Here is a 56472-nt window from a genome sequence, read left to right on the forward strand (position 1 = left end):
CGAACTGCTTAACGCAGCTCGAGCACATCCTGCATGTCGTACAGGCCAGGCTCGCGCCCGTCCAGCCACAGCGCCGCACGCACGGCACCCTTGGCGAAGGTCATGCGGCTGGAGGCCTTGTGGGTGATCTCCACGCGCTCACCTTCGGCGGCGAACAGCACGGTATGGTCACCCACTACATCACCGGCACGCACGGTGGCAAAGCCGATGGTCTGGCGCTCACGTGCCCCGGTCTGCCCTTCGCGGCCATATACGGCCACTTCCTGCAGGTTACGCCCCAGCGCCTGGGCAACCACTTCACCCATGCGCAGCGCAGTGCCCGACGGCGCATCGACCTTGTGCCGGTGATGCGCCTCGAGGATTTCGATATCCACATCGTCACCCAGCACGCGCGCCGCGGTGTCCAGCAGCTTCAGGCACAGGTTGACGCCAACGCTGAAGTTGGCGGCAAAGACGATCGGGATTTCCTTGCCGGCGTCGACCAGCTGCTGCTTCTCTTCCGGCGTGAAGCCCGTGGTGCCGATGACCATGGCCTTGCCCGCCTTGCGGCAGAACGCCAGGTTTTTCAAAGTCACCGAAGGGTGGGTGAAGTCGATCAGCACGTCGAACTCATCGACCACCTTGGCCAGGTCGTCGGAAATTGGCACGCCGATACGGCCCAGGGCCGCCAGCTCACCGGCATCGGCCCCGACCAGCGTACTGTCGGGGCGGTCGATCGCCGCGGTCAGGCCAGCCTGTGGCGCCTGTTGCTGCACGGCTTCGACGAGGGTCTTGCCCATTCGCCCTGCCGCGCCCATCACTGCAATACGTCGCATAGCCTTATCCTTGTCAGAGGTCGCCGAAGAAGCGCTTCACGCCGTCGAACCAGCCACTGGCCTTGGGCGAGTGGGAGCTGTCGCCTTCCAGTGAATCACGCAGCTCTTCCAGCAGCTCGCGCTGGCGGCGACTGAGGTTGACCGGGGTTTCCACCGCCACCCGGCACAACAGGTCACCGGCACCACCACCGCGCACCGGGGCAACGCCCTTGCCGCGCAGGCGGAACTGCTTGCCGGTCTGGGTGCCTTCGGGGATCTTCAGCTTCACGCGGCCATCGAGCGTGGGCACTTCCAGTTCACCACCCAGGGCGGCATCAGTGAAGCTGATCGGCACTTCGCAGTACAGATGCTTGCCATCACGCTGGAAGATCTCGTGCTCACGCACGTTGATCACCACGTACAAGTCGCCGGTCGGGCCACCATGGGTACCCGCCTCGCCCTCGCCCGACAAGCGGATACGGTCGCCGGTGTCGACACCGGCCGGCACCTTGACCGACAGCGTCTTGTACTCTTCGACACGCCCTTCGCCGTGGCACGAAGGGCACGGGTCGGTGATGATCTTGCCCTGGCCATGGCAGCGCGGGCAGGTCTGCTGCACCGAGAAGAAGCCCTGCTGCATGCGTACCTGGCCGATACCGCCACAGGTCGGGCAGGTCGACGGCGTGGAGCCCTTCTTGGCACCGGAGCCGTCGCACGGCTGGCAGTTGACCAGGGTAGGCACACGGATGCTGACCGTGGTGCCACGCACCGCTTCTTCCAGGTTCAGCTCCAGGGTGTAGCGCAGGTCGCTGCCACGCTGGGCGCCGCCACGTCCACCGCCGCGGCCACCGCCGAAGAAGTCGCTGAACACATCGCCAAAGATATCGGAGAAGTTGGCGCCGCCGAAACCGGCACCACCGCCACCCATGCTCGGGTCCACGCCAGCATGACCATACTGGTCGAACGCCGCGCGCTTGCTCGCGTCAGACAGCACTTCGTAGGCCTCGTTGGCCTCCTTGAACTTGTCTTCCGACTCTTTGTCGCCGGGGTTGCGGTCAGGGTGGTACTTCATCGCCAGGCGGCGATAAGCCTTCTTGAGGTCAGCTTCGCTGGCGCCGCGCTCGACACCCAGGACCTCATAATAATCACGCTTGGACATAGGTCATTTGCACCTTGTTGGGCGTCTGGCATCTGCGCCACGCCATCAGCACCTGCCGTTTTGCCCACCGGGGCCGCTGACAGATGCTGTAAAGATTCTCGAATTCCAGATACGCCAACGCGGGAGCAAGCCCCCGCGCGGCGACATCCTACCAGCTCACCGGCAAACGACGGTGAACTGGCCGACAACATGCAGGGATTACTGCTTGTTGTTGTCTTTCACTTCTTCGAACTCGGCGTCAACCACGTCATCGTGCTTGGCTTCCGGCTCGGCGTGCTGCGCGCCACCCTGAGGCTGTTCGGCCGACTGCTCGGCGTACATCTTCTGGGCAACCGGTGCCGAAACCTTGGACAGCTCTTCGACCTTGGCGTCGATGGCAGCCTTGTCGTCGCCTTTGACAGCGGCTTCCAGGGCAACCACGGCAGCCTCGATGGCGGCTTTCTCTTCGGCGGTAACCTTGTCACCGGCGTCAGCGACCATCTTGCGGGTCGAGTGAACCAGCGCGTCACCCTGGTTACGGGCAGCAGCCAGCTCTTCGAACTTGCGGTCTTCCTCGGCGTTGGCCTCGGCGTCACGCACCATGCGCTCGATTTCTTCGTCCGACAGGCCGGAGTTGGCCTTGATCACGATCGACTGCGACTTGCCGGTGGCCTTGTCTTTCGCGCTGACGTGCAGGATGCCGTTGGCGTCGATGTCGAAGGTCACTTCGATCTGCGGCACGCCACGCGGAGCCGGCGGGATGTCAGCCAGGTCGAACTTGCCCAGCGACTTGTTCTGCGCAGCCTGCTTGCGCTCACCCTGCAGCACGTGAATGGTCACGGCAGCCTGGTTGTCGTCGGCAGTCGAGAACACCTGCGACTTCTTGGTCGGAATGGTGGTGTTCTTCTCGATCAGCGAAGTCATCACGCCGCCCATGGTTTCGATACCCAGGGTCAGCGGGCTGACGTCCAGCAGCAGTACGTCCTTCACGTCACCAGCCAGCACGGCGCCCTGGATGGCAGCACCCATGGCCACGGCTTCGTCCGGGTTGACGTCCTTGCGGGCTTCCTTGCCGAAGAAGTCGGCAACGGCTTTCTGTACCATCGGCATGCGGGTCTGGCCGCCGACCAGGATCACGTCGTCGATCTTGGCGACATCGATGCCAGCGTCCTTCAGGGCGATGCGGCACGGCTCGATGGTGCGCTGAACCAGGTCTTCGACCAGCGACTCCAGCTTGGCGCGGGAAATCTTCACGTTCAGGTGCTTCGGACCGGTCGCGTCTGCAGTGATGTACGGCAGGTTGACGTCGGTCGACTGCGAGGACGACAGCTCGATCTTGGCCTTCTCGGCAGCTTCCTTCAGGCGCTGCAGAGCCAGCGGATCGTTCTTCAGGTCCATGCCGGACTCTTTCTTGAACTCGTCGACGAGGTAGTCGATCAGGCGCATGTCGAAGTCTTCACCACCGAGGAAGGTGTCACCGTTGGTGGCCAGTACTTCGAACTGATGCTCACCGTCGACTTCGGCGATTTCGATGACCGACACGTCGAAGGTACCACCACCCAGGTCATAGACGATGACGGTGTGGTCGCCCTTGGCCTTGTCCATGCCGTAGGCCAGTGCAGCGGCGGTCGGTTCGTTGATGATGCGCTTCACGTCGAGGCCGGCGATGCGACCAGCGTCCTTGGTGGCCTGGCGCTGGCTGTCGTTGAAGTAGGCCGGAACGGTGATGACCGCTTCGGTAACCGGCTCGCCGAGGTAGTCTTCGGCGGTCTTCTTCATCTTCTTCAGGACTTCGGCGCTGATCTGCGGCGGCGCCATGTCCTTGCCGCTGGCCTGTACCCAGGCGTCACCATTGCTGGCCTTGACGATCTTGTATGGCACCAGCTTGATGTCTTTCTGCACGACGTCTTCTTCGAAGCGGCGGCCGATCAGGCGCTTCACTGCGAACAGGGTGTTGTGCGGGTTGGTCACAGCCTGGCGCTTGGCCGACTGACCAACCAGGATTTCGCCGTCGTTGGCGTAGGCCACGATCGAAGGGGTGGTACGCGCGCCTTCGGCGTTTTCGATGACCTTGACGTTACCGTTTTCCAGAACGGAGACGCACGAGTTGGTGGTCCCCAGGTCGATACCGATGATTTTGCCCATGTTAACTCTCCCGAAACTTGAATTTGGTAGCAGCGACTACTTTGGCCAACTGCGGTAATACTTGAAGGCTTGACACCTAGATGGGGATGCCCGGAAGGATTTCAAGCCTTTTCATCGATAGAGGGTTGTGGCGCGCTCGGCGCCTTGCTGACCACCACCATGGCGGGGCGCAGCAGACGGCCATTGAGCAGGTAACCCTTCTGGAATACGTTGAGCACGCTGTTCGGCTCGACTTCGGCGTTTTCCTGCATGGCCATGGCCTGATGATGCTCAGGGTTGAACGGCTGGCCGTGCGGGTCGATGGCTTCGAGGTTGTAGCGCTTGAGGGTGTCCTGGAACATCTTCAGGGTCAGCTCCACACCTTCGCGGATCTGCTTGACGTTCTCGTCATCGGCACTGGAGTGGGCCAGGGCCAGTTCCAGGCTGTCGATCACCGGCAGCAGGTCGCCGGAGAACTTCTCCAGGGCGAACTTGTGGGCCTTCTCGACATCCTGCTCGGCACGGCGACGCGCATTCTGTACATCGGCAACGGCGCGCAGCGCCTGGTCCTTGGCTGCGGCCAGCTGTTCCTCGAGCTCCAGAACACGGGCGTCAGCAGCATTGCCTGCACCGGCTTCTTCCACGTTAAGGTCTTTCTCGTTCAGCTGTTCATCAGCCATGGGGTCTCTCCTGCGCAAATTTGTGGACTGCGAGCCACGCTCGCCTTGGATGTCGGCTATATGGGGCCGGAAAAACCAGCTTCAAGGGGGCAAGGTGGTTTTCCGCCCGGCAACACAATCCGGCAAAGGGCATTGGCAGGCCTGAAAAAAGTACTGTATAAATAACCAGACCTGACTTTCGGGAGCTGCCCTCATGCTGGTGCACCTGTCCATTCACAACTACGCCATCGTCGAACACCTCGACCTCGAGATCGCCCGCGGCATGTCCGTCATCACCGGCGAAACCGGCGCCGGCAAATCGATCATGCTCGATGCCCTCGGCCTGGCCCTGGGCGACCGGGCCGACAGCGGCGTGGTACGCCCCGGCACGGACAAGGCAGACATCCTCGCCACCTTCGACCTGGTGGACATTCCCGAGGCCCATGCCTGGCTGGCCGAGCGCGACCTGGACAACGACGGCCTGTGCATCCTGCGCCGGGTAATCACCGCCGAAGGCCGCAGCCGCGGCTACATCAACGGCACGCCCTGCCCGCTCGGCGACCTCAAGGCGCTGGGCGAACTGCTGATCGACATTCACAGCCAGCATGAGCACCAGTCGCTGCTGAAGACCGACACCCATCGCCGCCTGCTCGACGAGTACGCCGGCGCTGTCGACCTGGCCCGCCAGGTGCAGCTGGCCGCCAAGCGCTGGAACCAGACCCGCCTGGAGCTCGAGCGCCTGTCCAATTCCGGCGACGAGCAACGCGCCCGCCACCAGCTGCTCAGCTACCAGCTGGAAGAGCTGGACAACCTCGGCCTGGGTGAGCACGAACTGGAGCAACTGGAGCAGGAACACAAGCAACTGACCAGCGCCGAAGCGCTGTTCGGCATCTGCCGCCAGGTCATCGACCAATGCAGCGAAAGCGACTCGGGCAACGTGCTCAGCGCCCTCACCGCCAGCCTCAACCGCCTGGGTGCCGCCATCCACGCGCCCAAGGCGCTGAGCGAGGCGGCCAACCTGATCGCCAGCGCGCAGATCCAGGTCGAGGAAGCCGTTGGCGAGCTCAACCGCTTCCTCGACAACTTCGACGCCGACCCCATGCGCCTGCAGGCCCTGGAAGAGCGCCTCGACACCATCTATACGCTGGCACGCAAACACCGCGTGCACCCCACCGAACTGCCCCATCTGCAGCAGCAGCTGATGGAAGAGCTGGAAAGCCTGAACGCCAGTGACGAATCGATCGAGCGGCTGGGCGAGGAGCTGGCTGCCTTCGCCCAGCACTATAAAGAGAAGGCCCGCGAGCTCAGCGCCCTGCGCCAGCAGGCCGCGCAACAGCTGGCAGTGGCCGTAGAGCAGGAAATCCAGCGACTGGGCATGCCCGGTGGGCGCTTCTGCATCGCCCTGACACCAAACGAGGGCACCGACCTGTCACCGCATGGCCTGGAGCAGATCGAACTGCTGGTCAGCGCCAACCCCGGCCAACCGCTCAAGGGCCTGGCCAAGGTCGCTTCGGGTGGCGAGCTGTCGCGTATCAGCCTGGCGATCCAGGTCATTACCGCGCAGACCTCGCGCATTCCCACGCTGGTGTTCGACGAAGTCGACGTCGGGATCGGTGGGCCGACTGCGGAAATCGTCGGCCAGCTGCTGCGCCGCCTGGGCGAACGCGGCCAGGTGCTGACCGTGACTCACCTGCCGCAGGTTGCTGCACAAGGGCACCATCACCTGTTCGTGCACAAGGTGCGTAACAGCGATACCACCCACACTGCCGTGACCAGCCTGGGCAAGCGCGAGCGGGTCGAGGAAGTGGCACGGATGCTCGGCGGCATCGACCTGACCAAGGAATCGCTGGCGCATGCGCGCAAGATGGTGGTAAGCGGCAAGGCCTGATGGCGCACCGCAGAAGCCCGCAACGCTTCAAGGCCAGAAAGCACAAAGGCGACCCGAAGGTCGCCTTTGTCATTCATAACGATAGAAAATCGTTACTTCTTCTTACGCACATACAAGACCAGATTGTGGTCCACCAGCTCATAGCCATGCTCGGCCACGATTTCGCGCTGACGCTTCTCGATCTCGGCATCCATGAACTCGATGACTTCGCTGGTATCCACGTTGACCATATGGTCGTGGTGGCCACCGTCAGCCAGTTCAAATACTGCGTGACCGCCGTCGAAGTTGTGGCGAACCACCAGACCCGCCGCTTCGAACTGGGTCAGTACGCGATAGACGGTGGCCAAGCCCACGTCTTCGCCAGCCTCCATCAGCGCCTTGTAGACATCCTCGGCGCTCATGTGACGCTGCTCGGTCGAGTCGAGCATCTGTAGGATCTTGACTCGAGGCAGGGTCACCTTGAGACCGGCTTTGCGCAATTCGCTATTTTCAACCATGGTCAGCTTTCTCGCCGATGCTGCTTCGCAGCTTCTCTTAATACGGGTATGATCGGGGTTTACGTTGTCCAGCCAAGATAGTGGAAGTCGCCCACCGATGCAAAACACCAAGCTCTTGCTAAACAGCCTCGCCCTCGCGGGACTGCTCGCACTCGCCGGTTGCTCGTTTCCCGGGGTTTACAAAATCGACATCCAGCAGGGCAATGTCGTTACGCAAGACATGATAGACCAATTGCGCCCCGGAATGACCCGTCGGCAAGTAAGGTTTATCATGGGTAACCCGCTGATCCAGGACACCTTCAACACCAATCGCTGGGATTACCTGTACAGCATTCAGCCAGGCGGCGGCAAACGTCAGCAGGAACGCATGAGTGTGTTCTTCAATGACAGCGACCAGCTGGTCAGCCTCTCCGGTGACTTCATGCCAGGCGTCAGCCGCGACCAGGAAATCCTCGGCGGCAGCGGCGATACCACGGTCAGCCCGGCCAACCAGCCAGCGCAGCCAACCGTGCAGCCAGAAGAAAAACCAGCCAAGCCAGGTTCGGTGGAAGAGTCCATCCAGCGCGAGATCGACACCATCGAGACCACCCCGGTGCCAACCCCCGCACCGCTGGAAACCTCGCCCCAGTAAGCGGCGAGCAGGTACAAAAAAGCCCGGACCAGGTCCGGGCTTTTTATTGCCGCTTTTTCAATCAGCTATTCAGCTGCTTGGCACGCTGGCAGAACGCATCGACCAGGGTGTTGGCCGCCTGGTTGAACAACGGGCCCAGCGTGGCGCGGACGATCGGCCCGGCGTAATCAAAGGACAGGTCGAGGCTGATCTTGCAGGCCTTTTCACCCAGCGGCTTGAACACCCAAAGGCCATGCAACTGGGTGAATGGCCCCTCCTCGAGGTTCATCTCGATGGACTGCCCCGGCACCAGTACATTACGCGTGACGAACTGCTGGCTCATGCCGCCCTTGGCCACTTCCAGCTTGGCGCGCATTTGCGTGTCGCTGGCTTCAAGTACCGTGGAGTCAGAGCACCAGGGCAGGAAATCCGGGTAGCTGGCGACATCATTGACCAGGTCATACAGCGCCTTGGCGGGGTATGGCAGCAGGGCGGAGCGTTGAATATGGGTAGTCATCCAGGCGTCACTTCCAGGGCTGGGTGGCGGTGCTTCGCAGCGTGCCGAAAACAGTTTGTGTAGCTATGACAGCGTTCGTATTGTCCGGTATTCATTCCGGTGGCTCAAGCACACCGAAATCCCATAGCGGACGACGCGCCGTCTTGCCTATAATGCCGCCCCTATGGCTAAGCAAAAAAAACATCCGACCGGGACCATCGCGCAAAACAAGAAGGCGCGACACGATTACTTCATCGAACACAAGTTCGAGGCCGGGCTGGTCCTGTCCGGCTGGGAAGTAAAAAGCCTGCGAGCCGGCAAGGCGCACCTGACCGACAGCTACGTACTGCTGAAGGACGGTGAAGCCTGGCTGTTCGGCAGCCACATCACCCCGCTGACCACGGCCAGCACCCACGTCATCGCCGACCCTATCCGTACACGCAAGCTGCTGCTGAACAAGCGCGAGCTCGAGCGGCTGGAAGCGGCCGTGGCGCAAAAAGGCTACACCTGTGTGGCCCTGGCGCTGTACTGGAGCAAGCACCTGATCAAGTGCGAAATCGCACTGGGCAAGGGCAAGAAGGAATACGACAAGCGCGACACCATGCGCGAGCGCGATTCCAACCGCGAGCTGCAGCGGGCTGTGCGCAACAAGGGCAAGGGAGACTAACCTCCCCACCCGGCAACACGGTGGGTGTAGGAGCGGCCTCGTGTCGCGATGGGGTGCGAAGCAGCCCCAGGGCATCGGTCATCGGCCGAAGTAGCTGGGGCTGCTTTGCAGCCTATCGCGACGCAAGGCCGCTCCCACACCAAGCCTGAAGACATCGCGTCAGCGCCCGCTCCGCCGCTCCGCCCGCGCTACCCGCTGCGCTTCTTCCTGCGCCTCTTCCAGCACCTCCTGCACATACAGAATGTGCCGGCTGGACACTTCCCGCGCATCGTCCGCCCTGCCCTCGACAATCGCCAGGTACAGCTCCCGATGCTGGCTGATCAGCATGTCACGGGTCTCGACCCGCTGCTGGTACATGCCACCGATGTTGGTCACCACGTTGCGCTTGAGCAAATCGAACAAACCACGAATGGTGTGCAACAGCACGGCGTTATGGCTGGCCTCGGCAATCGCCAGGTGGAAGCGTGCATCGGCTGCGCCCTCTTCTACCCGGGTCACTTCATCGGCCCGGGCATAGCAGTCCTGCAACGCATCGAAGGCCGCCTTCAGCCGCGCCCGGTCTGGCTCGGTGGCACGCTGGGCGGCGTAATAGGCGCAGGACGCCTCCAGGGTATGGCGAAACTCGAGCAGGTCACGCTGCGCCTCGGCGCTGTGCTCGAGCAATTGCAGCAACGGGTCGCTGAAAGTGGACCCCAGCGCCTCGGCGACAAAATTGCCCCCGCCCTGGCGACTGACCAGCAACCCCTTGGCCACCAGCTTCTGGATCGCCTCACGCAGTGACGGGCGGGACACACCGAACTGTTCGGCAAGGACGCGTTCGGCCGGCAGCCGCTGCCCGGAGGTCAGCGTGCCTTCCAGAATCATCCCCTCCAACCGATCGACGATGTCGTCGGACAGGCGCCGCTGGCGGACCTGATCAAAAACCATCACATGTTCTCCCCAAACCCCCGGCAGATTTCCGGAGGCCTCTATTCTCGCCGATCCAGGGCTGCACAAACACCATCAGCCAGCGATTTTCCCGGCTCATCAGATGCCCGCTCATCGGCACTCGACCAAAGTTTTGCACAGGACAAATTGACACATCCATAACAGCGCTTTTAACCTAGCGACCAGTCATTGTAAATTGGTCTTACCAATTATCCAATGCCAGTGCCTGACCAACAACAATTAGGGGCCACCCCATATGCAAACCTGGCAACAATTCTATAGCCCGCTTGGTAGTCTCGGCCTGTCCGCACTGGCGGCGGTCATCCCCATCGTGTTCTTCTTCCTTGCCCTGGCCGTGTTCCGCCTCAAAGGCCACGTGGCCGGCAGCATCACCCTCGCATTGTCGATCCTGGTGGCAATCTTTGCCTTCCAGATGCCCGTCGACATGGCATTCGCCGCCGCGGGGTACGGCTTCCTCTATGGCCTCTGGCCAATCGCCTGGATCATCGTTGCCGCGGTGTTCCTGTACAAGCTCACGGTCAAGAGCGGCCAGTTCGAAGTGATCCGCAGCTCGGTGCTGTCGATTACCGACGACCAGCGCCTGCAAGTGCTGCTGATCGGCTTCTGCTTCGGTGCCTTCCTGGAAGGTGCGGCGGGCTTTGGCGCACCGGTGGCAATTACTGCCGCGCTGCTGGTGGGCCTGGGCTTCAACCCGCTGTACGCCGCCGGCCTGTGCCTGATCGCCAACACCGCGCCCGTGGCCTTCGGCGCCCTGGGCATTCCGATCATCGTGGCCGGCCAGGTCACCGGCATCGACGCTTTCCACATTGGCGCCATGACCGGTCGCCAACTGCCGCTGCTGTCGCTGTTCGTGCCGTTCTGGCTGGTATTCATGATGGACGGCCTGCGCGGCGTGAAGGAAACCTGGCCTGCCGCCCTGGTTGCCGGCCTGAGCTTCGCCGTTACCCAGTACTTCACCTCGAACTTCATCGGCCCGGAGCTGCCGGACATCACCTCGGCCCTGGCCAGCCTGATCGCCCTGACCCTGTTCCTCAAAGTCTGGCAGCCCAAGCGCGCGTTCGCCGAAGCCAAAGCCAGCGTGGGCGCCGCCGTGGTGCAGCCAAGTGGCAGCCAGCCAAGCCCCTACAGCCTTGGCGAGATCTTCAAGGCCTGGTCGCCGTTCCTGATCCTCACCGTACTGGTCACCATCTGGACCCTGAAACCGTTCAAGGCGGCCTTCGCGGCGGGCGGCTCGATGTACAACTTCGTGTTCAACTTCGCCATCCCGCACCTCGACCAGCTGGTGATCAAGGCCGCGCCGATCGTGGCTGCGCCAACCGCCATGCCGGCGGTGTTCAAGCTGGACCCGATCTCCGCCACCGGCACCGCGATCTTCCTCTCGGCGCTGATCTCCATGGCGGTGCTGAAGATCAACTTCAAAACTGGTCTGACCACTTTCAAGGAAACCTTCTGGGAACTGCGCTGGCCGATCCTGTCGATCGGCATGGTGCTGGCCTTCGCCTTCGTCACCAACTACTCGGGCATGTCCTCGACCATGGCCCTGGTGCTGGCCGGTACCGGCGCGGCGTTCCCGTTCTTCTCGCCGTTCCTCGGCTGGCTGGGCGTGTTCCTGACCGGCTCGGACACCTCGTCCAACGCCCTGTTCAGCTCGCTGCAAGCCACCACCGCGCACCAGATCGGGGTCAACGACACCTTGCTGGTGGCTGCCAACACCAGTGGCGGGGTAACCGGCAAGATGATTTCGCCGCAGTCGATCGCCGTGGCCTGCGCCGCCACCGGCCTGGTCGGCAAGGAATCCGACCTGTTCCGCTTCACCGTCAAGCACAGCCTGTTCTTCGCCACCATCGTCGGCCTGATCACCCTGATCCAGGCCTACTGGCTGACCGGCATGCTGGTCCATCACTAAAGTGAAAGGGGCCGGGCGCCCTGGTGCGCCCGGCAATCCCCACAAGCAACGCTGCGAGAATCCATGATCATTTCTGCCTCTACCGACTATCGCGCCGCGGCCCAACGCAAGCTGCCTCCTTTCCTGTTCCACTATGCCGACGGCGGCGCCTACGCCGAGCACACCCTGCGCCACAACGTTTCCGACCTGGCCGGCATCGCCCTGCGCCAGCGCGTACTGAAGAACATGTCCGAGCTCAGCCTCGAGACCCGCCTGTTCGACGAAACCCTGAGCATGCCGGTGGCCCTGGCCCCGGTCGGCCTCACCGGCATGTACGCCCGCCGTGGCGAAGTGCAGGCGGCGCGCGCGGCGGCGGCGCATGGCATTCCGTTCACCATGTCGACCGTGTCGGTGTGCCCGATCGAAGAAGTGGCGCCGGCCATCGACCGGCCGATGTGGTTCCAGCTGTACGTGCTCAAAGACCGCGGCTTCATGCGCAATGCCCTGGAGCGGGCCAAGGCTGCCGGGGTCAAGACCCTGGTGTTCACCGTCGACATGCCCACCCCCGGCGCCCGCTACCGCGATGCCCACTCCGGCATGAGCGGCAAGCACGGCCCGCTGCGCCGCGTGCTGCAGGCCATGACCCACCCCGAGTGGGCGTGGGATGTCGGCGTGATGGGCCGCCCGCACGACCTGGGCAATATCTCCACCTACCGTGGCAACCCTACCGGCCTGGCCGATTACATCGGCTGGCTGGCCAACAACTTCGACCCGTCGATTTCGTGGAAAGACCTGGAGTGGATCCGCGACTTCTGGGACGGCCCGATGATCATCAAGGGCATCCTCGATGCCGATGATGCCCGCGATGCGGTCAGGTTCGGTGCCGACGGCATTGTCGTGTCCAACCATGGCGGCCGTCAGCTCGACGGCGTGCTGTCCAGCGCCCGTGCCCTGCCGGCGATTGCCGACGCGGTCAAAGGTGAACTGAAGATCCTGGCTGACTCGGGCATCCGCAGCGGCCTCGACGTGGTGCGCATGATCGCCCTGGGCGCCGACACCGTGCTGATCGGCCGCGCCTTCCTCTACGCCTTGGCCGTACACGGCCAGGCCGGGGTGAAGAACCTGCTGGAGCTGTTCGAGAAGGAAATGCGCGTGGCCATGGTGCTGACCGGTGCCAAGTCGATCAGCGAGATCACCCGCGACTCGCTGGTACGCGAACTGGGCGCCTGACGCCTGCAAGAACGACCGCCTGATTGACCCGGGGCATGTGGCGCACAGATGCCACAGCCCCGCGAGGAGACTGCATGAGCCTGCCTGCCGCGTTCCTGCGTGATGCCGAGCGCCTGATCCCCGCCGAACGCCGTTTCGACGACCCCACCGCCACCCTGGCCTTCGGCACCGACGCCAGCTTCTATCGGCTGATTCCCAAACTGGTGGTACGCGTCGAGAGCGAGGACGAAGTGGTCGGCCTGATCAAGCTGGCCCAGCGCGAGCGGGTGCCGGTCACCTTCCGCGCCGCCGGCACCAGCCTGTCCGGCCAGGCCATCAGCGACTCGGTGCTGATCGTGCTCGGTGATAACTGGAACGGTCGCGAAATCCGCGGCCAGGGCGAGCAGATCCGCCTGCAGCCAGGGGTCATCGGCGCCCAGGCCAACGCCTGGCTGGCCCCGTTCGGGCGCAAGATCGGCCCCGACCCGGCCTCGATCAACGCCTGCAAGATCGGCGGTATCGTCGCCAACAATGCCAGTGGCATGTGCTGCGGTACCGCGCAGAACACCTACCACACCCTGGCCGGCCTGCGCCTGGTGCTGGCCGACGGCACGCGCCTGGACAGCGAAGACCCGGCCAGTGTCGCCGCCTTCGAAGCCAGCCACGCCGAACTGCTGGAAGCGCTGGCCCGCCTCGGCCGCGAGACCCGTGCCAACACCGCGCTGGCCGAGCGCATCCGGCACAAGTACCGGCTGAAGAACACCACCGGCCTGTCGCTGAATGCGCTGGTCGACTACGACCAACCGCTGGACATCCTGCAGCACCTGCTGGTCGGCTCCGAAGGCACCCTCGGTTTCATCAGCGCAGTCACCTACAACACCGTGCCCGACCACCCGCACAAGGCCAGCGCCTTGCTGGTGTTCCCCAGCGTCGAAAGCTGCTGCCGCGCGGTGCCCGTGCTCAAGCAGCAACCGGTTTCGGCGGTAGAACTGCTCGACCGCCGCAGCCTGCGCTCGGTACAGAACATGCCTGGCATGCCGCTGTGGGTAAAAGGCCTGTCGGACAACGCCTGCGCCCTGCTGATCGAATCCCGCGCCGCCAGCCAGAGCCTGCTGCACGAACAGTTGCAACAGGTAATGGCCGCGATCGCTGAGTTCCCGCTGGAACAGCAGGTCGACTTCAGCGAAGACCCGGCCGTGTACAACCAGTTGTGGAAAATCCGCAAGGACACCTTCCCCGCCGTCGGCGCCGTGCGCCAGACCGGCACCACGGTGATCATCGAAGACGTCACCTTCCCGGTCGAGCAGTTGGCCGAAGGCGTCAACCGCCTGATCCAGCTGTTCGACAAGCACCGCTATGACGAAGCGATCATTTTTGGCCATGCGCTGGAAGGCAACCTGCATTTCGTCTTCACCCAGGGCTTCAACAGCGCCGAGGAAGTCGCCCGTTACCAGGCGTTCATGGACGATGTGGCACAGCTGGTGGCGGTGGAGTTCGGCGGTTCGCTCAAGGCCGAGCATGGCACCGGGCGCAACATGGCGCCGTTCGTCGAGCTGGAATGGGGCAGTGACGCCTACCAGCTGATGTGGAAACTCAAGCGCCTGCTCGACCCCAACGGCATCCTCAACCCCGACGTGGTGCTGAGCGAAGACCCGGACATCCACCTGAAGAACCTCAAGCCGCTGCCCGCCGCCGACGAGATCGTCGACAAGTGCATCGAGTGCGGTTTCTGCGAGCCGGTGTGCCCGTCCAAGGGACTGACCCTCAGCCCGCGCCAACGCATCGTCATGTGGCGTGACATCCAGGCCAAGCAACGCGCCGGCATCGACACCCGGGAACTGCGCCGGACCTACCAGTACCAAGGCATCGATACCTGCGCCGCCACCGGCCTGTGCGCCCAGCGCTGCCCGGTGGGCATCAACACCGGCGAGCTGGTGAAGAAACTGCGCAGCCAGGCCGCTGACCACGCCAAGGCCGCTGACTGGCTGGCCGACAACTTCCACGCCGCCCTCGGCGGCGCGCGCCTGACCCTGACGGCCGCCAACACTGCGCGCAAGCTGCTCGGTGCCCCGCGCCTGGGCCGCTTGAGTGCCACGTTGAGCAAGGCCAGCAAAGGCCGCCTGCCGCAGTGGACCCCGGCCATGCCGCAACCCCTGCGCCCGCTGCCCTTCGGCCCGGCCAGCCACGACGCCCGCCCGCGCGTGGTGTACCTGGCGGCCTGCGTTTCACGGGTGATGGGCCCGGCCTATGCCGACCGCGAGCAAAGCTCGCTGCTGGACAAGACCCGCGCTCTGCTGGAAAAGGCCGGCTACCAGGTGGTGTTTCCCGACAACGCCGACAGCCTGTGCTGCGGCCAGCCGTTCGCCTCCAAGGGCTACCCCGAGCAGGCCGAACACAAGCGCCAGGAGCTGATCAATGCCCTGCTGCACGCCAGCCGCGGTGGCCTCGACCCGATCTATTGCGACACCAGCCCGTGCACCCTGCGCCTGGTCCAGGACCTGGGCGAAAGCCGGCTGGACCTGTACGACCCGGTGCGCTTCATCCGCACCCATCTGCTCGACCGCCTGGAGTTCACCCCCCAGGACGAGCCGGTGGCCGTGCACGTGACCTGCAGCACCCAGCACCTGGGTGAAAGCCAGGCGCTGATCGACCTGGCGCGGCGTTGCAGCAAGCAGGTGGTGATCCCCGAAGGCATCCATTGCTGCGGCTTTGCCGGCGACAAAGGCTTCACCACCCCCGAGCTCAACGCCCACTCGCTGCGCAGCCTGAAGGACGCGGTGCAGTATTGCAGCGAAGGCATCTCCACCAGCCGTACCTGCGAGATCGGGCTGTCCAGCCACAGCGGCATCGACTACCACGGCCTGGTCTACCTGGTAGACCGCGTCACCCGCCCGCGCCGTATCTGAGCGTTTACGCAATCCAGCGGCCGCTGCAATCTGTGTGGGAGCGGGCATGCCCGCGAACACCGGCGCAGCCGGTGCCATACACCGCGGTGTCTGTTTCGCGGGCACGCCCGCTCCCACAGATATTGCTCCGGCTTTGGGCCCACGCTGTACCTGTGGGAGCGGGTTCACCCGCAACACCGGCAAAGCCGGTGCCATCCCCTTCATTTCACCCCGCCACCATCCCGACGGAACCCTCGCCAATCCCCCGCAGTCCACCTTACAGGCCCAACTTCCAGAGGCCCCAGAGGAGACTCCCATGAAAGGTACCGCGCTTTCGGCCCTGTTCGCGGCCGCCACCCTGCTGGCTTCACCGGTGTTTGCCGCCGACGACCTCTGCGCCACCAACCTGCAGAAGATCGACGACAACATGGCCACCGCCGGCGCCACTTCCGAGGGCCTGGACAAGGCCATCACCGAGCACGTCGACAAGGCCAAGGCTGCCCAGGCCGCAGGTAACACCAAGGAATGCATCGCCATCACCAGCAAGGTGCTGGAGCGCCTGGAAAAAACCGAGAAAGGCAGCGGCAGCAGCAGCGGCAGCGGCTCGTGACGCCGAGCGCGGGCGACGGGCCCTGCTGTCGACGTCGCCCGCACAATGGCGTATACTCCGCCTCACGTACCGTAAGGTGCGTTAGCTTAGAGCTAGTGTGGGGCCGATTAGGATTCGACGCCGGTAGCGAAACTCTAGGTGCATGCCGAGTTGGTAACAGAACTCGTAAATCCACTGTTGCAACTTTCTATAGTTGCCAATGACGAAAACTACGAGGGCTACGCTCTCGCTGCGTAAGCAGCTGAGCCCGCTCTCCTGGTAGCTTCGGCTCCAGCAATCATCAGGGGATGCCTGTAAACCCGAAATGATTGTCATACAGAACAGGATCGTCGTGTAGCACGTTGGGGGCAAAGCGACTAAAACTTACCCAACTCGTCCAAAGCACCCTGCCCGTCGGGCGGCTGCGGATTAACTCAGTAGACACGGCTAAGCATGTAGTACCGACAGCGGAGTACTGGCGGACGGGGGTTCAAATCCCCCCGGCTCCACCAAATTCCAGAAAAAAGACGCCCTAGGGCGTCTTTTTTGTTTTTCACGGATTGCCGGGAAAGTCATTCTTGATCTTCATGAAAGAATTCACTGTCCCGGTAGCCGTAAGCCATCCGGTTGATTGCCTTGATCCCGGTTGATAATCCCTCCAACTGTCCGCTGTGCATGGGCCATCGCACACCCTTTTCAGTATGCCGCGCCAGTATCCTTCAGCCGTCTAGCAAACTGCTTCAGTGCTGGTATTTCGCTTTCATTAAACCAAGCGCAACCATTGTTTCCAGGCTGATCACCAGCCCCAAGCGGTGGTAGACGACCCGCAGGCTTTGAGCTCTGCCTGCAACAGATAAACAGTCATCAGCGATTGGTTAGCTGCCAGAAAATCCTGCGGATGTACCTGCTGATCTTCTCGCCTGAGATCTTCAGGGTTACGCAGTAGAAGTCACCGCGCTTGCTTGATCACCTTGCGGGCGTCATGGCGCAGGCGGTTGGCTTCATCGACCTTTCCCCGGTCAATCACCTCTCATCCATACTTGGCGACCACATGAAACAGATCATAGACCACGCATGCTCAAGGGCAGTGTTGGCGCACCTCTAGGTCAAATGCGGTGTTCATGTTCATTGCCACTGCTTCGATTCGTGCGCAACCCTCCGCCCACAGCTCTTAAAAAAGGGGGCTGACAGCCGCTCGGCCACGCCCTTCGTCAACCCACAGCACCCGGCGCGTATCGGCATCCAGCGCCACGCTGGCGTAGCGATGCGCTTTGAACAGAGCAAACTCATCCATCACCAAGCGCCTGGACTGAGTCTTTCGTAGCTTCTCCAGTGCGACTTGTAGCGCCCGTCGCTCCAGCAAGCGCACACTGTCCCAATGCAAACCAAACAGCTCGGCAATGTGCGGGGTTGGCCGTCTATGGCAAGCCTTGATCACGGCTTCGGCAAAGAGCCTAGTCATCCGCGAATAGCGAACAAGCCAACGGACTGCCTCCATTCGCTTGCCGCATACGCTGCAGCCAACGCGCCGCAGTTCCACATTCAATCGCACCGCCCGGCCAAGAATGGGCAGGTCACCGATTGAGCGGCAGTATTCATGGATGGTGGTGCTGGGCTGGTGATAGCCACTGCAGATGGGAGATCTGGTGGACTGCGGAATCAGGTCCATCAACAAGTCATTACCTCCATGCCGCATCGCAGTGACAGAAAAGCCCTTCCAAAAGGGCAGGGACGTATTAATATCGTGTACAAGAACGGCGGTTTGGAGATGTATTTGCTCGCACGGAGATTATCCATCAAACTGGCGTTATTGTTTCTGTCTTTCCCGGGATTCCGTGAAGAACCACATTTTTGGCCTGGCCGCTAGAGCAGCCAGAGTTGCCTGTTGCTCCTCGGGCCTGAACGGATCCACATCATGAAGCCTTCACCAGTCTGATCTTGCAGCTTCACGCTGGCGCGGCTGCTCAGCGCCAGGCGCTGGCGAAACAGTAGCAGCCGAACAGGCTTTACAAAACATCGACACCAAACTTACCAAGGAGAATTATTGTTTGCGTCGTGCTATTTCTGATGGCAATCGCCGGTTTCGGCGCGCGGGCACTTGTTCAGCTACAGCCACTGCTGGCGACAGCCCGGTACCGTCGGCGCCACCGACTGAGAAAGCAAGCACCATCGAACTAGCTCCAGCTGCTGGACGAAGCACTCTTGATATTCAAGCCGGGATCATCGATAACGGAGCAGCCGTGAAGGCGCTGCAACATTATGTCGATCGGAAATGCTTAGCGAAAGATAGGAGCACCAAATTGACCAACACTTCTAGCCTTCAGAGGGCTCAGTCCATCGCAACGATGCTGTCTGCCGTAGCCATCCCGCTGGTGATTGCAGTAATAGGTAATTCCGTTCAGCAGACCATCGCTGAAAATGGAATCAAAAAAGACTACTTAGCAATAGCTATAAACATCCTGCAGGAAGGTAGTGAGAAATCTCATCCAGACATGAAGGCGTGGGCTACTGCAGTCGTGTCAGAATATTCACCCGTTCCATTTTCGGCAGGCGCAAAAGAAAAGCTTGGTGAGACCCTCTCCAATATGGCTCCTCTGCCAAAACTACCTAACTCAGCAAGACAGGCTGACTTACTACATTGCGAGTCAGGGTGTTTGTCCTACGTAACTGACAAAATGGCTACCTGGACGTTGAAGCTGTCTCAAGCTGGTGCAAGCAATGGCTTGGATTTGATGACAACAATTCTTGATGAGTCAGTCAAGATGAACAAAGAGCTAGCGGAAGCTCATGATAAGTCAAAAGTCGCTGGAGACGCTTGTGTTGCAATTTATGAGGGGATCCGGAATCAACCTTGATTGCACCAGCAGGAGCCCTGCCGTCGTGGTGCTTGGGGAATTGCTTGAAGAGTCTGACCGAATGGCGGTAGACCTCGCGACAGAGCTTGAGCGAAGCCGGATAGCCGGCGGACGGCTTTGCCACTGACATAGGTTGTTTCCACGCTGACAGCATCATCGAAGCGTAGCTATGTTTATTTTTTTGATAGAAGCGTCGGTACCGAACACTCTCCATCTTCAAGGGGCACAGCTGCTGGGCGAGGGCCGGGTGCCTCACCTCTTGCAGATCGGTGGATGCCAAGCACCGATTTGACGGCAGGCGCAAAAGCCGGAACTATGTGGAACTCGTCGAACCCAAGAGTAGTAATTGATGAAGCTACAGCAGGCAAGGAAAGGTGAAAGAGTAAAAGCTAGGCAGCGTGTTGTCGATTTTTCTTTTTGGCCAACCGCACATGCTCACAAGAATCGCTACCGAATAATATCAACCCTATTTGCGCTTGATCCTTGGGCAATTATCGAAGGAAGCATAGGGCGCAAATGTCCCTCTAATTCAATGGACGAGGCTAGAGCCTGCCTGAATCAGGCAAGAGACTTTTTCCAGGCGGCCAATCAGGCAGGCACACTGGAGTCGAGGCCTCTCTCGCTTTATTACAGTTACATGAATTTAGTAAAAGCATTCTGCCTTACAAAAGGTACTCAGGCAACCTTCGATAAAGCTCAGCATGGTCTTTCGGAAAGACTACGCCCGCCGGGAAAAGAATTAATTGACGCTTTCCTTTCTGCATTTACAAGTCCAAATCAAAAGGGCGAACTTCAAAACTTTGATGAATTTCTTAAAGCTTTGACTGGTTCGCCGCTTCCAGCCAATTTCGCCTATGACCTTATAAAGCTTTTACCGCAGACAGTTAGTGGACATAGGCTTTGGTGCTCAGCTGCCGGCACTGATGAGCGAATGTTCCCTATTCATGACGTCCAGTACTGGAAGAGTTCAGACGGCAAGAGCATCTGGCTTCGAATATTAATTGAGAATGAAAATCTCACCCGGCATGGTATGTCTCGCTCTCGCCTGCTAAAAGACACAGGACTTAATTCAGACTTCCGGATTGTTTCTCAAGATCTTATCACGGACAAGTCTTTAACAACACTAGAGATGAAAAACCCTCTTCCTATAACAGGGTACGCCTCAGATAAAATCCACGAACTTTCAAGACTCGTGAAAGATCGCATTTGGTCAGTAGTATCTACAGTGCCGCCATACAGGAAGCACTACGTATACGCATGCCCACAAAATGAACAACAACACGTTATTCCTCAGCTATTGAGTATCTATGCAATCTCATATTATTTAGGCTCAATTACACGATACCGACCGCACCAGCTCCCCAGAATATCGAAAGATATTTATGGCCCTCTCATCCAGGATTTTATCACTGGGCAGCCGATGCAGTTTCTTTATTTGATGGCTTCGGAATTTGCCGAACAGGATGTAGCTAAGCCCGCAATTGTACTTCAATAACAGCTTCCTACCTAAGAATCGGGTAGCTCGGACGCAGGTTAAACTCCTCCGGGCCTACCAGCCTCCGAAGAAGAAGACTCCCTACTGCTTCTTTTTGGGCTTGGTTCAAAATCAGATTTATCCGCTTCCTTTTGAGGTTTTTCCCAAAGATACTTCCAGCACCGTTCCTTCTTGTAGTCGTTCTTTCAGGGGTGAGTCAGTTGTCTTCCACTCAACGGCCAGCTCTGGTGTACTTATGGCAATCAACACAATGTTTGCCTAAAGCGCTTGTATGAGGCATCTCGTGTGCGCCGATAGGGGCCAAAGCCGAAGGACTTTGGCTCCTATCGATGAAGCGAGGCAGTTACTCGTAGAAACGAACACTGCTAAGGATACGGTTTATCAGATCTGCGCTGGGATCAGCTGCTGCCGTCGATCCGAAACGTGGGCATCTTAAGGTGCGATCACTCTGGAATGGGACCACATTCGAGCGGGGTGCCACGTAGCCGGGGCGACAGTGCGAACCGCTGGCGACAGCTGGAGCAGCCGACAAACACTTACCGGACGGAGTCGTAACAGACTGAAAATCAAAGGAAAGCTGCACTTGCTCTTCCATGACATTCCCCACAAGAGGCTGGTTTCTGTCTGACATTGTTGGTCACCGTTTGTTCAAGCCGGCGGATTCTAATGCCCTTAAGGTGAATGCTTCAAGCGTATGTATAGCTTCAAGGGTAATCGCCGTCACGGGGGAAGCCTCATGGACGTGCATGATACCCTTAGGGTCCTTCCTGCCACATGGATGTGCAGAGAAAAACCGCAGAAATCGCGAGGGGGCGACACCATCGAAGGGCATAACCCTGACCTTGGACTCATCGCTTTCTCGCTCGGTGATGGAGTCCGAGTGTAGCCTAGTCGCTAAGCTTTTCCTGTAAGGCTCAAGGAAATATACTTCCTTGACACCAGCCGCAACTAGGTGCCTAGCGCATGAGTGGCAAGGATAAGTTGTAACAAATAGCTTTCCATTTCTAATCTGCCCTCCCTTAGTCTCTCCAGCGGTTAGAAGAGCGTGCATCTCCGCATGGACAGCACGCGAAAACTCGATGAGGCTCTTAAGCTGAGAGTCTTTTCTAAGCATTTCAAATGCAGAAGAACGCTTTTTCACGTCAACCAGACCATTCGCAATGAGTCTGTCAACCATGGCATTAGCAATTGTGGTCTTTTCATCATCATTAAAGCAGCGACCACCCTCAATATTCCAGCATCTACGATCATCATCGGTAGAAGAGTTTTGATCAACTGTATGGTATAAACCACCAAATGCTTTTGGCACATCATTCCAACCTGAAGCAAGTATCTCACCATCAGCGTTTGTTATAGCCGCACCTACCTGGCGAGAAAGACAAGCCGAATTTCGCGCAGCAGAGTACGCAGCATACATGGCACGCTCATTGACAGTTGGCGTTATAATTCTAGTTCCCAACATCAACTCTAAAAAGCGTCTTACTCTTGTGTTTCTTTGCGAATCTGTAGCCGAATCAACCCTCAGAAAAAAATCACACCTAGGAAATGTATCTTCAACGCTCTGACCATACTTCACCTCCTCTCCGGAGTCGCGATCAATAAGCCGGTGAATTTCATCGCTAGGACCTTTTATTCGCGCTAAACGTTCTAGCCGCATCTCGATAGGAGAATACACTCCGACAACGTGGAGCATATCACCATAAACTGATCGCAAGAGTGTCAGCTCATCAATATTTTTTATTGAATCAATAATATGACAACATTTTCTGGCAGCCCTAGGCATCACTGCCGCCGGATCAGCTGCCGCTGCCGGGTCTCTCTGCCTAATTTCTGAATCGTGAAGTTCCTGATGCGCGGCCCGAGACAACAAGATGTCTTGAATGGCCAACTTTGCGAGAACAGCGTTACCATAGTCTCTGCGCAACTCGTTACCAGCATCAATTAGTTTTTCAATCGAACTCTCCTCTTCCAAGCCCTTTAATCGCCTAATTTCTTTACTCAATCGCAATATTTTTACTTCAGCGTATCCAAAATCCGTCCCACGAATCAACTCTTGGAACGTCTTAGCCACTTCATGAAGTGGAGTACCCATTGGCCCACAGAGTGCTATGACAATTTCTGGCGTTAGCGATTTCAGATATGCCCCGTGGTCGTCGAATGCACTGCGTACACCACGATTTTCGTCACTAGGAGTCACAGCTATGGGCACGGCCATTTCGATTCCTTCCGTCTAGATGCTAAGGGCGAGAAGCAGCTTGAAGCGATCTAAGAGTGGCACACTCAACATAGCTTCGCGACACATGCTGGCTTTGTGCCACATTTCATCTGGGCACCTTCCGAGGATAGACCAATCTCAAACCTCACGACTTCAAAAATTTTGTACCTAGATATGGAATAGTCGAGCCAAAAATCAGATTACTCCCCTTCCTTGTAGGCCGTTTCCCAAAGACACTCCCAGCGCCTGTTTTCCGTTGCGGTCGTTATTTCAGGGTTTTAGGCTCAGTGGGTCGTTGCACATCAACGACCAGCTTTGACAGGCTGATAACGACCAAACACACGGTTTTGCCTATGGCAGCTGTGTGTGGGGCACCTCGTGTGCGCCGGTTTGGTCTTCACCGGTCTGTCAACCCATACACAGCTGCCACCACTTGTTTGACAGCAAGCGCTGGTCGCTCCACTGAGGACCAAACAATGCTGAAGATCGTCCCCGATCCGCCCCACCACCTCCACTCGCTGGAGGACACCCTCATGCTCGCCTCGGACTACGCGCTCTGTGCAGAAGCCGTAGCCCAGCAAGCGATGCTGATGCAGCCACGATCACCGGTGTCGCTATTGATGATGGCATCGATGCACGAGCTTGAAGCGCTGCGCAAACTGCTTGAATCAGCACTCGCGCAAATACACAAGCCAGCGGATCCACAAGCACTGCACTGACGCTTACCGGGGAGATTGAACAATGGCTACCGAAGACAACAAATGCACCGTCGGTAAAACCATCTTCTACCAAGGTGAAAACCAAACCCACCCCCTGTTCCGCATCGAGCCCGGCATCCCCTGCCAGAACGCCCGCGAGCAAGCCTCGGAACTGATGGGCTATGCGCGGGACCTGACGATCGAGGGTTTGATGGAAGACAAGCCGAAGCTGATCTGGGCCGCGCATTACCTGTGCGCCTTGGGCAAGGCGCTGCTGGATGATGCCGAACTGGGCATGATGCGCTGAATGCCGCTCGGCCCTGCTCGGTGCAGGGCCATCCTCGGAAACGGTCGCAACCGAGTCGGTCCGCCCCTATGAAGCGCTAGTCTCCAGCGTACCGGCGCTGCTGGCGACCACCAGCGCGACGATACAAGCCAGCAAGGCGAAGGCCGTGAACACCGCCATTACATGCATGCATGGCATGACATGGTTCCAGGCACGAGCCACCCCCAGGAAAGCGGCAAACAGCCAACCACTCATGGAGAACGCGCCCAGGAGTGCCAGGCGGCCACGGTCAGAACGCGGCAACAGGACGAAAGGCGCTTTTTGCAACAACGGGAAGCCGATGCGATGCAACAGGCCACCGTTCAGCGTCAGCAGCGTGACGACGGCAACCTTGGCCCAGAGTTTCTGGTTGAGCAGGTAGGCCGTGCCCTCCAGAAGATACCCCTGCAGTACCAGGAGCAGACCGCTGCCCCACAGGGCCAGTAATGCGAGGGTGGCAATTTTCCTGGTTTCCTCCAGGTACTCATGCTTTGCCTGGTCCAGCGCTTCTTTGCGCCAGCTCCAAAGCTTGTGATCGGCCAGCAATACCCTGCCCAAGGCGATACAGGTGGCGAGCAGGTGAACGTACACGAGGAGCATCTTCAGCATTCTTTTTCGACCTTATTCTTATAGGGACAATGCGCTCCTTGCGGCATGAATGTTAATGATACTAATTAACTGTTGCAACATTATGTTGCAAAGTCATCCCCTCGCTCACCCTCGCTGCGATAGTCCGAATTTCACGGGCGGACGCCCGGTATCCCGGCGTCGGGCCGGGATACGCTGCCCTCAGCCTTACCAGCTATAACTCAGCCTGGCCGTCACCTCCCGCCCCGGGTTGTAGTAGTTCGCTGTCCCTGAGCCCACCACATGCTGCTCATCAAACAGGTTGCTGACGTTAAGCGCCAGGTCGGTTCCCTTGGCGATCTGGTAATTCAGCGCAGCATCGAACAACGTTGTGCTATCGCTCTTTTTGGTGTTGGCCGCGTCCATGTAGTAGGCCCCCACATAGCGCGCCCCGAGGCCAACGCTCACGTCGGTGCCAGGGATGCTGTAGTAGCCCCACAAGGACCCCGAGTGCTTCGGTGCCGTGGCGAATTCATTGCCCTTGAGCGAGGACCCGTCATACAACGCCCCGCGCAGCACCTCAGACTCCATGTACGAGTAGGCGCCGATCACGCTGAAGTCCTGGGTGACCTGCGCCTTGGCTTCCAGGTCCAGGCCGCGCACGCGTGATTCACCCACCGTCTGTTGTTCGATAATGCCGCTGGGCAGTACCACGGCGATGGTGACGTTCTCCTGGGTAAGGTCATACACCGCCGCCGAGAACAACGCGTCCATCCCCATCGGCGAATACTTCACGCCCACTTCGTACTGCTTGCCCGTTTGCGGTGTAACGCCAACCTGGGGCGGCGATACGGATTCGACCATGCTCACATAGGTGGAAACCTCGTCGTTGACGATGTAGGTCAGCGCAGCCCGGTAGGAGGTTTCCGAGAAGTTGTCCTTCTCTTCCTGGACACCACCGACGTATTCCTTGCTCGACAGGTCCATCGAGTCATTGCGCACGCCGGCAGTGGCGATCACGCGGTCGTAGAACGACAGGTTCTGCTGCAGGAAAACCGCCTTGGTAGTGGCATCGTTCTTCTGCCGGGTATAGGGCGTGAGGCCGCCCGGTACGCCGGTGAATACCGGGTTGGCAATGTCGATGGAAGGCGCCAGGCCGTAGATCGAGCTTTGTCTGGTAGTTGAATCGAGATACTCGACACCGACCAACGTGCTGCTGTCGACATGCTCGAACTGCGCATCGTATTGCAGCATCAGGTTACCGTTGAGCTGGTCGGCATCGCTGTCGGTGCCGAACACGTAACGCGGAATGACGGTGCCAACCCGCGCCGGGCTGTCGCTCAGGTAGGCGTAGCCGAAGTCATCGGTCAGCTCGCTGTAGCGCAGGTTGCTGCGCAGCACAAAGCCATTGTCGAAGTCGTGGGTGATGTTGCCGCTGAGGCTGGTGCGCTCCACGTCATGGAAGTTGTAGCCAGGCTCACCATAGAAATCGCTGCGGTCGTATTCCTTGTCCAGTGGATAACCACCGCTGTTCGGCGAACTGTTGGTTTTCAGGTAGTCCACGATCATCGTGGCCGAGGTGTAGTCGGTGGGCGCCCAGGTCAGCCCGCCCATCACCAAGCGGTTGTCGTCCTGGGAGTGGTCATACTCACGGTCGCTGTTCTGCATCTTGGCGGTGAAGCGGCCAGCCAAGGTCTTTTCCTCGTTCAGCGCATCGCCGACATCGATGCCGGTTTCGGCATGGTCGAACGAGCCATACGTCACGTAGCCCTGGCCAAACTGCTCGAAGCGCGGCTGCTTGCTGACGAAGTTGACCGAGCCGCCCGGGTCTGCCGGGCCAAACAGCGTGGAGTTGGCGCCGCGCAATACCTCGATGCGCTCGTAAGCGTATGGGTCTTCCCGCACACCCCGCATCGAGCTCAAGGTCAGGCCGTCACGGTAGGTGGTGGCCTGGAAGCCACGGATCAGAAAGTAGTCGTTGCGGTCATCCGAACCGTAGTAGTCGCTGACCACCCCCGGCGTATATTGCAACGCTTCTTCCGTGGTGCTGACACTGCGCTGCTGCATTTCCTTGCTGGTCACCACAGACACGGAAGCGGGCGTATTGAGGATGCTGGTGGCCACCTTGCCGCCCACCCACAGCTCCTTGGCGACCACCGAGTTGCTGTCATCATCGGCGCTGGCCTTTACCTTGGCGTTGATGATGACCGGTGCCAGGCGGTAGTCCTCGCTGGCGCCAAGCTCCAGCGGGCCGGCAGGCGCCGGTCGTGGCGCCACGAAATAGGCACCCGGTCCTTGTTGCTCCGCCTGAAGCTGGGTGCCCTGTAGCAGTGACGAGAGTGCAACCGAGGTGCCCAGCGTCCCCTGCACCCCAGCAGTGCTGCGGTTGGCCACGGCTTGTGCATCGAAGGACAGGCTGACACCTGCCTGGCGGGCAAAGCGGTCAAGCGCTGGCGCCAGCGGGCCAGCAGGGATATTCCACTGCTGTAGCTGGCGCTCAGGCTCGGACGTTGCAGATTGCGCCAGCGCAGGTAGCGCACAATGGCTGACAACCAGGCCCAGGAAAACACCGTGCAAAGCGCGGCTCAAGGGATGGCGCTGTGGAACCGGGGTCGAACTCATTTTCTCGCTCCGTAGAGGGATCGGCAGACTGGCCTGTATTCCGGCCTTCCCTACATGCCGAACGAGAATGAGAAATCACCTCATTTATTTTTGATGACGGAGTCTGTGTACTGATTGGTTCTGCTGAACTTGCAAAAGGCTATGGGCGAGTGGAGGGCAAGGCTAGGCGCCAACCTATGCTCCCCCCCGGGCTGGCTGATCCAGCAGCCCTTTGTGGAACATGTCCTCAGCGGTAAACAGCCGCAAAAAACACCAGAAACCGACTTTTTTACCTGCGTCGCAGCTGCGCACCAATCGCAGATCACATCTGTCGGGAGGCAGTTTTGAATTGTCGGGTGGCGTCTCTACAGCCCATGGATGCAACCGTGAACAACACCTCATACCGCGAATAAGCGCTGGTAGCGATGCCCGATGGCCTTGGCCCCCTGTCTACAGTCTTGCTGTATGCAAGCACCGCATCGCATGCAATGCTGTCTGCTATCAGGCCACTGGTTCGGGCGGCACGCTGGCGCACTTGCAATTCAAACTGCCCATCATCGAGGAGAACCGGTGTACGCGCCGGCGTAGTCGCCAGGGCAACATGAACGCCTTGGGTTTCGCCAGGCAGTCGGACGGACATCGTGATCTGACCATCCCTTTCCACGCGTGGGTGTCCCACAAATCGGGTAGTGAACTGATTCGTAGCTGCCAACTGGCTGACGGTTCGGCTTACTACCTTGGCCCAGTAGCCCTCCTGCAGGGTCGGTGAGTCATAAGCTGGCGCTTCCCTGTCAAAAGGCTTACCTGCCATGCGCAATTGACTCTGGCGCACGTAGTAATTTGACATGCAACTGTTGTTGATCCGCGTCTCCATAGGACGACCAGACTTCGCGCTATAGAGCAGAGCGGATGCGCACTCGAGGTCAAACTGGCCGTTGAGGTACAGCAGTTCACCGGTTCCGAGCGGGCTTACAGACGGAACCAGGTTGAGGCCTTCACCACCTGTACCACCAGAACCACCAGCAACACCCTTGACAAGGGCATCAGGCATCATCGAGGTCAGCGAACTGACAGTCTGGTCAGAAAAGCGAATCTTGGTGGTTCCATTCGGCATCTGTTCGGTGGTTACACAACCCACCAGCGCTGCAATGCCCACTATGGGCAGGATCAGTTTGCACTTGGTCATACGAGTGTCCCTACTTGAAAACATCCATTTGAGCGCGTCAGAAGAAACGCCCGCCTACTGCTGTACCTTTGCTTGCAGCATTTCACGCAGCCGCCGGCGCGATAGCGCCTTGGTGCGTGCCCACTCAGGGTCATTCGCCATTTTTTGCGGGCCTGCATTCTCGATCGGCGAACGGGCGGAAGCAAGACAGGACAGGGTCATCAGCAGCAGCAGCAGCCCCCCCCAACCCAGACGCTTTTGTGCCCGCCAAAAACAAAGGGCACCATCCACTGGTGCCCTTTGCCTTACCGCCAGGTGAACCCAATCACCCCATCGAACGCACCCCTACGGGTTGCGCGTGGCCCCGCGAAGTCACGATTCCCAGGAAGGAAATCACGATCGCCAGGCCCAACGTCGAGCTGACTTCCGCCCGGTGTTCAGGCGTAAACATCATCACCGCCAGTGCCCCGCCAATGAACAGGATCACCGCCCAGGTCAGGTACGGGAACAGCCACATGCGGAACTTCAGTTCGGTATTCTCGCGCTCCAGGCGGCGGCGCATGCGCAGCTGGGAGATGGCGATGACCAGGTACACCAGCAAGGCGATGGCACCGGAGCTGGCCAGCAGGAACTCGAACACGCCCTTCGGCGCGAAGTAGTTGAGGACGGCGATGGCCGCGCCGATCAGGGTGCTGCCGAACACTGCGGCACGCGGTACGCCAACCTTGGAGGTCTTGTTGAGCATGGCCGGTGCGTCACCACGCTTGGCCAGCGAATACATCATTCGCGAGGCGATGTAGATCGACGAGTTCATGCAGCTGGTCACCGCCACCAGCACCACCAGGTCGACCATGAACGCCGCGTTGGGGATGTTCATGATCTCCAGTGCGCGCTGGTACGAGCCCACCACGGCCAGTTGCGGGTCGTTCCACGGCACCACCGAAATGATCACGAAGATCGACAGGATGTAGAAGGTGCTGATGCGCCAGATCACCGAGCGGGTGGCCTTGGCGATGTTGCGCGACGGGTCGCTGGACTCGGAGGCGGCGATGGTCACCGCCTCGGTACCGATGAAGCTGAACATCACGGTGATGAACGCGCCGACCACCGCCGACCAGCCCTTCGGGGCAAAGCCGCCATGCTCGGCCATCAGGCTGCCAAGGCCGCTGACTTCGCGGTTGGGCAGCCAGCCCATCAGCGCAGCGAAACCCAGGCCGATGAAACCGAGGATGGCAGTGACCTTGAGAATTGCGAACCAGAACTCGAACTCGCCGTACTTGGCCACGCTGAACAGGTTGGTGCCGGCCAGCAGCAGCACCGAGGCCAGGGCGAAGATCCAGCTGTCCACCTGCGGGAACCAGGCGTTCAGTACATGCCCGGCGGCCAGCGCTTCGATGGGGATCACCAGCACCCAGAACCACCAGTACAGCCAGCCGATGGTGTAGCCGGCCCAGCGGCCGATGGCCTGGTCGGCATAGGTCGAAAACGAACCGGTGTCAGGGTGTGCAACGGCCATTTCGCCGAGCATGCGCATGACCAGCACCACCAGGGCCCCGGCCACGAAATAGGAGAGTATGGTAGCTGGCCCGGCTGCCGCGATGGCATGGCCAGAGCCGACGAAAAGTCCGGCGCCGATGATGCCGGCAATGGACAGCATCGTTACATGACGAGGCTTGAAACCTTGGGCAAGGTTGCCATCAGATCCCACGGTGTTCATTGATGTTGTTCTCTTTTTGCTGACACAAGGAAGGACGGGCAGGCGTAGGCGAAAATATCTCCTTTGAAATCAATAAGTCGACACATTACTCGCGCACTGTTGTTGATATTTGGCACGCGTCACAGAGCAGGTGTCCGCATAGGTCGGGGTTCATTTAAGCCGCGCAGGGCTGTGGGTAATTACACGAGAACGCCACGGAACTGTTCGATCACGACAGTTCGTTCGCTCCACGCTGAGCGCTCCGAACGGCGGTTGAGGCAATGACTGCCAAAATGAGTGCGGCCACAAGCCCCCTTCATGTCAGGTGGAAAAGTGTCGTGCTGTGTTCGGCTCCGCCTCGCCGGGCAGACTCCAGCCCTCCCGAAGTGGCCAGTCTCTCCGGCCACGCTATCAGGCCAGGAGCCGAAACCATGTTGACGAACATCTCCGACCAATCTGCCGAGTATTTGTTTTCAACCCGACATGAACGCTTGGACCTGTGGTGCGACCTGCTGCAAAAATGCCGTGATTGGGTTGCGGCAAACTGCTGCGATGCAAAAGAGCAGGAACGTAGGAAGGTGGTGCGCATGGGCCAGCACCTGCAAACGCTCGAACACTACCATGCCTACCCTGGCCATCGGCTGATGGCCATTTTCAAGCAACGAATCGGTGAACATGACGATGTCGGTACACTGCGTCTGGCACAGCGCATCTGCAGTTCTTTGCTCGATTCGAGCTATCGCCATGATGCCAACGACTGGGAACCGGCAGACGACTTGCCCGACGCTTCCGCCGCGCGCTACAGCATCAATCAACCCTCTGCCCAGTTTCGTCCGTACTTCGAGCTGCTGATCGTCAGCTCCGACGCCCCGGGCACCTGGGCGCAGAAGCAGCAAGACATCCGCAACCTGCGGCGACATGACGATGCGTTCATCTACCAACCGATCATCGTCGGCACGTATGAAGATGCCATGATGGCCGTGATGCTCAACCCCGATGTGCAGGTAGTGGCGATCCACGACGGTTTCCAGCGTGATGCCAACCTGTCGGCCCGGCTGCGCGGAATGCTCGACCAGTATCAGTCGCTGGTCGGCTCGGAAACGCCTGAAGCCCCCACGCTGGAACTGTCGGTGGCGCTTAAACAGTTACGCCCGGAGCTGGACATCATCCTGCTCAGAGACCGCAATATCGAACAGACTGCCGGCAACCCGCAGATGGCGTTCATCAACCGTGTTTTCTATGAGTTCGAAGAGCCCATGGAAGTGCACCTGTGTGCGATCGAAGGCGTTGCCAATCGCTATCGCACGCCATTCTTCGATAACCTCAAACGTTATGCGCAACGCCCGATTGGCACCTTCCATGCCCTGCCGATCGCCCGCGGAAAGTCCATTTTCAAGTCCAACTGGATTCGCGACATGGGGGCGTTCTATGGTGCCAACCTTTTCCTGGCGGAAAGCTCCGCGACCACCGGCGGTCTCGATAGCCTGCTCGAACCTACAGGCAACATAAGGCAGGCCCAGCTGATGGCCGCCAGCACGTTTGGCGCGCAACAGGCGTTCTTCGTAACCAACGGGACCTCGACTGCGAACAAAATCGTCGAGCAGGCACTCTTGGCACCAGGTGACATCGTCCTGATCGACCGCAACTGTCATAAGTCGCATCACTACGCCGCCGTGCTGACCGGCGCCTACCCGCTGTATATCGATGCCTATCCTTTGAGTGAGTACTCGATGTACGGAGGCGTAACGCTCGCCTCATTGAAGCAGGCGCTGTTGAACCTGAAACGGGACGGAAAACTTGAACGTGCAAGAATGATGGTGCTGACCAACTGCACGTTCGATGGGCATGTCTACAATCCGCTGCGGGTGATGGAAGAATGCCTGGCCATAAAACCCGATCTCATCTTCCTTTGGGATGAGGCATGGTTCGGTTTCGCTCGCTTTTCACCGCTGCTGCGCCAGCGCACCTCCATGCATGCAGCAGGCGAGTTACGAAAACGGCTGAAAAGTTCCGACTATCGTGAGCAATACGCCGAGCAATGCACCGCCCAAGATGCATTCACCGACGAAGAGATGCTGCACAACCGTCTGCTGATGAACCCTGAAAGCACCCAGGTGCGTGTATACCAGACCTCTTCTGTACACAAGTCGATGTCAGCCCTGCGGCAAGGCTCGATGATACTGGTTAGCGACGATGCCTTTGCCCAGACCGAAGGCGCCTTCCGCGAAGCGGTATTCACCCATACTTCTACCTCCCCCAACCAGCAGATCATCGCCTCGCTGGACATTGCGCGCCGGCAGATGAACCTCGAAGGCTATGACCTGGTGATGCGCGCCACGCAGTTGGCCTTCGTCATACGCAAGCAGGTCAATAATCACCCTTTGATCTCTCGCTATTTCAGGGTCCTGGATGTTGCGGACCTTATTCCCGAAACGCTGCGCCAATCGAAGATAGCCAGCTACGTAAATGACAGAGCCCACTGGAGTACGCTCAGCCAGGCGATCCTCAACGATGAATTCTTCCTTGACCCAACGCGCCTGACCTTATCGTGCGGACACGCCGGGTTCGACGGCACCCAATTCAAGCAATTGCTGGCCGGGCGATACAATATCCAACTGAACAAGACGTCCCGCAATAGTGTGCTGTTGCAGACCAACATCAACAATACGCGCAGCGATGTGGCACACCTCTTACAAGTGCTGGTGCAAATATGCCGGGACATCGACGAAACCATCGCAGACGATGAAAACCAGGCCCAGCAACTACGAAGCAGGGTCACCAGCCTTGTCGAAGACTTACCTGCATTGCCAGACTTCAGCTGCTTCCATCCGGAATTCCGCAGCGATGCACTGGAGGGCACGATCGAAGGCGACATCCGCAAGGCCTTCTACAAGGCTTACGATCCTGAGGCCTGCGAATATCTGAAACTGTCCGACAGCAACATCGACCAGCGCCTGGAAAACGGCCCGCCCCTGGTTTCGGCAAATTTCGTGATTCCATACCCGCCTGGCTTCCCGATCATGGTGCCAGGCCAAGTGATCACCGCCCCTGTCATTGATTTCATGCGAAACCTGGATGTACAGGAGATCCATGGCTACACCAGCGCACAAGGTTTGAAACTGCTCAAGCCCGAACACGTCGGGTAAGTTTCTCGACAACGGCCATTACGCACGCGTACGGCGTGCTGTGGCTTCCGGAAACAGCCCTGGTTTCAGGGCTGAATTCTTGACGCCTGGCCTGCACCTGCTTTTAACGCACCAGGCAGGGCCGCTTGTTATCAAAGCGCCAGCCAGGAATCAGGAACTGCATCGCCACGCTGTCATCGCGCGCGCCCAGGCCCATGTTGCGGTAGCACTCATGGGCCTGGGCCAATTGCGCTTCATCCAGCTCCACCCCCAACCCTGGCCGGGCCGGCACGCGTACATGGCCGTCGATGATGCGCAGCGGCTCGCGGGTCAGGCGCTGGCCGTCCTGCCAGATCCAGTGGGTATCGATTGCGGTGATCTCGCCCGGCGCTGCCGCCGCCACCTGAGTGAACATCGCCAGCGAAATATCGAAGTGGTTGTTGGAGTGCGAACCCCAGGTCAGCCCCCAGTCGTTGCACATCTGCGCCACCCGCACCGAGCCCCGCAAGGTCCAGAAATGCGGGTCGGCCAGGGGGATGTCGACCGCCTGCGACTGGATCGCGTGGCCCATCTGCCGCCAGTCGGTGGCGATCATGTTGGTGGCCGTCGGCAAGCCGGTAGCGCGGCGGAACTCGGCCATCACCTCACGGCCCGAATAACCGTCCTCGGCACCACACGGGTCCTCGGCGTAAGCCAGCACAGCGTGCTTGTCGCGGCACAGGGCAATGGCCTGCTGCAACGACCAGGCGCCGTTCGGGTCGAGGGTGATGCGCGCTTGCGGGAAGCGTTCGGCCAGGGCCGTCACCGCTTCCATTTCCTCCTCGCCACGCAGCACCCCGCCCTTGAGCTTGAAGTCGCTGAAGCCGTAGCGCGCCTCGGCGGCCTCGGCCAGGCGTACCACCGCGTCGGGGCTCAGCGCTGTTTCGTGGCGCAGGCGAAACCAGTCATCGTCGCTGTCGGCTTCGTTGCGGTAGGCCAGGTTGGTCTGCCGACGGTCACCGATGTAGAACAGATAACCGAGCATCTTCACCGCGTCGCGTTGCTGCCCTTCGCCCAGCAGTGCTGCCATCGGCACGTTCAGGTGCTGGCCGAGCAGGTCGAGCAGCGCCGACTCCATGGCGGTCACCGCGTGCACGGTAATGCGCAGGTCGAAGGTCTGCAGGCCACGCCCGGCCGAATCGCGGCCAGCGAAGGTCTGGCGCATGGCATTGAGCACGCGCTGGTAATGGCCGATCGGCTGGCCGAGCACCAGGCTGCGGGCGTCTTCCAGGGTCTGGCGAATCTTCTCGCCACCGGGCACTTCGCCCAGGCCGGTATTGCCAGCGCTGTCGCGCAATATCACCACGTTACGGGTGAAGAACGGGCCATGCGCGCCACTGAGGTTGAGCAGCATGCTGTCATGGCCGGCGACCGGGACGACGCGCAGGTCGGTGACCACCGGGGTGTCGGTGTGGGTGGCGGGGGTTGTCTGCAGGTTCATGGTTGTTGTCTCGCAGTCATCAGTGGCTCTGGCCCAAGGCCGAAGCGGCCTTGAGGTCATCGGAAGGGGCGCCCTTCGGGCGCGTGCGTAGGAAGAACACGGCAATGGCGGCCAGCACCGAGGTCACCGCCAGGCCGTACAAGCCGCCCTGGATCGACCCGGTCTGCTGTTCCAGCAGGCCGAAGGTGGTGGGGGCGACGAAGCCGCCGAGGTTGCCGACCGAGTTGACCAAGGCGATCACCGCTGCGGCGATACGTGCATCCAGGTAACCCTGCGGGATCGGCCAGAACAGCGAAGAAGCCGACTTGAAACCGATCGCCGCGAAGCACACCGCAACAAAGGCGAACACCGGCCCACCGGTAGTGGACATGAACATGCCGATGGCTGCTACCACCAGCGCCCCCGCCACCCAGGCCTGCTGGAACTTCCAGCGCGCGGAACCGGTGGCGAAGGCATACATGGCCAGGATCGAGATCAGCCAGGGGATCGAGTTGAAGAAGCCGACCTGCAGGTCGCTGAGGTCGCCCATGCGCTTGATGATGCTCGGCAGCCAGAAGGTGGCGGCGTAGATGGTCAGCTGGATGCAGAAGTAGATCAGGCAGAACAGCAGGATCTGGCGGTCCTTGAGCAGGCTCCAGGCCGATGGCCTGACCGCTGCGACGGCTTCGCGCTCACGCTGCTCGTGGTCGATGGTGGCCACCAGCGCGTCCTGCTCGGCCTGGCTCAGCCACTTGGCATCCTGTGGCCTGGAATCGAGCCAGAAGAACACGAAGAAACACAGCGCCACCGAGGCCATGCCTTCGATGAACAGCATCCATTGCCAGCCATGCATGCCCAAACCCTGAAGCTGCATCAGCGCCCCGGCCAGCGGCCCGGAAATCAGCGAGGCCAGCGCCGAACCACTGAGGAAGATGGCAATCGCCTTGCCGCGCTCGGCGGCCGGCAGCCAGCGGGTGAAGTAGTAGATTACCCCGGGGAAGAAGCCCGCTTCGGCTACGCCGAGCAGAAAGCGCAGCACGTAGAACTGGGTTTCGTTCTGCACGAAGGCCATGGCGGTGGCCACCAGCCCCCAGGTGAACATGATGCGAGTCAGCCAGAGGCGCGCGCCGACCTTCTGCAGCAGCATGTTCGAAGGTACCTCGAACAACGCATAGCCGATGAAGAATAATCCGGCACCGAAGCCATAGGCTGCGGCACTGATGCCCAGGTCGCTCTCCAGATGGGGGCGGACGAAGCCAATGTTGACGCGGTCGAGGTAGTTGACGATGAACATGATGACGAACAGCGGCAGGACGTGACGCTTGACCTTGGCCACGGCGCTGGCCAGCGCGTCGCCGTCATTCCGGGTCGACGGAGCGAGGGTATCGTTCACTTGCGGATCTCCCACTAATTGTTTTTGTGCGGGGCGGAGTTGTCTGACATGGCAGTGGGCTGGAGCATATGCGCGGCGCAGTTGTACGACAAGCTCAACAATGTCGGCAAAAACGCAACATACAAGCTGTGAAAATCTAGAATTGGCGACAACGTGCAGGAATAGCAACACTACTTGCCGTGTTGGGCGTCGCAAAAAATCAGCAAAAAATATTTCTATCGATTAGCTTGTCATACAAGTACTGACGGTAACGGATCACATCATGGAACCCGAACGCCTGCGCAAACACGGCCACAGTCGCGCCCACGACCTGGTCTCCAGCCTGACCCAGCAGATTTTGCTGGGCACCTTCAAGCCAGGCGACAAACTGCCCTCGGAGAACACCCTGGTACGCGAACACGGGGTCAGCCGTACGGTGGTCCGCGAAGCCTTGTCGAAACTGCAGGCGTCGGGGCTGGTGGAACCACGCCACGGTATCGGTACCTTCGTGATGGAGCGCCAGGCCCAGGCTGGCCTGCGCATCGCTGCGGAAAGCGCGGCCAATGTGCGCGACCTGCTGGAACTGCGCATCGGCCTGGAAGGCCAGGCTGCCGCCCTGGCCGCGCTGCGCCGTGATGATGGCCAGCTGGCACGCATGCGCCAGGCGCTGGATGACTACCAGGACCTGGCCGCCGCCGGCGACAGCTGCATCGAGGCCGACCGGCGCTTTCACCTGTTGATTGCCGAGGCTACCGGCAACCTGTATTTCACCGAGATGCTGCTGCAACTGGGCAATGGCCTGATTCCACGCAACCGCATGGCCCTGGCCGAACGCAGCGGGGCGAAGCTGGCGCGGCAGGCGTACCTGGCCAACCTCGAGCATGAGGCGATCCTCAATGCGATTCGCCGGCGAGACCCGGACGCGGCGCGGGCGGCCATCTGCCTGCACCTGTCCAATAGCCGCGATCGCCTGCTGCCCGAACAGGCATGACAGCTTCCCTGGCAGGAGTGCCCTGGCAGGCGTAGCTACCAGGTCAGGCAGATCTTGCCGAAATGCCGGTTGCTTTCCTGGTAGCGGAACGCCTCGACGATCTGTTCCAGCTCGAAATGTTTGTCCACCACTGGCCGCAAGCCATTGGCATCGATCGCCCGCACCATGGCCTGCTGCTGGGCGCGACTGCCCACCAGCACGCCCTGCAGGCGAATCTGCCGCACCAACGCCTGCACCAGCGGCAGCTGCCCGGCAACGCCGGTGAGGATACCGATCAACGACACATGCCCACCGATGCGCGCGGCAATCATCGACTGCTCCAGTGTCGCCGGGCCGCCCACTTCGATCACATGGTCGACGCCGCGGTTGCCGGTCAGCTCGCGCGCTTTCTCCCCCCAGGCCGGGGTACTTCTGTAGTTGATCAGGTGATCGGCCCCCAGGGCCTTCAGGCGCTCGAGCTTGACGTCGCTGGACGAGGTGGCGATCACCGTGGCGCCAGCGAGCTTGGCGAACTGCAGGGCGAAGATCGACACGCCACCGGTGCCTTGCACCAGCACCGTATCGCCGGGCTTGAGGTGGTCGTCGCTCATCAGTGCGCGCCAGGCAGTGAGGCCGGCGGTGGTCAGGGTAGCGGCTTCGGCGTGGCTGAAGCCCTTCGGCGCCAGGGTGAAGGCGCTGGCGCGGGCGGTGACCTGTTCGCGGGCATAACCATCAATGCCATCGCCAGGCACCCTGGCGAAGCCCTCGACATTGGCCTGGCCATCGAGCCAGTCGGGGAAGAAGGTGCTGACCACATTGTCGCCGACCTGGAACTCGGTTACACCGCTACCCACTGCGACCACTTCACCCGCACCATCGGCCATGGGAATCCGCCGCTCGCTCGGCCCCCACATGCCGCTGACCACGGCGAAGTCGTGGTAGTTGAGGGAGCTGGCATGCAGGCGAACGGTGATCTCGCCGGCCTGGGGTGCAGGGGCCTCGTAGCTGCCGACTTCGACCTTGTCGTAGCCGCCGCCAGGTTGTACGTAGATGGCCTTGCTGGTCATGGGTAGGTCTCCGTTCAGGGAAAGATTGAGGTTCAGCATAGACAGGTCCGGCTCGGCGCCAGCGGACCTGGAAGTGGGGCAGTACCTGTGGCAGCAGGCTTGGCGGTGACAGGGCAAGCACTGCCAAAAAAACTCAGCCCAGCATGCCCTTCAGTGCCCGGCAATCGGCCGCATGCCAGTCCACCAGTTCCGGCCATGGGTTGTCCGGCAAGTTCACCAGCACCGTGCGCGCCCCTGCCGCACGGCCACAGTCCAGGTCGAACCGATAATCCCCCACCATCACCAGCTCATGGGGTGCCACACCCCAGGCACTGGCGATCTTCAGCAACCCGTCCGGGCTCGGCTTGGGCGCTGCTTCGTCGCGCCCGAGAATGTGCTCGACAGGGAAGCAGTCGGCCAGGCCGATGGCCTCCAGCGTCACATGCGCAAGCTCGCGGGCATTGCGGGTCAGAATGCCCAATCGGCAACCCCGCTCGGCCAGCTCGCGGACCAGTTCCACCGCCCCGGTGGCTGCCGTGGAGGCGACCGCCAGGTCGCGCTCGTGCTCCAGCAGCCAGGCATGCTTGGCCGCCGCTTCGTCCGCGGGCAGGGCCGCCAGGTGGGTGAGAATGTCGTGCTCGGCCGGGATGTCCAGCGCCACGCGGATGGCGGCGAAATCATGCACGGCCACGGTCAGGGTGCCGTCCATGTCGAACACCCAGTTGCGGACCTCACCCAGGCTCATGCCCAGTCCTTGCGGTGGCGAATCAGGCCTTCCTGGCACGACGATGCCACCAGTTGCCCGGCCTGGTTGAAGATGTTGCCGCGGCAGAAGCCTCGGGCATTGCCCGCCCAGGGACTATCGGTGGCGTACAGCAGCCACTCATCGGCGCGCAGGTTGCCGTGGAACCACAGCGAATGGTCAAGGCTGGCGATCTGCATGTCGCGCTGCCACACCGATTTGCCATGCGGCAGCAATGCGGTGGTCAGCAGGCCGAAGTCCGAGGCGTAGGCCAGCAGGTATTTGTGCAGGGCCGGAATGTCGGGCAGGTTGCCGTCGGCGCGGAACCAGGCGTACTTCACCGGGTCGCCAGGCTTGGGGTTGAACGGGTCGCGCTCGGTGACCGGGCGAATCTCGATCGGCTTGGCGCACAGCACCTTGTCACGGATGCGTTCGGGCAACTGGTCGGCCATGGCCCGGGCCAGCTCGACCTCACTGGGCAGGTTCTCCGGGCCGACCACCTCGGGCATGGGGGCCTGGTGCTGGAAACCTTCCTCGTCGTACTGGAACGAGGCGCTGCAGGTGAAGATGGTCTGGCCTTTCTGGATCGCCGTTACCCGTCGCGTGCTGAAGCTGCCGCCATCGCGCACGCGGTCCACCGAATACACCACCGGCAGGCTGGCATCGCCAGGGCGCAGGAAGTAACCGTGCAACGAATGTACGTGGCGTGCGTCTTCAACCGTCTGGCTGGCTGCCGACAACGACTGGCCCAGCACCTGGCCACCATACAACTGGCGGAAGCCCAGGTCCTGGCTGCGTCCACGGAACAGGTTCTCCTCGATGGGCTCGAGGCTCAACAGGTCGACCAGGTCGTCCAACACATGACTCATCGGGGGTTCTCCTCGCAAGGCAACACATCTCTACAGCGCTGTTATGAGGGCAAATGATACAGGGTTTGTCATTGTTGCCGGGCATGGCCATGTATTCAGGCGCGCAGGGTCTGCTCCCAGTGAGCGCGGTCGATGCGGTACAGCACATGCGGGCGCAGCGGGTGGTCCACGGGCAGGCGGGGGTGCTGGAAACTGCCATTCAGGTCCTGCTGCATGCCGATGGCCTGCATGACCTTCTGTGACGGCAGGTTACTCTCGCTAGTGAACGACACCACCTCTTCCAGGCGCAACTGGGCGAAAGCACAACGCAGGCAGGTCCACGCTGCCTCACTGGCAAAGCCCAGGCCCCAGTGGCGGCGTGCCAGGCGCCAGCCGATCTCCACCGCCGGTGTGAAATGGGCATCGAAGCCGACGTGCAACAGCCCGGTCATGCCAATGAACGCACCGCTGTCCTTGCGCTCCAGTGCCCACAGGCCGAAGCCGTATTCGTTGAAATGCCCGCGCACGCGGCCGATCAGCGCAGCCGCCTCCAGGCGTGTCAGCGGCGCCGGGAAGTAGCGCATCACCTGCGGGTCGGCGCACATCGCGGCGAACTCGCGCAGGTCTTCGTCGTGCCATTGGCGCAGCACCAGCCGTGCGCTTTCCAGTTGCAGGATTGGGGTCATGGGGGCGAGCTCCGGTTTTGCGGTGTTGCATCTTACAGCGTAGGCGCGGGCGCGGCTTTCACCCAGCCGGTACGCGCCCGAATGCAATTTTCACATGGCCTTCACCGCCCCCCGACAGGCTGCCGGGCAGGATGCCGCCATCCACCGCCGCGCCATACGCGGCCATGCCAACGGAGCACTACATGCTATCGAGCAACACCCTGGGGCACACTGCCATTCACGCCCGGCGCAAGCGCCGCCTGACCCGCAAAAGCCTCGGTGCCGCGCTTGGCCTGTGCATGGTCGTGGCGGCATTGACCACCTGGCTGGCGACCAGGACGCATATCGCAGAGCTTGGCAACGGCCAGCAATTGGGTGACAGCGGCCTGCTGCAGGACTGGGCCGACGGTGCGGTGATCGTGATGATCCGCCACGCCGAGCGCTGCGACAGCGCCCCCGGGCCATGCCTGGACGATCCCACTGGCATCACCGTGGCCGGCAGCCAGGCTGCCAGCCGTGTCGGCCAAGGCCTGCGCCAGCTAGGCCTGGACAACGCCGACATGCTCAGCAGCCCGAAACTGCGCACGCAGCAAACCGCGCATTTCATCCTGGGCCAGGCGGTGGCCAGTGAGGACTGGCTGGAAGGGTGTGACAGCCAGTTCGCGCGTGAAGCGATGGCCCGCAAGCGGCCCGGGCATAACCTGGTGCTGGTGACCCACAATGGTTGCATCGACCATTTTGCCCGCCAGCAAAAGGTGGTGGGTGGCGAGCGTGAAAGTGGCTATGCCAGCGCGCTGTTCGTCTCGGTGGATGGCCATGGCAAGGCGCGCATCCTCGGGCGCCTGAACGAGCCCGACTGGCAGCGCGTACTGGCCAGTATTGCGAAATGACAATGCGCCTCGCCGGGGCCGCTGCGCAGCCCTTTCGCGACGCAAGGCCGCTCCTGCAACGTGCGCACTTGCGATAGAAGCGCCACCCCGGAACTGGCAAGATCAGCACTGGCCCCGATTGCGAAACCGCCATGCCGCTGCCGCTGATCTACCACGACGACTACAGCCCGGAGTTCCCTGCCGAGCACCGCTTTCCGATGGACAAGTTCCGCCTGCTGCGCGACCACCTGGTCGACAGCGGGCTGACCACCGACCAGGCCCTGCTGCGCCCGGACATCTGCCCCAACGACATCCTCGCCCTGGCTCATGACCGCAGCTACATCGAGCGCTACCTGAACGGTGACCTGTCACGCGAGGACCAACGTCGCCTCGGCCTGCCCTGGAGCGAAGCCCTGGCCCGGCGCACCGTGCGCGCGGTAGGTGGCTCGTTGCTGAGCGCCGAGATGGCGCTGCAGCACGGCATCGCCTGCCACCTTGCCGGTGGCACCCACCATGCCCATTACGATCACCCTGCCGGCTTCTGCATCTTCAACGACCTGGCGGTGATCAGCCGCTACCTGCTGGAAGCCGGCCGGGTCCACCGGGTGCTGATCTTCGACTGCGATGTGCACCAGGGCGACGGCACCGCGCGCATCCTGCACGACACGCCAGACGCCATCACCGTATCACTGCACTGCGAACAGAACTTCCCGGCACGCAAGGCACAAAGCGACTGGGACATCCCCTTGCCACGCGGCATGGGTGACGCGGCCTACCTGAAGGTGGTCGACGATGCCCTGAACTACCTGCTGCCGCTCTATCGTCCCGACCTGGTGCTGTACGACGCCGGGGTCGATGTGCACAAGGACGACGCCCTGGGCTACCTGCAACTGACCGACACAGGCGTTGCCGCCCGTGACGAAGCGGTGCTGCGCCACTGCCTGGGCCGCGACATCCCGGTGGTGGGCGTGATCGGCGGCGGTTACAGCAAGGACCGGGTAGCGCTGGCCCGGCGTCATGGCATCCTCCACCACAGTGCGGCCCGTGTCATCGGTTGTTCACAATGACTGTGGAGCCGCTTGTGGATAACCTGCGGGAAAGGCGCTGCAGCCCTTGATGGACGAGGCCTGCAAGCATATGATCATTTTTTGATCAGTGCTTCCAGGGGCCACGCTGCGCTAGAATGCGGCTCTTTTCCACAGCCTGCTGCCCACCATGTCCGATCTGAAACCCGTCGCCCCTTCCCTTGCTGCCGTCATCGGCGCTGGCCCCGCCGGCCTGATGGCTGCAGAAGCACTGGCCCAGGCGGGCCTGACGGTGGAAGTATTCGATGCCATGCCCTCGGTCGGCCGCAAGTTCCTGCTGGCCGGTGTCGGCGGCATGAACATCACCCATTCCGAGCCTTACCCGGCCTTCGTCGGCCGTTATGCCGAGCGCCAGGGCGAGATCGGCACCCTGCTGCGCGACTTCGACGCCGAGGCCTTGCGCCAGTGGATTCATGGCCTGGGCATCGAGACCTTCGTCGGTACTTCGGGCCGGGTGTTCCCCTCCGACATGAAAGCCGCACCCTTGCTGCGCGCCTGGCTCAAGCGCCTGCGCGACAGCGGGGTAGTTATCCACACCCGTCACCGCTGGTTGGGCTGGAATGCCGAAGGGGCGTTGCGAATGGCTTATCCACAGGGAGAACGGTTGCTTGTCCCGGCCGTGGTGGTATTGGCACTGGGCGGCGGCAGTTGGGCGCGATTGGGTTCCGACGGCAGCTGGCAAGCGCTGCTGGCCGAACGGGGTGTGGATATCTCGCCGCTGCGGCCGAGCAATTGTGGTTTCGAAGTGGCCGGCTGGAGCACGCTGCTCAAGGAAAAGTATGCCGGTGCGCCGTTGAAGAACATTGCCTTGAGCGTCCCTGGCAGCGCGCCGCGCAAAGGTGAGTTCATTCTCACGGCGCAGGGTGTGGAAGGCAGCCTGGTGTATGCCTGGTCAGCGCCGGTGCGCGAAGCCATCAACCGTACCGGCCAAGGGCAGTTGCTGCTTGACCTGTTGCCGGACAAGCCGCTGGAAAAGGTCGCCCAGGCGCTGGCCAGGCCGCGGGGCTCGCGCTCCATGGCCAAGCACCTGCACAGCCAGCTGGGCATCGATGGGGTCAAGGCAGCGCTGTTGCGCGAACTGACCGATCAGGCGACCTTTGCCGACCCTGACGCACTGGCCAGGGCGATCAAGGCATTGCCAATCACGCTGGTACGCACGCGGCCGCTGGATGAAGCGATCAGCAGCGCAGGAGGGGTGCGTTTCGAGGCCCTGGATGACGGCCTGATGCTGCAGCGCATGCCGGGCGTGTTCTGCGCTGGCGAGATGCTGGACTGGGAAGCACCGACCGGGGGCTATCTGCTGACGGCGTGCTTTGCCAGCGGGTTGCGCGCCGGACGGGCGGCGGCGGACTGGCTCAAATCCTGACACATACTCGATCCACTGTGGGAGCAGGCGTGCCCGCGAACACGGGCGAAGCCCGTGCCATGCATCGCGGTGCCTGCTTCGCGGGCATGCCCGCTCCCACAGGGGCCAAGCTTCCCCAGGCTACGGCTTACGCTTGCGCGGCCCCCCATTGAAGCTCGGCACCTTGCGCACCGCCTTCACCGCGGGCGCCGCACTGCCCGCCTCGGCACTGTCCATCCAGCGCCCCAAACCGCGCTTGGCGCTGTTTTCCTTCGGCTTCTTGGGCTTCTTCGGCTTCTTGATCACTTGGCCGCTGGCATCGGTCATCGGTACGCGGTGGTCGGGAATGAAATCCGGCTCCTCATGGCGCGGCAGGGTCTGCCGGGTCAGCACTTCGATTGCCCCCAGCAACTGCACTTCATCGGCACACACCAGCGAAATCGCCTCGCCCTTGTTGCCCGCACGCCCGGTACGCCCGATGCGGTGCACGTAGTCCTCGGCAACGATCGGCAGGTCGAGGTTGACCACCAGGGGCAAATCATCGATATCCAGTCCGCGGGCCGCCACGTCGGTGGCCACCAGTACCTGGATTTCGCGGGCCTTGAAGCTGTCCAGCGCGCGCTGTCGGGTGGCTTGCGGGCGGTCACCGTGGATGCCGTCGGCATTCACACCCTCGGCCAGCAAGCGCTCCACCAGTTGGTCGACACCATTGCGGGTCTTGGCGAATACCAGCACCTGCTTCCAGCGTTGCTTGCGCAGCAGGTGGCAGAACAGGTCGACCTTGCGCTTCTTGTCCACCGGCACCAGCCACTGCTTGACGCTGCTGGCCGTGGCATTGCGCGGGCTGACTTCGATGCTCAGCGGGTCATTCAGGGCCAGCCCCGCCAGCATGCGGATCTGCTCGGAGAAGGTGGCCGAGAACAGCAGCGTCTGGCGCTTGCGTGGCAGTGCGGCGTACACCGACTGCAGCTCTTCGGCAAAGCCCAGGTCGAGCATGCGGTCGGCTTCGTCGAGTACCAAGGTCTGTACCTGGTTGAACTTCACCGCGTTCTGGCGGAACAGGTCGAGCAGACGCCCCGGGGTGGCCACCAGCAGGTCGACACCGCGACGCAGGCGCATCATCTGCGGGTTGATGCTGACCCCGCCGTACACCGCGTAGGTGCTCAGCGGCAGGTTCTCGGCGTATTCGCGCACATTGTTGTGCACCTGCTCGGCCAGTTCCCGGGTGGGCACCAGCACCAGCGCGCGGATCGAGTTGCTGGCCACCTTCTCGCCTTCCAGTGCCAGGCGCTGCAGCACGGGCAAGGCAAAGCCGGCAGTCTTGCCGGTGCCGGTCTGGGCGGCGGCCATCAGGTCACGGCCAGCCAGCACGGCGGGGATGGCCTTGGCCTGCACCGGGGTCGGGGTGGTGTAGTCCAGCTGCTGCAGGGTGCGCAGCAGCGGTTCGATCAGGCCGAGTTTGGCGAAATTCATGGCAATACCGTCAGGGGGTTCAGCGAAGGCGGCAAGTTTACCGCATCGCCCCTGTCTACTTGCAGATTTCACCTTTCAGCGGTTGCGCCGGTTCAGGCGCCCTGCGCCACTGCGGCAGGCCGATCAACACCACCGCGCCGATGATCACCGCCATGGCCACGCACTCTTCGGCACCGATCTGCTCGCCGGCGAAGACGATGCCCAGCAGCACCGCCACCGCCGGGTTGACGTAGGCATAGCTGGTAGCCGCCGCCGGGCGCACATGCTTGAGCAGGTACATGTAGGCACTGAAGGCCAGGATCGAGCCGAACAATACCAGGTAGGCCAACGCTCCCCAGCCGGCGGCGCTAGGCATCTGCGTCATGCGCTCGCCAGACAGCACGCTGCCCAGCAACAGCACGGCACCGCCGACCAGCATTTCCGCGGCACTGGCCATCGGCCCCTGGGGTAACGGCAGGGTCTTGCTCCACACCGAGCCGAATGCCCAGGACGCTGCGGCAAAAATGATCAGCGCTGCGCCAATCGGGCTGGCCTGCAGGTTGGAGCCCAGGTTCAGCAGGCCGATACCCACCAGCCCGAGGGCGATGCCCGCCCACTCCAGCCTGGAGTTGCGGTGCCCGAACAGCAGGCCGAACAGCAAGGTAAACAGCGGCACCGTTGCCACTGCCAGCGCCGCCACGCCCGAGGCCACCCCGGCATGCTCGGCCACGGTCACACCGCCGTTGCCGCAACTGAGCAGCAGGAAACCGATCGCCCCCGCCGCCCGCCACTGCGGCCAGGTCGGCGCCGGCACGCCGCGCCAGCGCAGGAAGCCATACAGCAGGCCACCGGCAATCAGGAAGCGCACCCCGGCCATGAGCATCGGCGGCCAGCTTTCGACGCCAATACGGATGAACAGGTAGGTAGAACCCCAGACCAGGTACAAGGCCAGGAAAGCGCCGATGAGCAACAAGGGGAAGCGACGGGAGGCAGGCATGAGGCACACTCGAAATCCGTTTACGGGTGGCTTAGTTTAGAAAGCATGCTGAGTAAACTTAAGTTACAAAACTGCTTTAAAACGCCAGAACACTTTGCATTTGATGGTTATTCGGGCATTTTTCCAACGAATCGAAACCAGGCAGGAACACCCCATGGACAAATACGACCGCATGCTGCTCGCCGCCCTGCTCGACAACGGCCGCGCCACCTTCGCGCAACTGGCGCGCCAGGTGAACCTGTCGGCGCCAGCGGTGGCCGAGCGGGTGGCCAAGCTGGAGGCCAGCGGGGTCATTACCGGCTACCAGGCCAAGGTCGACATGAGCAAGATCGGCCTGCCGATCCAGTGTGTGATCGAACTGCGCCTGGCCAGCCACGGTAACCAGCAGGCCTATGAAGCCTTGACGCAGATCCCCCAGCTGACCGAATGCCACCGGGTCACCGGTGACCCCTGCGTGATCATGCAGGCCGCGGTGGGCTCGATGCCCGAGCTGGAGGAACTGATCAACCGGGTCGCGCAGTTCGGCTTCAGCAAAACCTCGATCATTCTTTCCAGTGCCGTGGAGCGGCGAGTGCCGCTGGCGCAACTGGAAAGGAAGGCCTAACAGAACCTGGCCAGGGTGTCGCGCACCTTCGCCGCAGGGGTTTTCTGCAGGCGGCAAAGCAGCTCGTGGGACAATTGCTGCACACCATGGCTCTGGCGCAGCACGCCGGCCAGGTGCTGCAACAGGTTGGCAGCCATTTCGGCATCGGCCATGGCCCGGTGCGCGGTCCCGGTATGCGGCAGCCCGGCCCAGCGGGTCAAGGTGCCCAGCTTGTGGTTCGGTGCCGCCGGCAGCAGGCGCCGGGACAGCAGCAGGGAACAGGCGAAGGCCTGGCTACGGCTACGGCCGATGCGGCTCAGTTCATAGTCCCAGAACTTCTGATCGAACGCGGCGTTGTGCGCGAGCAGCGGCGTGCTTCCCACAAAATCGGCCACTTCGTTCATCACCTGGTCGACCGGCGGCGCACTGCGCAACATGGCGGTGGTGATACCGGTCAGCCCGGCGACGAAAGCCGGCACTGCAACCCCCGCGTTCATCAGGCTCTGGTAGCGCTCGACGATGCGTCCGCGCTCCAGCATCACTACCGCCACCTCGGTGGCGCGGCAGCCGGCGCCGGGGCTGATGCCGGTGGTTTCAAAGTCGATGACGGCGATACGTTCCATGCAAGGGGCCTCAGTGTTTGAGCAACAGCGCACCCTCGATGGGTACATAGCGGGTGGCGGCACGGATCAGCGAGAGTGCCGTGAGGCCGGGCACACCATACACCACCGCCTCGGTGCCATGACGCTGGATCACCCGCTCCAGCAGGAGGTCGAAATCGCCGTCGCCAGAGGCCAGCACCACCTGGTCGACGTGGCTGGCGGCATCCATCACGTCCAGGGTAATGCCCACGTCCCAGTCACCTTTGGCCGAACCGTCGCTACGCTGGATGAAAGGCTTGAGCCGCACATCGAAACCGAGGTTGCGCAAGATCTGCTGGAACTGTTGCTGCTTGCTGTCGCCACGGTCGATGGCATACGCCACGGCCTCGACGATCTGGCCTTCGCGGCTGACCGCGTTCCACAACGCGGTGTAGTTGAAATGGCAACCGTGGGCCTGACGCACGGTGTAGTAGAGGTTCTGCACATCGGCGAACAGCGCGATCTTTTTCACCCTGAAGCCTCATATCCGGTCTGGGGATCCGGGGGCTGCGTTGCAGCCCTTTCACGAAGCAAGGCCGCTCCTGCGGTAGGAACGGCCTTGTGCCGCGAAAGGGGCGCCAAGCGCCCCCGGAAATGCCAGCAGTATGCCAGACCTGTCAGACGTACGAATCGTCGTCCGCGAAGAACCCGCCATCATCGCTGCCATAATCAGTGTCGGCATAACCACCTTGGTCACTGCCCCAGCCACCATTGTCGGCTACGTGCTGCTGTGCGCCCGAATCGTTCCAGCCACCGCTGTCACTGGCGGGTGCCGGCTCTTCCTTGATCACTTCAACCACCTCCTGCGGCTGCACATCATGATGGAACAGGCTGCTGATGCCCTGCGCCAGCAAGACACCGCCGGCCACGCCGGCTGCAGTCTGCATCGCCCCCCCCAGGAAACTGCTGGCACCACTGCGCGCCGGTGCGGCGGCAAAACCGGGCTGCTGCATTTGTGGTTGGGAATAGCCGGGGGCCGCCGGTTCGCGCCAGCCGCCAGTCGATGGCGCCGGGGCGGCAGCGACTGGTTGCGGTTGCACGGCCGGAGCAGCATTGCGGCCGCCCGAACCAAAAATGCTGGAAAGGAAACCACCGCCACCACTGCCTGGCGCACTGCTGGCGCGTGCGGCTTCAGCCTGGGCACGCGCCTGCTTCAGTTCGGCTTCGAGTTGCTTGTTCTGCTCGTCGAGGCGCTTGATCGCAGCCTCCTGGACCAGGATCGCCTGGGCCATGTAGTAAGGTGCCGCCGGCTGCTGGCGCACATGCTCCTCGATGCGTGCCTGAGCCTGAGCGTCACGTGGCTGGCTCGGGTCCTCGGCTTGCTTGATACGGCTGAACAGGCCGTCGATCAGGGTTTGTTCTTCGGTATTCATGGGGCGACCTCGTGGGGTAGCAGGACAACGGATAGCGTCAAAGATGAGGTGTGCAGGCGGGGGATTCAATTACGGCGGCGTGAAACTTTTTTCAGCATATGACAGCCACAAGCCTGCTTTGGGCTAAAGTTAGCTCCCTGTTTTTACTGTCATGCGATGTTGACCGATGAATCCGCTGAGCGTCCTGCGCGACTCCCTGTATTTCTTCCGCCGCCACCTACCGAACATCCTCCAGCTGTGCCTGCCGCTGGTGGTGCTGGAAGCCCTGCTCACCCAGCTGCTGTACCGGCAGATGGGCGACCAGGCATCGCCGGCCTACGGCATGCTGGTCAGCCTGCTGTTCTACCCGCTGTACAGCGCCGCGCTGATCCTGTACCTCGATACCCGCAGCAATCGCCAGGAAACACCCAAGCGCGACCTGTTCGCGCGTGCCGTGCAACTGTGGCCGCAACTCGCACTGCTGATACTGATCAGTTCGCTGCTGATCATGGCGGGCCTTGCGCTATTCATCTTCCCGGGCGTGTGGATCATGATCAACCTGGTATTCGCCGAGTACTTGCTGGTATTGCGCGGCCGGTCGGTGGTGCAGGCAATGCGCGAAAGCGCCAGCATGACCACTGGGCATTTCATGCGCATCATGATTTGCGTGGTCGGCGTGCTGGCACCGATCTGGCTGATCGACGGGCTGCTGCTGATGGCCTTCCCCGAGCCAGCACCAGGGGTTGAATTGGCCTTGGATAGCCTGAGCGGGTTCCTGCAGCTGTTCAGCACGGTAGTGCTGTATCGGCTGTTCATGCTGCTGGAAGCCCTGCCTGGCCGTTGACCTGCAGCAGGCTCACCCGATTGGTGTTATCAGGAACTCGGTAGTACCGGTGATATCGACGTTCAGATGATCGATATAACCACCTTGCCGATCGTAACTTCTACCATCACTCGGGTTGTCGCCTATTTCCACAGGTGTGCCCAAGGTGGTCTCGCCACCGGCAACGAAGCTGCTGTCCATCCCACGCAAGCGGTTGGAGCTTGAAGATGTTGATGGCATCAGCAGCGGTATACATACCTACATAGCCTTTATGGCTACAGGCCAGCCGGCGCCCGTTGCGGCTTGAAGTACCACCAATCAGGTAGTGCAACCGATCACTGGTTCTTGAGCGGAAAAGAAATTTGAAGATACGACGGTCGTCGTCATACGCTTGGCCAGGGTCGCCTTTGATCAGCCAGTCCCAACGCCCTGGGACGATGGATTCGGCATAGTCCTCCTCTACGCTGAGCACTATCGGATAGGCGACTCCCTGGTGAAGCGCATGGATGGTGCAATCGAAAAGTTTCAGTGCCTCGAAGGACATCGGATCATCGGTGGAGATATCGCTGAGCTTCATCGTGTAGAGCCTCCTGAGAAGAGAAAGAAGGGCAGCGGACGATCAGCGGACGACGCCTCACTCCATTCTGTTCATTGCTGGCCCCAACAGCAGCACGAAAGGTTTCCCGTTCGGTAGCCTCACATGCCGGACATTCCTACAAACGCCACATGACCCGCGCTGTGCGGTGCCCCCGCGGCCTTGAGTGCCAAAGCTCCCCTCATGCTCATCGAGGTTTGGCACGTGCCGTCGCCTTGGCCACCAATGGGTCATCCGGCCAATAGTGCTTCGGCCAACGCCCGCCATGGAGCTGGCCATGGACAGCCTCAGCGGCTTCCTGTAGCTGTTCAGCACCGTGGTGCTGTACCGCCTGTTCATGTTGCTGGAAGGCGAATCTCGCGGCGAGGCCATGAAGGAAAGTCTTCGTTCTGCGTAAGTGCCCAGCCCTGGCATTAAGGTGATGAACCTTGAGTACCTACACAGGAGCACACCATGGACGAACACGTTCTCGCGGGCTACGCCAAGTCGTTTCGCGGCAAGTTGTACCTGCATGCCTTGGACTCGCAAATCCCGCTGCGCCTGAGCCGAAACAACGACAAATTTTCCTGGGGTTTCACCCCAGAAGACGACTGGTTGCAGGCAGGTGGCCAGCAGGACTCGCCGGTGATGGACTTTCACTTCGAATCACGCGGCGAGAATCGCCTGCATTACCACATCAGCATTCCAGGCAACCCGGAAACGAAGAAACTCGGTGTCAGCCGCAACGGTTACCTGGGTTTCTACTGGCATGCCGAAGTCACCGATTTCTGGAAGATCGAGCCGCTGCAACTGAGCGCCGAAGGGCTGCTCTGCCATCTGCGCGACCACCGCGGACACAGGGTGGGAGCCATACCCGATACCCCCCACCATAGCGGCAACACGGTGTACCTGCTGAACGTCGACGAGGGTCAAATCGTGACCTTCCTGCTGAAACCGACAAACTGAACCTTACGGGTGGAGCACTCCGATGGAAAATACTTCCAGTGACACTTCCTGGCCGGAACAGAGTTTTCTTGGCCGCATTTACATGATTCATGGGGATCGCAAGATCCCGATCCATCTCAGCAAAGCAACCGATATCCCTGTAGCAAGTCTGATCGCCAACGATTGGTTGGAGTCTGGGGGCGATAAAGCGACCAGGTTCAGCTTCAGTTTTCATTCCAAGACCAATGATCGACTGCATCATCATATCTTCAGCACCCATTACGCCGTGAAACGACAGCTGATGATCAGCGATAACGGTTACCTGGGCCTTTACTTGCCAATTACCCAAGGCGACTACTTCAAGCTCGAACCCCTGGAAGTCACAGAGCGCTTCATTCGATGCCGCTGGCGCGACCATTTGGGACACCAGGTGAAGGCTAAGGCCACGGAAACTTTTGATTGCGACGATAGGGCTTATCTCACCGTAGGCGAAGGCGGGCTACACGAGTTTGTAATCGAACGTAGCCTGCCAAACTGAGTTGTCCGCTCGCTTCAGGTGCCGCGCGGCTTCGCCCGTGCGGTAGCTTCGGCCACCAACGGGTCATCCGGCCAATAATGCTTCGGGTAACGTCCTTTCAGGTCCTTCTTCACTTCGGCATAGGTGGTACGCCAGAAGTTGGCCAGGTCCTGGGTCACCTGCACCGGCCTGCGTGCCGGTGACAACAGGTGCAGCTTGACCTGCAGGCGGCCATTGGCGATGCGTGGCGTGTCGGCCAGGCCGAACAGCTCCTGCAGGCGCACCGCGAGGATCGGTGGGTTTTCGCTGTAATCCAGGCGGATATTCGACCCGGACGGCACTGCCAGGTGCGCGGGGGCCTGTTCTTCCAGGCGCTGCGGCAACGGCCAGGGCAACAGGTTGCGCAGCATCGAAGGCAGGTCCAGCGCGGCGAAATGGCTGAGGCGTGATACTTTGCCCAGGTACGGCTGCAGCCAGTCTTCCAGGCTGGCGAGCAAGGCTTCGTCGCTCAGGTCGGGCCATTCGCTGTGGCCCTCCCTGGCCAGGTCGAGCTGGCGCAACAGCGCCACGCGTGCCTGCCATTGGCGCAGTTCCGGCGTCCAGCTCAGAAGGTTCAGCCCCTTGCGCCGGACCAGAGCAAGCAGCGCGCGGGCCCGCGCCTCATCGTCCAGGCCGGGCAGCGGCTCGCGACTGAGGACCAGCTCGCCAACCTTGACCTGACGCTCGGCGCGCAACACCTGCTCGCGTTCGTCCCAATCGAGCAGATCAACCCGTTCCACCTGCTCGGCGAGTACACCATCGAGCAGTGCCGGGTCGAATTCCGCCGCCAGGTAGATACGTTCTTCACGCTGGCCCTGGCGGCTGCCCAGGTCGGCGACCACCAACCAGGGGCACTTCATCAACGCATCGACCTCGGCAAACAACGCCGCACGGCCATTGGCCAGCCGGTACTCCGCGCCGCCCTCGCGACGTTGCTGGGCGACGCGGTCAGGGTAGGCCAGGGCCAGCAAGGCACCCAGCCACCGCGGGTGGTCCGGGTCGGCCACAGGCGCGGCTGGCTTGCCACGCAGCAAACCACGGTACTGGCGCGCCAGCTGGCGGGCCCGCTGCACGCCGCCCTGGCTGCCACGGGCGGCCTTGCTTTCGCCGCTGACCAGCGCCAACCGGCCATGCAGGTCGGCACCGCCGCCCCGCTGAATATCCCGCTCGCCCAGTAGCGCTGCGACGTCACAGGCCATCTGTGCCAAGCCCAGGTCCTGCCCGCGCAGCAGCAAATGCGCGATACGGGGGTGTGCCGGCAGCTCGGCCATGGCCTGGCCATGTTCGCTGAGGCTGTGGCGGCTGCCGGGCTTGTAGGCATTGAGCCGTGCCAGCAGGTCCTGGGCCTGGGCGAACGCGGCGGCCGGTGGCTGGTCCAGCCAGCGCAACTGCTCGGGCGTCACGCCCCAGCGTGCCAGTTGCAAGGCCAGGCCGGCCAGGTCGGCCTGCAGGATTTCGGCACTGCCGTGGGCGGCCAGCTGCTCATGCTGAGCCTCGGACCACAATCGGTAGCACACGCCGGGCTCCAGGCGGCCGGCACGCCCGGCGCGCTGGGTGACGCTGGCGCGCGAGATGCGCTGGGTGTCCAGGCGGGTCATGCCGCTGCCGGGGTCGAAGCGCGGGACCCTGGCCAGGCCGGCATCGATCACCACGCGTACGCCGTCGATGGTCAGGCTGGTCTCGGCGATATTGGTGGCCAGCACCACCTTGCGCAGGCCCTTGGGCGCCGGATCGATGGCGGCGCGCTGGGTATCGAGGTCGAGTTCGCCGTGCAACGGGCACAGCAGGACCTCGGGCCGTTCAGCCAGCGCCTCCTGCAGGCTCTGGTGCACCCGGCGTATCTCGGCCTGGCCAGGCAGGAACACCAGCACGCTACCGGCCTGCTCGGCCAACGCCTGCAACACGCTGTCCACCACCCGTGGCTCGACGAACTCGCCCGGCTGGAAGGGGCGCCCCCAGCGGATATCCACCGGGTGCATACGGCCCTGGCTGCTGACCACCGGGGCATCGTCCAGCAACCGCGACAGGCGCTCCCCCTCCAGCGTCGCAGACATCAGCAGAATCTTCAGTGGCGGGTCGTCTCGCAGCAACTCGCGGCCGTTCAGGCTCAGCGCCAGGGCCAGGTCGGCGTCAAGGCTGCGCTCGTGGAACTCGTCGAAGATCAGCAGCCCCACCCCCTCCAGCGCCGGGTCGGCCTGCAGGCGGCGGGTGAGGATGCCTTCGGTCACCACCTCGATGCGGGTTTTTGGCCCGACCTTGCTGTCCAGCCGAATGCGGTAGCCAACCGTTTCGCCAACCTTCTCGCCCAGCTCGCTGGCCAGGCGCTCGGCCGCCGCCCGGGCCGCCAGGCGCCGAGGCTCGAGCATGAGAATGCTCTGCCCGGCCAGCCAGGGCTCGTTTAGCAGCGCCAACGGTACGCGGGTAGTCTTGCCGGCGCCGGGTGGCGCCTCGAGTACCGCTTCGTCACGGTTTTCCAAGGCCTGGCGCAAGGCGGGCAAGACAACATCGATCGGTAATGAAATCATGGTGGTCCTCGAACAATCCCGCGAGTATAACGGCGAACCCAGCCTGCTCTATCATGGTCTTAGCTTCAGGCGCAGGCGTTTCGCTTGCCCCTGCTGAACACCTTTTCGGAGATTCACATGCGCATCCCAACCCGCGTCATCGGTGGCGCCCTCATCGTCACTTTGCTGACCCAACTGACCGCCTGCGGCACCATTCTTTACCCGGAACGTCGCGGCCAGATCGGCGGCAAGATCGACCCTGTGGTTGCCGCAATGGATGCCATCGGCATCCTGTTCTATGTAATTCCGGGGCTGATCGCCTTCGGCATCGACTTCGCCACGGGCGCCATCTACTACTCGGGCGGGCGCAGCGCCCAGGTAGACCCTGTCAAATTGCGCGACGCCGTCGGCCCCGATGGCAAGGTCGACAACCTGAAGCTGCAAGCCATTCTCGAGAGCGAACTGGGCCAGCGCCTGCCGTTGAACGACCCACGGCTGATCCAGCAGCGCGGCAGCATCGAGCAACTTGCCACCCTGGGCCTGGTACCGGCGGCCTGAACCACAAGGACACCGATCACGGATGACCACCAACCCGGCTGAACACCAGCGCCTGCTGCGCCTGGCCACGCGCGCGTCCCTGGCGGTGGCCAGCATCCTGGTCCTGAGCAAGGCCCTGGCCTGGTGGCTGAGCGGCTCGGTGAGCCTGCTGGCTGGGCTGACCGACTCGGCACTGGACGCCGTCGCTTCGTTCCTCAACCTGCTCGCCGTGCACTATGCCCTGCGCCCGGCCGACGATGACCACCGTTACGGCCATGGCAAGGCCGAAGCCCTCGCCGGGATGGCACAGGCGCTGTTCATCGCGGTCAGTGCAGTGCTCATCGGGGTGCAGGCGGCCGAGCGCCTGCATACCCCGAAACCGTTGGGCGATACCAGCATCGGCATCGCGGTGATGGTGCTGTCGCTGGTGCTGACACTTGCCCTGCTGGCCTTGCAGTCCAAGGTCATCCACGTGACCGGCTCCACGGCGGTGCGCGCCGACTCCCTGCACTATCGTTCGGACCTGCTGCTCAATGGCAGCATTCTCCTGGCGTTGCTGCTGGCACGCTTTGGCTGGCCGCAACTGGATGCACTGTTCGGCCTGGGCATTGCCGCCTATATCCTGTGGAGCGCGCTGCAGATTGCCAGAGAGAGCACGGCCATCCTGATGGACAAGGAACTGCCCGCTGATGTGGGCGAGGCGATGGCCACGCTGGTGCTGGCCATCCCGGGCGTGAAAGGCGTGCACGACCTGCGTACGCGGGTGTCAGGCAACCAGTGGTTCGTGCAGTTGCACCTGGAACTGCCGGGGCAATTACCGCTGGATGAAGCGCATGGCTTGTGCGTCAAGGCGTCGGAAGTCATCCGTCAGCGCTATCCGCAGGCGGATGTAATGGTGCATGCCGACCCGGTGTGAACCTGCCGGCAATGCGGGCGGGGCAGGCAGCATGACGGGGTCAGTTGATGCTGTAGCCTCGGCCACTGAAGCAGGCTCCCAGCGCTCGCCGGTAGTTACCGGCCACATTGGCCGGCGGCGCATACGCCGCTGTCGCCGGGTCGAACCCTGACTGGCTGACCGCCCAGCGGTGGCACTGGTAACGATCCTGGTCCTGCTGCGCCTGACCCTGCCCACGCATCGGGTAAGCCGACACATCATAACCACCGTCCACAGGGGGCGACGCGATATCAAGCGGGTTGACCACCACATACTCGCGGCGGTCGGCCAGGTACTGGTAATAGGTGTCGGCCACCACGAAGAACAACGCCCCGCCCAGCCAGACTTCCCGCGCGTAGGGCGGCAGGTAATCGACCCGCATGCCGTAAGGCGGGGTCACCACGACATACCGGCCCGCCTGCGGACGGAACCAGTAGCCACCGGAGTAGAAATAGTCATCACCACGGTAGGGCACTTTGCAGTAACGTTCCGGGAAATGATCGAGGGTGTGCCCAGGGCGGTACTGCGGCCCAGGCCCCCAGCCATTGCCATGGCCATCCGGGCGTCCCTGCCAGTCGCCGCCGGGACGTTGCCCCGGGCCACCGGCTTGCCAGTAGCGGTTATCACCATGACGACGCGGAATGTCCTGGTAGTAACCTTGGCGTGGCGGTTGCGTCTGTTGCACTTCGTCGCGCGAATTGAGCGCACGAGCAGGCGTTTCGCCCGGCCCTTCGGCCATGGCCGCGAAGCTGATGCCCACCGCAAACACACCTACACCTGCCAACTGCCAGATGCGCGACTTCATGGTATTCCTCTCGGTAAAAAACGGCGCCGGCAACCAGTCTACCGCGCCCATCACGCGGGCCAATGAAATTTCACGGGCATGAAAAAAGGGAGGCCGCAGGGCCTCCCTTCAGAAATTGTCGTCCGTGCTCGGCACTTGTGGCGCCGGCTCACCTCACACCGTCTTCTGGAAGGCGTGTAGCCCGGGGGCCTGGCGGATCCTGTTGGATGGCTGGCCGCGACCGCCCGCCTGGGGCGC

Annotated in this window: 48 protein-coding genes, 1 other RNA gene and 2 pseudogenes; 23 read left to right on the forward strand and 28 right to left on the reverse strand. The window is 61.5% G+C overall.

Annotated features, from left to right (window positions below):
- Positions 1-8: 8 nt before the first annotated feature.
- The 4 genes from dapB to grpE form a co-directional block, all read right to left on the reverse strand.
- Complete coding sequence (gene dapB / locus ACLEJP_RS22275; RefSeq protein WP_170032760.1) at positions 9-815, reverse strand: 4-hydroxy-tetrahydrodipicolinate reductase; 807 nt, start codon at positions 813-815, stop codon at positions 9-11.
- Between the two features lie 13 nt (positions 816-828).
- Positions 829-1953 carry a molecular chaperone DnaJ gene (dnaJ, locus tag ACLEJP_RS22280; protein WP_225779319.1) on the reverse strand — a complete coding sequence of 375 codons (1125 nt, stop codon included), beginning with the start codon at positions 1951-1953 and terminating at the stop codon, positions 829-831.
- Between the two features lie 198 nt (positions 1954-2151).
- A complete protein-coding gene (gene dnaK / locus ACLEJP_RS22285; protein WP_225779320.1) occupies positions 2152-4077 on the reverse strand; it encodes a molecular chaperone DnaK in 1926 nt (641 codons plus the stop codon).
- Positions 4078-4178: 101 nt separating this feature from the next.
- Positions 4179-4736 (reverse strand): nucleotide exchange factor GrpE, encoded by a 558-nt coding sequence (grpE, locus tag ACLEJP_RS22290; RefSeq protein WP_170032766.1) that lies wholly within the window; start codon positions 4734-4736, stop codon positions 4179-4181.
- A gap of 193 nt (positions 4737-4929) precedes the next feature.
- Here grpE and recN point away from each other — a divergent pair, with 193 nt between their 5' ends.
- Complete coding sequence (recN, locus tag ACLEJP_RS22295) at positions 4930-6603, forward strand: DNA repair protein RecN (RefSeq protein ID WP_440809966.1); 1674 nt, start codon at positions 4930-4932, stop codon at positions 6601-6603.
- A gap of 92 nt (positions 6604-6695) precedes the next feature.
- Here recN and fur read toward each other — a convergent pair whose 3' ends face one another.
- Positions 6696-7100 (reverse strand): ferric iron uptake transcriptional regulator, encoded by a 405-nt coding sequence (gene fur, locus ACLEJP_RS22300; protein WP_012274258.1) that lies wholly within the window; start codon positions 7098-7100, stop codon positions 6696-6698.
- A gap of 97 nt (positions 7101-7197) precedes the next feature.
- Between fur and ACLEJP_RS22305 the strand changes: the two genes are divergently transcribed.
- Positions 7198-7731, forward strand: a complete 534-nt coding sequence (locus tag ACLEJP_RS22305; protein ID WP_440809969.1) for an outer membrane protein assembly factor BamE — start codon at positions 7198-7200, stop codon at positions 7729-7731.
- Between the two features lie 61 nt (positions 7732-7792).
- On the opposite strand, the gene ACLEJP_RS22310 is transcribed toward ACLEJP_RS22305, so the two are convergent.
- Positions 7793-8227, reverse strand: coding sequence for a type II toxin-antitoxin system RatA family toxin (locus ACLEJP_RS22310; RefSeq protein ID WP_186672852.1), 435 nt, complete (start codon positions 8225-8227; stop codon positions 7793-7795).
- 163 nt (positions 8228-8390) lie between these two features.
- Between ACLEJP_RS22310 and smpB the strand changes: the two genes are divergently transcribed.
- Positions 8391-8873, forward strand: coding sequence for an SsrA-binding protein SmpB (gene smpB / locus ACLEJP_RS22315; RefSeq protein WP_406820015.1), 483 nt, complete (start codon positions 8391-8393; stop codon positions 8871-8873).
- A 159-nt stretch (positions 8874-9032) separates the two neighbouring features.
- On the opposite strand, the gene ACLEJP_RS22320 is transcribed toward smpB, so the two are convergent.
- A complete protein-coding gene (locus ACLEJP_RS22320) occupies positions 9033-9800 on the reverse strand; it encodes an FCD domain-containing protein (RefSeq protein WP_225779324.1) in 768 nt (255 codons plus the stop codon).
- A gap of 256 nt (positions 9801-10056) precedes the next feature.
- On the opposite strand from ACLEJP_RS22320, the gene ACLEJP_RS22325 reads away from it, so the two are divergent.
- The 5 genes from ACLEJP_RS22325 (at position 10057) to ssrA (ending at position 16901) form a co-directional block, all read left to right on the forward strand.
- Positions 10057-11727 (forward strand): lactate permease LctP family transporter, encoded by a 1671-nt coding sequence (locus ACLEJP_RS22325; RefSeq protein ID WP_440809973.1) that lies wholly within the window; start codon positions 10057-10059, stop codon positions 11725-11727.
- Positions 11728-11790: 63 nt separating this feature from the next.
- Positions 11791-12936, forward strand: coding sequence for an FMN-dependent L-lactate dehydrogenase LldD (gene lldD / locus ACLEJP_RS22330; protein ID WP_225779326.1), 1146 nt, complete (start codon positions 11791-11793; stop codon positions 12934-12936).
- Between the two features lie 74 nt (positions 12937-13010).
- Positions 13011-15821, forward strand: a complete 2811-nt coding sequence (locus ACLEJP_RS22335; protein ID WP_440809977.1) for an FAD-binding and (Fe-S)-binding domain-containing protein — start codon at positions 13011-13013, stop codon at positions 15819-15821.
- A 295-nt stretch (positions 15822-16116) separates the two neighbouring features.
- Entirely contained in the window at positions 16117-16410 is a 294-nt protein-coding gene (locus ACLEJP_RS22340; RefSeq protein ID WP_440809980.1) for a hypothetical protein, read from the forward strand.
- A gap of 99 nt (positions 16411-16509) precedes the next feature.
- Positions 16510-16901: a transfer-messenger RNA gene (ssrA, locus tag ACLEJP_RS22345) on the forward strand.
- Positions 16902-16942: 41 nt separating this feature from the next.
- On the opposite strand, the pseudogene ACLEJP_RS22350 reads toward ssrA, so the two are convergent.
- Positions 16943-18085 (reverse strand): annotated as a pseudogene (locus ACLEJP_RS22350) (ISL3 family transposase).
- A gap of 352 nt (positions 18086-18437) precedes the next feature.
- Here ACLEJP_RS22350 and ACLEJP_RS22355 point away from each other — a divergent pair.
- The gene (locus ACLEJP_RS22355) at positions 18438-19244 is read left to right on the forward strand and encodes a DUF2514 family protein (RefSeq protein ID WP_440809983.1); all 807 of its coding nucleotides are present in this window, start codon (positions 18438-18440) and stop codon (positions 19242-19244) included.
- 349 nt (positions 19245-19593) lie between these two features.
- On the forward strand, positions 19594-20739 hold the full coding sequence (locus ACLEJP_RS22360) for a YaaC family protein (RefSeq protein ID WP_440809986.1): 1146 nt from the start codon (positions 19594-19596) through the stop codon (positions 20737-20739).
- 637 nt (positions 20740-21376) lie between these two features.
- On the opposite strand, the gene ACLEJP_RS22365 is transcribed toward ACLEJP_RS22360, so the two are convergent.
- Positions 21377-22954 (reverse strand): anti-phage dCTP deaminase, encoded by a 1578-nt coding sequence (locus tag ACLEJP_RS22365; RefSeq protein WP_440809988.1) that lies wholly within the window; start codon positions 22952-22954, stop codon positions 21377-21379.
- 476 nt (positions 22955-23430) lie between these two features.
- Here ACLEJP_RS22365 and ACLEJP_RS22370 point away from each other — a divergent pair, with 476 nt between their 5' ends.
- Positions 23431-23673, forward strand: coding sequence for a hypothetical protein (locus tag ACLEJP_RS22370; protein WP_440809991.1), 243 nt, complete (start codon positions 23431-23433; stop codon positions 23671-23673).
- Between the two features lie 22 nt (positions 23674-23695).
- A complete protein-coding gene (locus ACLEJP_RS22375) occupies positions 23696-23959 on the forward strand; it encodes a DUF3077 domain-containing protein (protein WP_170032786.1) in 264 nt (87 codons plus the stop codon).
- A gap of 66 nt (positions 23960-24025) precedes the next feature.
- Here ACLEJP_RS22375 and ACLEJP_RS22380 read toward each other — a convergent pair whose 3' ends face one another.
- From ACLEJP_RS22380 to gabP, 4 genes are all read right to left on the reverse strand, one after another.
- Positions 24026-24586, reverse strand: coding sequence for a hypothetical protein (locus ACLEJP_RS22380; RefSeq protein WP_440809994.1), 561 nt, complete (start codon positions 24584-24586; stop codon positions 24026-24028).
- 186 nt (positions 24587-24772) lie between these two features.
- On the reverse strand, positions 24773-27166 hold the full coding sequence (locus ACLEJP_RS22385) for a TonB-dependent siderophore receptor (RefSeq protein ID WP_440809995.1): 2394 nt from the start codon (positions 27164-27166) through the stop codon (positions 24773-24775).
- Positions 27167-27467: 301 nt separating this feature from the next.
- Positions 27468-28331 carry a hypothetical protein gene (locus tag ACLEJP_RS22390; RefSeq protein ID WP_440809998.1) on the reverse strand — a complete coding sequence of 288 codons (864 nt, stop codon included), beginning with the start codon at positions 28329-28331 and terminating at the stop codon, positions 27468-27470.
- A gap of 304 nt (positions 28332-28635) precedes the next feature.
- On the reverse strand, positions 28636-30027 hold the full coding sequence (gene gabP, locus ACLEJP_RS22395) for a GABA permease (protein ID WP_440810000.1): 1392 nt from the start codon (positions 30025-30027) through the stop codon (positions 28636-28638).
- A gap of 410 nt (positions 30028-30437) precedes the next feature.
- Here gabP and ACLEJP_RS22400 point away from each other — a divergent pair, with 410 nt between their 5' ends.
- The gene (locus ACLEJP_RS22400) at positions 30438-33152 is read left to right on the forward strand and encodes a hypothetical protein (protein WP_440810003.1); all 2715 of its coding nucleotides are present in this window, start codon (positions 30438-30440) and stop codon (positions 33150-33152) included.
- Positions 33153-33255: 103 nt separating this feature from the next.
- Here the strand turns inward: ACLEJP_RS22400 and gudD are convergent, their stop codons facing one another.
- Entirely contained in the window at positions 33256-34611 is a 1356-nt protein-coding gene (gudD, locus tag ACLEJP_RS22405) for a glucarate dehydratase (RefSeq protein ID WP_440810005.1), read from the reverse strand.
- Positions 34612-34630: 19 nt separating this feature from the next.
- Positions 34631-35983: an MFS transporter gene (locus ACLEJP_RS22410; RefSeq protein ID WP_440810008.1), complete on the reverse strand. Its 1353-nt coding sequence runs from the start codon at positions 35981-35983 to the stop codon at positions 34631-34633.
- A 262-nt stretch (positions 35984-36245) separates the two neighbouring features.
- Here ACLEJP_RS22410 and ACLEJP_RS22415 point away from each other — a divergent pair, with 262 nt between their 5' ends.
- Entirely contained in the window at positions 36246-36953 is a 708-nt protein-coding gene (locus ACLEJP_RS22415) for a FadR/GntR family transcriptional regulator (RefSeq protein WP_440810010.1), read from the forward strand.
- 35 nt (positions 36954-36988) lie between these two features.
- On the opposite strand, the gene ACLEJP_RS22420 is transcribed toward ACLEJP_RS22415, so the two are convergent.
- The 4 genes from ACLEJP_RS22420 to ACLEJP_RS22435 form a co-directional block, all read right to left on the reverse strand.
- Positions 36989-37999, reverse strand: a complete 1011-nt coding sequence (locus ACLEJP_RS22420) for a zinc-dependent alcohol dehydrogenase family protein (RefSeq protein ID WP_440810013.1) — start codon at positions 37997-37999, stop codon at positions 36989-36991.
- A gap of 133 nt (positions 38000-38132) precedes the next feature.
- Positions 38133-38723 carry an HAD family hydrolase gene (locus tag ACLEJP_RS22425; protein WP_225779335.1) on the reverse strand — a complete coding sequence of 197 codons (591 nt, stop codon included), beginning with the start codon at positions 38721-38723 and terminating at the stop codon, positions 38133-38135.
- Positions 38720-39589, reverse strand: a complete 870-nt coding sequence (tesB, locus tag ACLEJP_RS22430) for an acyl-CoA thioesterase II (RefSeq protein ID WP_440810016.1) — start codon at positions 39587-39589, stop codon at positions 38720-38722. Before tesB ends, ACLEJP_RS22425 begins: the two co-directional genes overlap by 4 nt.
- Before the next feature lie 95 nt (positions 39590-39684).
- Positions 39685-40254 carry a GNAT family N-acetyltransferase gene (locus ACLEJP_RS22435; RefSeq protein WP_440810018.1) on the reverse strand — a complete coding sequence of 190 codons (570 nt, stop codon included), beginning with the start codon at positions 40252-40254 and terminating at the stop codon, positions 39685-39687.
- A gap of 182 nt (positions 40255-40436) precedes the next feature.
- Between ACLEJP_RS22435 and ACLEJP_RS22440 the strand changes: the two genes are divergently transcribed.
- The 3 genes from ACLEJP_RS22440 to ACLEJP_RS22450 all read left to right on the forward strand — a co-directional run bounded on the left by ACLEJP_RS22440 (position 40437) and on the right by ACLEJP_RS22450 (position 43553).
- On the forward strand, positions 40437-41123 hold the full coding sequence (locus tag ACLEJP_RS22440) for a histidine phosphatase family protein (protein ID WP_440810020.1): 687 nt from the start codon (positions 40437-40439) through the stop codon (positions 41121-41123).
- 131 nt (positions 41124-41254) lie between these two features.
- Positions 41255-42169 (forward strand): histone deacetylase family protein, encoded by a 915-nt coding sequence (locus tag ACLEJP_RS22445; RefSeq protein ID WP_440810021.1) that lies wholly within the window; start codon positions 41255-41257, stop codon positions 42167-42169.
- Positions 42170-42317: 148 nt separating this feature from the next.
- A complete protein-coding gene (locus ACLEJP_RS22450) occupies positions 42318-43553 on the forward strand; it encodes a TIGR03862 family flavoprotein (RefSeq protein WP_440810023.1) in 1236 nt (411 codons plus the stop codon).
- 120 nt (positions 43554-43673) lie between these two features.
- On the opposite strand, the gene ACLEJP_RS22455 is transcribed toward ACLEJP_RS22450, so the two are convergent.
- Both ACLEJP_RS22455 and yedA read right to left on the reverse strand, forming a co-directional pair.
- Positions 43674-45005, reverse strand: a complete 1332-nt coding sequence (locus tag ACLEJP_RS22455; protein ID WP_225779341.1) for a DEAD/DEAH box helicase — start codon at positions 45003-45005, stop codon at positions 43674-43676.
- A gap of 55 nt (positions 45006-45060) precedes the next feature.
- Positions 45061-45981: a drug/metabolite exporter YedA gene (yedA, locus tag ACLEJP_RS22460; protein WP_186686629.1), complete on the reverse strand. Its 921-nt coding sequence runs from the start codon at positions 45979-45981 to the stop codon at positions 45061-45063.
- 154 nt (positions 45982-46135) lie between these two features.
- Between yedA and ACLEJP_RS22465 the strand changes: the two genes are divergently transcribed.
- Positions 46136-46585 (forward strand): Lrp/AsnC family transcriptional regulator, encoded by a 450-nt coding sequence (locus tag ACLEJP_RS22465; RefSeq protein WP_225779342.1) that lies wholly within the window; start codon positions 46136-46138, stop codon positions 46583-46585.
- Here the strand turns inward: ACLEJP_RS22465 and ACLEJP_RS22470 are convergent.
- From ACLEJP_RS22470 to ACLEJP_RS22480, 3 genes are all read right to left on the reverse strand, one after another.
- Positions 46582-47187, reverse strand: coding sequence for a 3'-5' exonuclease (locus ACLEJP_RS22470; RefSeq protein WP_440810028.1), 606 nt, complete (start codon positions 47185-47187; stop codon positions 46582-46584). The two genes, ACLEJP_RS22465 and ACLEJP_RS22470, sit on opposite strands and share 4 nt — an antisense overlap.
- A 10-nt stretch (positions 47188-47197) precedes the next feature.
- Positions 47198-47677, reverse strand: a complete 480-nt coding sequence (locus ACLEJP_RS22475) for an NYN domain-containing protein (protein ID WP_225779344.1) — start codon at positions 47675-47677, stop codon at positions 47198-47200.
- Positions 47678-47822: 145 nt separating this feature from the next.
- Positions 47823-48578, reverse strand: coding sequence for a DUF2076 domain-containing protein (locus tag ACLEJP_RS22480; protein ID WP_440810031.1), 756 nt, complete (start codon positions 48576-48578; stop codon positions 47823-47825).
- A 166-nt stretch (positions 48579-48744) separates the two neighbouring features.
- Between ACLEJP_RS22480 and ACLEJP_RS22485 the strand changes: the two genes are divergently transcribed.
- Entirely contained in the window at positions 48745-49401 is a 657-nt protein-coding gene (locus ACLEJP_RS22485; protein WP_440810033.1) for a YciC family protein, read from the forward strand.
- Between the two features lie 106 nt (positions 49402-49507).
- Here the strand turns inward: ACLEJP_RS22485 and ACLEJP_RS22490 are convergent, their stop codons facing one another.
- On the reverse strand, positions 49508-49957 hold the full coding sequence (locus tag ACLEJP_RS22490; protein WP_440810035.1) for a hypothetical protein: 450 nt from the start codon (positions 49955-49957) through the stop codon (positions 49508-49510).
- Positions 49958-50162: 205 nt separating this feature from the next.
- A pseudogene (locus ACLEJP_RS22495) lies at positions 50163-50237 on the reverse strand (hypothetical protein); the annotation flags it as partial.
- Positions 50238-50428: 191 nt separating this feature from the next.
- Here ACLEJP_RS22495 and ACLEJP_RS22500 point away from each other — a divergent pair.
- Positions 50429-50920 (forward strand): hypothetical protein, encoded by a 492-nt coding sequence (locus tag ACLEJP_RS22500; RefSeq protein ID WP_440810038.1) that lies wholly within the window; start codon positions 50429-50431, stop codon positions 50918-50920.
- A 22-nt stretch (positions 50921-50942) separates the two neighbouring features.
- The gene (locus ACLEJP_RS22505; RefSeq protein WP_440810041.1) at positions 50943-51437 is read left to right on the forward strand and encodes a hypothetical protein; all 495 of its coding nucleotides are present in this window, start codon (positions 50943-50945) and stop codon (positions 51435-51437) included.
- Between the two features lie 14 nt (positions 51438-51451).
- Here ACLEJP_RS22505 and hrpB read toward each other — a convergent pair whose 3' ends face one another.
- Positions 51452-53980, reverse strand: a complete 2529-nt coding sequence (gene hrpB / locus ACLEJP_RS22510) for an ATP-dependent helicase HrpB (RefSeq protein WP_440810044.1) — start codon at positions 53978-53980, stop codon at positions 51452-51454.
- 117 nt (positions 53981-54097) lie between these two features.
- Between hrpB and ACLEJP_RS22515 the strand changes: the two genes are divergently transcribed.
- Together ACLEJP_RS22515 and ACLEJP_RS22520 are read left to right on the forward strand one after the other, a co-directional pair.
- Entirely contained in the window at positions 54098-54517 is a 420-nt protein-coding gene (locus tag ACLEJP_RS22515) for a polyribonucleotide nucleotidyltransferase (RefSeq protein ID WP_440810047.1), read from the forward strand.
- 22 nt (positions 54518-54539) lie between these two features.
- Complete coding sequence (locus tag ACLEJP_RS22520; protein WP_440810050.1) at positions 54540-55412, forward strand: cation diffusion facilitator family transporter; 873 nt, start codon at positions 54540-54542, stop codon at positions 55410-55412.
- 40 nt (positions 55413-55452) lie between these two features.
- On the opposite strand, the gene ACLEJP_RS22525 is transcribed toward ACLEJP_RS22520, so the two are convergent.
- Positions 55453-56235, reverse strand: a complete 783-nt coding sequence (locus ACLEJP_RS22525; protein WP_440810052.1) for a DUF6515 family protein — start codon at positions 56233-56235, stop codon at positions 55453-55455.
- Between the last annotated feature and the right edge of the window lie 237 nt (positions 56236-56472).

The sequence above is a fragment of the Pseudomonas sp. SMV7 genome (genome assembly GCF_052041995.1).
Taxonomy (GTDB): Bacteria; Pseudomonadota; Gammaproteobacteria; order Pseudomonadales; family Pseudomonadaceae; genus Aquipseudomonas.

Bases quoted from the DNA above. Each gene is read 5' to 3' on its own strand.
- dapB (WP_170032760.1), bottom strand. From the start codon at position 815: ATGCGACGTATTGCAGTGATGGGCGCGGCAGGGCGAATGGGCAAGACC.
- dnaJ (WP_225779319.1), bottom strand. From the start codon at position 1,953: ATGTCCAAGCGTGATTATTATGAGGTCCTGGGTGTCGAGCGCGGCGCC.
- dnaK (WP_225779320.1), bottom strand. From the start codon at position 4,077: ATGGGCAAAATCATCGGTATCGACCTGGGGACCACCAACTCGTGCGTC.
- grpE (WP_170032766.1), bottom strand. From the start codon at position 4,736: ATGGCTGATGAACAGCTGAACGAGAAAGACCTTAACGTGGAAGAAGCC.
- recN (WP_440809966.1), top strand. From the start codon at position 4,930: ATGCTGGTGCACCTGTCCATTCACAACTACGCCATCGTCGAACACCTC.
- fur (WP_012274258.1), bottom strand. From the start codon at position 7,100: ATGGTTGAAAATAGCGAATTGCGCAAAGCCGGTCTCAAGGTGACCCTG.
- ACLEJP_RS22305 (WP_440809969.1), top strand. From the start codon at position 7,198: ATGCAAAACACCAAGCTCTTGCTAAACAGCCTCGCCCTCGCGGGACTG.
- ACLEJP_RS22310 (WP_186672852.1), bottom strand. From the start codon at position 8,227: ATGACTACCCATATTCAACGCTCCGCCCTGCTGCCATACCCCGCCAAG.
- smpB (WP_406820015.1), top strand. From the start codon at position 8,391: ATGGCTAAGCAAAAAAAACATCCGACCGGGACCATCGCGCAAAACAAG.
- ACLEJP_RS22320 (WP_225779324.1), bottom strand. From the start codon at position 9,800: ATGGTTTTTGATCAGGTCCGCCAGCGGCGCCTGTCCGACGACATCGTC.
- ACLEJP_RS22325 (WP_440809973.1), top strand. From the start codon at position 10,057: ATGCAAACCTGGCAACAATTCTATAGCCCGCTTGGTAGTCTCGGCCTG.
- lldD (WP_225779326.1), top strand. From the start codon at position 11,791: ATGATCATTTCTGCCTCTACCGACTATCGCGCCGCGGCCCAACGCAAG.
- ACLEJP_RS22335 (WP_440809977.1), top strand. From the start codon at position 13,011: ATGAGCCTGCCTGCCGCGTTCCTGCGTGATGCCGAGCGCCTGATCCCC.
- ACLEJP_RS22340 (WP_440809980.1), top strand. From the start codon at position 16,117: ATGAAAGGTACCGCGCTTTCGGCCCTGTTCGCGGCCGCCACCCTGCTG.
- ACLEJP_RS22360 (WP_440809986.1), top strand. From the start codon at position 19,594: ATGAAGCTACAGCAGGCAAGGAAAGGTGAAAGAGTAAAAGCTAGGCAG.
- ACLEJP_RS22365 (WP_440809988.1), bottom strand. From the start codon at position 22,954: ATGGCCGTGCCCATAGCTGTGACTCCTAGTGACGAAAATCGTGGTGTA.
- ACLEJP_RS22370 (WP_440809991.1), top strand. From the start codon at position 23,431: ATGCTGAAGATCGTCCCCGATCCGCCCCACCACCTCCACTCGCTGGAG.
- ACLEJP_RS22375 (WP_170032786.1), top strand. From the start codon at position 23,696: ATGGCTACCGAAGACAACAAATGCACCGTCGGTAAAACCATCTTCTAC.
- ACLEJP_RS22380 (WP_440809994.1), bottom strand. From the start codon at position 24,586: ATGCTGAAGATGCTCCTCGTGTACGTTCACCTGCTCGCCACCTGTATC.
- ACLEJP_RS22385 (WP_440809995.1), bottom strand. From the start codon at position 27,166: ATGAGTTCGACCCCGGTTCCACAGCGCCATCCCTTGAGCCGCGCTTTG.
- ACLEJP_RS22390 (WP_440809998.1), bottom strand. From the start codon at position 28,331: ATGACCAAGTGCAAACTGATCCTGCCCATAGTGGGCATTGCAGCGCTG.
- gabP (WP_440810000.1), bottom strand. From the start codon at position 30,027: ATGAACACCGTGGGATCTGATGGCAACCTTGCCCAAGGTTTCAAGCCT.
- ACLEJP_RS22400 (WP_440810003.1), top strand. From the start codon at position 30,438: ATGTTGACGAACATCTCCGACCAATCTGCCGAGTATTTGTTTTCAACC.
- gudD (WP_440810005.1), bottom strand. From the start codon at position 34,611: ATGAACCTGCAGACAACCCCCGCCACCCACACCGACACCCCGGTGGTC.
- ACLEJP_RS22415 (WP_440810010.1), top strand. From the start codon at position 36,246: ATGGAACCCGAACGCCTGCGCAAACACGGCCACAGTCGCGCCCACGAC.
- ACLEJP_RS22420 (WP_440810013.1), bottom strand. From the start codon at position 37,999: ATGACCAGCAAGGCCATCTACGTACAACCTGGCGGCGGCTACGACAAG.
- ACLEJP_RS22425 (WP_225779335.1), bottom strand. From the start codon at position 38,723: ATGAGCCTGGGTGAGGTCCGCAACTGGGTGTTCGACATGGACGGCACC.
- tesB (WP_440810016.1), bottom strand. From the start codon at position 39,589: ATGAGTCATGTGTTGGACGACCTGGTCGACCTGTTGAGCCTCGAGCCC.
- ACLEJP_RS22435 (WP_440810018.1), bottom strand. From the start codon at position 40,254: ATGACCCCAATCCTGCAACTGGAAAGCGCACGGCTGGTGCTGCGCCAA.
- ACLEJP_RS22440 (WP_440810020.1), top strand. From the start codon at position 40,437: ATGCTATCGAGCAACACCCTGGGGCACACTGCCATTCACGCCCGGCGC.
- ACLEJP_RS22445 (WP_440810021.1), top strand. From the start codon at position 41,255: ATGCCGCTGCCGCTGATCTACCACGACGACTACAGCCCGGAGTTCCCT.
- ACLEJP_RS22450 (WP_440810023.1), top strand. From the start codon at position 42,318: ATGTCCGATCTGAAACCCGTCGCCCCTTCCCTTGCTGCCGTCATCGGC.
- ACLEJP_RS22455 (WP_225779341.1), bottom strand. From the start codon at position 45,005: ATGAATTTCGCCAAACTCGGCCTGATCGAACCGCTGCTGCGCACCCTG.
- yedA (WP_186686629.1), bottom strand. From the start codon at position 45,981: ATGCCTGCCTCCCGTCGCTTCCCCTTGTTGCTCATCGGCGCTTTCCTG.
- ACLEJP_RS22465 (WP_225779342.1), top strand. From the start codon at position 46,136: ATGGACAAATACGACCGCATGCTGCTCGCCGCCCTGCTCGACAACGGC.
- ACLEJP_RS22470 (WP_440810028.1), bottom strand. From the start codon at position 47,187: ATGGAACGTATCGCCGTCATCGACTTTGAAACCACCGGCATCAGCCCC.
- ACLEJP_RS22480 (WP_440810031.1), bottom strand. From the start codon at position 48,578: ATGAATACCGAAGAACAAACCCTGATCGACGGCCTGTTCAGCCGTATC.
- ACLEJP_RS22485 (WP_440810033.1), top strand. From the start codon at position 48,745: ATGAATCCGCTGAGCGTCCTGCGCGACTCCCTGTATTTCTTCCGCCGC.
- ACLEJP_RS22490 (WP_440810035.1), bottom strand. From the start codon at position 49,957: ATGAAGCTCAGCGATATCTCCACCGATGATCCGATGTCCTTCGAGGCA.
- ACLEJP_RS22500 (WP_440810038.1), top strand. From the start codon at position 50,429: ATGGACGAACACGTTCTCGCGGGCTACGCCAAGTCGTTTCGCGGCAAG.
- ACLEJP_RS22505 (WP_440810041.1), top strand. From the start codon at position 50,943: ATGGAAAATACTTCCAGTGACACTTCCTGGCCGGAACAGAGTTTTCTT.
- hrpB (WP_440810044.1), bottom strand. From the start codon at position 53,980: ATGATTTCATTACCGATCGATGTTGTCTTGCCCGCCTTGCGCCAGGCC.
- ACLEJP_RS22515 (WP_440810047.1), top strand. From the start codon at position 54,098: ATGCGCATCCCAACCCGCGTCATCGGTGGCGCCCTCATCGTCACTTTG.
- ACLEJP_RS22520 (WP_440810050.1), top strand. From the start codon at position 54,540: ATGACCACCAACCCGGCTGAACACCAGCGCCTGCTGCGCCTGGCCACG.
- ACLEJP_RS22525 (WP_440810052.1), bottom strand. From the start codon at position 56,235: ATGAAGTCGCGCATCTGGCAGTTGGCAGGTGTAGGTGTGTTTGCGGTG.